The sequence below is a fragment of the Acinetobacter sp. 797_lipA genome, from assembly GCF_058243025.1.
Genome location: NZ_JBZAYQ010000001.1, coordinates 519,042 through 576,712, shown reverse-complemented (window position 1 = coordinate 576,712; position 57,671 = coordinate 519,042). Strand labels below are relative to the sequence as shown.

The 57,671-nt window shown below is 40.4% G+C and carries 51 protein-coding genes and 1 tRNA gene (1 of these 52 only partly in view); 18 read left to right on the top strand and 34 right to left on the bottom strand.

What is annotated here, in order from left to right:
* Nucleotides 1–24 precede the first annotated feature (24 nt).
* Nucleotides 25–522 carry a phosphate-starvation-inducible protein PsiE gene (locus AC4CU2_RS02790; protein ID WP_004697744.1) on the top strand — a complete coding sequence of 166 codons (498 nt, stop codon included), beginning with the start codon at nt 25–27 and terminating at the stop codon, nt 520–522.
* A 69-nt stretch (nt 523–591) separates the two neighbouring features.
* Here the strand turns inward: AC4CU2_RS02790 and AC4CU2_RS02785 are convergent, their stop codons facing one another.
* Nucleotides 592–1,047, bottom strand: coding sequence for an RcnB family protein (locus AC4CU2_RS02785; RefSeq protein ID WP_490768239.1), 456 nt, complete (start codon nt 1,045–1,047; stop codon nt 592–594).
* 193 nt (nt 1,048–1,240) lie between these two features.
* Between AC4CU2_RS02785 and AC4CU2_RS02780 the strand changes: the two genes are divergently transcribed.
* On the top strand, nt 1,241–1,693 hold the full coding sequence (locus AC4CU2_RS02780) for a hypothetical protein (RefSeq protein ID WP_004983582.1): 453 nt from the start codon (nt 1,241–1,243) through the stop codon (nt 1,691–1,693).
* Between the two features lie 118 nt (nt 1,694–1,811).
* Here the strand turns inward: AC4CU2_RS02780 and AC4CU2_RS02775 are convergent, their stop codons facing one another.
* Together AC4CU2_RS02775 and znuD are read right to left on the bottom strand one after the other, a co-directional pair.
* Nucleotides 1,812–3,275 (bottom strand): phospholipase D family protein, encoded by a 1,464-nt coding sequence (locus AC4CU2_RS02775; protein WP_490768238.1) that lies wholly within the window; start codon nt 3,273–3,275, stop codon nt 1,812–1,814.
* Between the two features lie 164 nt (nt 3,276–3,439).
* Nucleotides 3,440–5,515, bottom strand: coding sequence for a zinc piracy TonB-dependent receptor ZnuD (gene znuD, locus AC4CU2_RS02770; RefSeq protein ID WP_490768237.1), 2,076 nt, complete (start codon nt 5,513–5,515; stop codon nt 3,440–3,442).
* A gap of 138 nt (nt 5,516–5,653) precedes the next feature.
* Between znuD and AC4CU2_RS02765 the strand changes: the two genes are divergently transcribed.
* The 4 genes from AC4CU2_RS02765 to AC4CU2_RS02750 all read left to right on the top strand — a co-directional run bounded on the left by AC4CU2_RS02765 (nt 5,654) and on the right by AC4CU2_RS02750 (nt 9,931).
* Entirely contained in the window at nt 5,654–6,418 is a 765-nt protein-coding gene (locus AC4CU2_RS02765; RefSeq protein WP_490768236.1) for a DUF4184 family protein, read from the top strand.
* Nucleotides 6,419–6,569: 151 nt separating this feature from the next.
* Complete coding sequence (aspS, locus tag AC4CU2_RS02760; RefSeq protein WP_125274008.1) at nt 6,570–8,354, top strand: aspartate--tRNA ligase; 1,785 nt, start codon at nt 6,570–6,572, stop codon at nt 8,352–8,354.
* A 318-nt stretch (nt 8,355–8,672) separates the two neighbouring features.
* Nucleotides 8,673–9,557 carry a lysophospholipid acyltransferase family protein gene (locus AC4CU2_RS02755; protein ID WP_490768235.1) on the top strand — a complete coding sequence of 295 codons (885 nt, stop codon included), beginning with the start codon at nt 8,673–8,675 and terminating at the stop codon, nt 9,555–9,557.
* A 152-nt stretch (nt 9,558–9,709) separates the two neighbouring features.
* The gene (locus AC4CU2_RS02750) at nt 9,710–9,931 is read left to right on the top strand and encodes a hypothetical protein (RefSeq protein ID WP_010327507.1); all 222 of its coding nucleotides are present in this window, start codon (nt 9,710–9,712) and stop codon (nt 9,929–9,931) included.
* Between the two features lie 52 nt (nt 9,932–9,983).
* On the opposite strand, the gene AC4CU2_RS02745 is transcribed toward AC4CU2_RS02750, so the two are convergent.
* The 3 genes from AC4CU2_RS02745 to AC4CU2_RS02735 all read right to left on the bottom strand — a co-directional run bounded on the left by AC4CU2_RS02745 (nt 9,984) and on the right by AC4CU2_RS02735 (nt 13,459).
* The gene (locus AC4CU2_RS02745; RefSeq protein ID WP_058870284.1) at nt 9,984–11,909 is read right to left on the bottom strand and encodes an acyltransferase family protein; all 1,926 of its coding nucleotides are present in this window, start codon (nt 11,907–11,909) and stop codon (nt 9,984–9,986) included.
* A 374-nt stretch (nt 11,910–12,283) separates the two neighbouring features.
* Nucleotides 12,284–13,003 carry a putative nucleotide-diphospho-sugar transferase gene (locus AC4CU2_RS02740; protein WP_058870285.1) on the bottom strand — a complete coding sequence of 240 codons (720 nt, stop codon included), beginning with the start codon at nt 13,001–13,003 and terminating at the stop codon, nt 12,284–12,286.
* Between the two features lie 114 nt (nt 13,004–13,117).
* Nucleotides 13,118–13,459: a hypothetical protein gene (locus AC4CU2_RS02735; RefSeq protein WP_162841301.1), complete on the bottom strand. Its 342-nt coding sequence runs from the start codon at nt 13,457–13,459 to the stop codon at nt 13,118–13,120.
* A 768-nt stretch (nt 13,460–14,227) separates the two neighbouring features.
* On the opposite strand from AC4CU2_RS02735, the gene AC4CU2_RS02730 reads away from it, so the two are divergent.
* The gene (locus tag AC4CU2_RS02730) at nt 14,228–15,133 is read left to right on the top strand and encodes a glycosyltransferase family protein (RefSeq protein ID WP_078425687.1); all 906 of its coding nucleotides are present in this window, start codon (nt 14,228–14,230) and stop codon (nt 15,131–15,133) included.
* Between the two features lie 69 nt (nt 15,134–15,202).
* Nucleotides 15,203–16,132, top strand: coding sequence for a lipopolysaccharide biosynthesis protein (locus AC4CU2_RS02725; protein WP_078425686.1), 930 nt, complete (start codon nt 15,203–15,205; stop codon nt 16,130–16,132).
* 37 nt (nt 16,133–16,169) lie between these two features.
* Here AC4CU2_RS02725 and AC4CU2_RS02720 read toward each other — a convergent pair whose 3' ends face one another.
* The 4 genes from AC4CU2_RS02720 to AC4CU2_RS02705 are packed head-to-tail and all read right to left on the bottom strand — an operon-like array spanning nt 16,170 to nt 19,681.
* Nucleotides 16,170–17,093 carry a glycosyltransferase family 32 protein gene (locus tag AC4CU2_RS02720; RefSeq protein WP_010327513.1) on the bottom strand — a complete coding sequence of 308 codons (924 nt, stop codon included), beginning with the start codon at nt 17,091–17,093 and terminating at the stop codon, nt 16,170–16,172.
* Nucleotides 17,094–17,136: 43 nt separating this feature from the next.
* On the bottom strand, nt 17,137–17,895 hold the full coding sequence (locus AC4CU2_RS02715; protein ID WP_058870287.1) for a glycosyltransferase family 25 protein: 759 nt from the start codon (nt 17,893–17,895) through the stop codon (nt 17,137–17,139).
* On the bottom strand, nt 17,892–18,875 hold the full coding sequence (locus AC4CU2_RS02710) for a Stealth CR1 domain-containing protein (protein ID WP_279043220.1): 984 nt from the start codon (nt 18,873–18,875) through the stop codon (nt 17,892–17,894). Before AC4CU2_RS02710 ends, AC4CU2_RS02715 begins: the two co-directional genes overlap by 4 nt.
* Nucleotides 18,876–18,910: 35 nt before the next feature.
* Nucleotides 18,911–19,681: a glycosyltransferase gene (locus AC4CU2_RS02705; RefSeq protein ID WP_490768234.1), complete on the bottom strand. Its 771-nt coding sequence runs from the start codon at nt 19,679–19,681 to the stop codon at nt 18,911–18,913.
* A gap of 174 nt (nt 19,682–19,855) precedes the next feature.
* Between AC4CU2_RS02705 and AC4CU2_RS02700 the strand changes: the two genes are divergently transcribed.
* Together AC4CU2_RS02700 and AC4CU2_RS02695 are read left to right on the top strand one after the other, a co-directional pair.
* Nucleotides 19,856–21,025 (top strand): nucleotide sugar dehydrogenase, encoded by a 1,170-nt coding sequence (locus AC4CU2_RS02700; protein WP_490768233.1) that lies wholly within the window; start codon nt 19,856–19,858, stop codon nt 21,023–21,025.
* A gap of 106 nt (nt 21,026–21,131) precedes the next feature.
* The gene (locus tag AC4CU2_RS02695; RefSeq protein WP_039891156.1) at nt 21,132–22,433 is read left to right on the top strand and encodes an IS4 family transposase; all 1,302 of its coding nucleotides are present in this window, start codon (nt 21,132–21,134) and stop codon (nt 22,431–22,433) included.
* A 42-nt stretch (nt 22,434–22,475) separates the two neighbouring features.
* Here the strand turns inward: AC4CU2_RS02695 and AC4CU2_RS02690 are convergent, their stop codons facing one another.
* From AC4CU2_RS02690 to AC4CU2_RS02675, 4 genes are all read right to left on the bottom strand, one after another.
* The gene (locus tag AC4CU2_RS02690) at nt 22,476–23,402 is read right to left on the bottom strand and encodes a branched-chain amino acid transaminase (RefSeq protein ID WP_078425681.1); all 927 of its coding nucleotides are present in this window, start codon (nt 23,400–23,402) and stop codon (nt 22,476–22,478) included.
* A gap of 33 nt (nt 23,403–23,435) precedes the next feature.
* Entirely contained in the window at nt 23,436–26,180 is a 2,745-nt protein-coding gene (glnE, locus tag AC4CU2_RS02685) for a bifunctional [glutamate--ammonia ligase]-adenylyl-L-tyrosine phosphorylase/[glutamate--ammonia-ligase] adenylyltransferase (protein ID WP_490768232.1), read from the bottom strand.
* An 81-nt stretch (nt 26,181–26,261) separates the two neighbouring features.
* Nucleotides 26,262–27,530: a sensor histidine kinase gene (locus AC4CU2_RS02680; protein ID WP_490768231.1), complete on the bottom strand. Its 1,269-nt coding sequence runs from the start codon at nt 27,528–27,530 to the stop codon at nt 26,262–26,264.
* Between the two features lie 358 nt (nt 27,531–27,888).
* Nucleotides 27,889–27,975 (bottom strand) — tRNA-Leu (locus tag AC4CU2_RS02675).
* Nucleotides 27,976–28,159: 184 nt separating this feature from the next.
* Between AC4CU2_RS02675 and queA the strand changes: the two genes are divergently transcribed.
* From queA to secF, 7 genes are all read left to right on the top strand, one after another.
* Complete coding sequence (gene queA, locus AC4CU2_RS02670) at nt 28,160–29,200, top strand: tRNA preQ1(34) S-adenosylmethionine ribosyltransferase-isomerase QueA (protein WP_234951141.1); 1,041 nt, start codon at nt 28,160–28,162, stop codon at nt 29,198–29,200.
* Between the two features lie 9 nt (nt 29,201–29,209).
* On the top strand, nt 29,210–30,238 hold the full coding sequence (locus tag AC4CU2_RS02665) for a hypothetical protein (RefSeq protein WP_490753353.1): 1,029 nt from the start codon (nt 29,210–29,212) through the stop codon (nt 30,236–30,238).
* 25 nt (nt 30,239–30,263) lie between these two features.
* A complete protein-coding gene (locus AC4CU2_RS02660) occupies nt 30,264–30,833 on the top strand; it encodes a LemA family protein (RefSeq protein ID WP_490753354.1) in 570 nt (189 codons plus the stop codon).
* A gap of 296 nt (nt 30,834–31,129) precedes the next feature.
* On the top strand, nt 31,130–32,260 hold the full coding sequence (gene tgt, locus AC4CU2_RS02655; protein WP_490768230.1) for a tRNA guanosine(34) transglycosylase Tgt: 1,131 nt from the start codon (nt 31,130–31,132) through the stop codon (nt 32,258–32,260).
* Nucleotides 32,261–32,364: 104 nt separating this feature from the next.
* Nucleotides 32,365–32,694: a preprotein translocase subunit YajC gene (gene yajC, locus AC4CU2_RS02650; RefSeq protein WP_004697692.1), complete on the top strand. Its 330-nt coding sequence runs from the start codon at nt 32,365–32,367 to the stop codon at nt 32,692–32,694.
* Between the two features lie 55 nt (nt 32,695–32,749).
* Nucleotides 32,750–34,651 carry a protein translocase subunit SecD gene (secD, locus tag AC4CU2_RS02645; RefSeq protein ID WP_004983529.1) on the top strand — a complete coding sequence of 634 codons (1,902 nt, stop codon included), beginning with the start codon at nt 32,750–32,752 and terminating at the stop codon, nt 34,649–34,651.
* An 8-nt stretch (nt 34,652–34,659) separates the two neighbouring features.
* The gene (gene secF, locus AC4CU2_RS02640) at nt 34,660–35,634 is read left to right on the top strand and encodes a protein translocase subunit SecF (RefSeq protein ID WP_171065426.1); all 975 of its coding nucleotides are present in this window, start codon (nt 34,660–34,662) and stop codon (nt 35,632–35,634) included.
* A gap of 31 nt (nt 35,635–35,665) precedes the next feature.
* On the opposite strand, the gene AC4CU2_RS02635 is transcribed toward secF, so the two are convergent.
* The 20 genes from AC4CU2_RS02635 to AC4CU2_RS02540 form a co-directional block, all read right to left on the bottom strand.
* Nucleotides 35,666–36,340 carry a 4'-phosphopantetheinyl transferase family protein gene (locus tag AC4CU2_RS02635; RefSeq protein WP_490768229.1) on the bottom strand — a complete coding sequence of 225 codons (675 nt, stop codon included), beginning with the start codon at nt 36,338–36,340 and terminating at the stop codon, nt 35,666–35,668.
* Nucleotides 36,341–36,430: 90 nt separating this feature from the next.
* Nucleotides 36,431–37,840, bottom strand: coding sequence for a ribosome biogenesis GTPase Der (der, locus tag AC4CU2_RS02630; RefSeq protein WP_004697684.1), 1,410 nt, complete (start codon nt 37,838–37,840; stop codon nt 36,431–36,433).
* 168 nt (nt 37,841–38,008) lie between these two features.
* Nucleotides 38,009–39,154: an outer membrane protein assembly factor BamB gene (gene bamB, locus AC4CU2_RS02625; RefSeq protein WP_279664782.1), complete on the bottom strand. Its 1,146-nt coding sequence runs from the start codon at nt 39,152–39,154 to the stop codon at nt 38,009–38,011.
* Nucleotides 39,151–39,849, bottom strand: a complete 699-nt coding sequence (locus tag AC4CU2_RS02620; protein ID WP_279664784.1) for a YfgM family protein — start codon at nt 39,847–39,849, stop codon at nt 39,151–39,153. The genes bamB and AC4CU2_RS02620 overlap by 4 nt, the downstream gene beginning before the upstream one ends.
* A 27-nt stretch (nt 39,850–39,876) precedes the next feature.
* A complete protein-coding gene (gene hisS / locus AC4CU2_RS02615; RefSeq protein WP_004983518.1) occupies nt 39,877–41,172 on the bottom strand; it encodes a histidine--tRNA ligase in 1,296 nt (431 codons plus the stop codon).
* The gene (gene ispG, locus AC4CU2_RS02610) at nt 41,169–42,284 is read right to left on the bottom strand and encodes a flavodoxin-dependent (E)-4-hydroxy-3-methylbut-2-enyl-diphosphate synthase (protein WP_004697677.1); all 1,116 of its coding nucleotides are present in this window, start codon (nt 42,282–42,284) and stop codon (nt 41,169–41,171) included. The genes hisS and ispG overlap by 4 nt, the downstream gene beginning before the upstream one ends.
* A gap of 18 nt (nt 42,285–42,302) precedes the next feature.
* Nucleotides 42,303–43,079, bottom strand: coding sequence for a helix-turn-helix domain-containing protein (locus AC4CU2_RS02605; RefSeq protein ID WP_151836404.1), 777 nt, complete (start codon nt 43,077–43,079; stop codon nt 42,303–42,305).
* Nucleotides 43,070–43,870, bottom strand: a complete 801-nt coding sequence (pilW, locus tag AC4CU2_RS02600; protein ID WP_004983514.1) for a type IV pilus biogenesis/stability protein PilW — start codon at nt 43,868–43,870, stop codon at nt 43,070–43,072. The genes AC4CU2_RS02605 and pilW overlap by 10 nt, the downstream gene beginning before the upstream one ends.
* A gap of 16 nt (nt 43,871–43,886) precedes the next feature.
* Nucleotides 43,887–45,122 (bottom strand): dual-specificity RNA methyltransferase RlmN, encoded by a 1,236-nt coding sequence (gene rlmN, locus AC4CU2_RS02595; protein WP_004697671.1) that lies wholly within the window; start codon nt 45,120–45,122, stop codon nt 43,887–43,889.
* A 122-nt stretch (nt 45,123–45,244) separates the two neighbouring features.
* Nucleotides 45,245–45,676: a nucleoside-diphosphate kinase gene (ndk, locus tag AC4CU2_RS02590; protein ID WP_004983508.1), complete on the bottom strand. Its 432-nt coding sequence runs from the start codon at nt 45,674–45,676 to the stop codon at nt 45,245–45,247.
* Nucleotides 45,677–45,786: 110 nt separating this feature from the next.
* Nucleotides 45,787–45,987, bottom strand: coding sequence for a Fe-S cluster assembly protein IscX (gene iscX / locus AC4CU2_RS02585; protein ID WP_004697668.1), 201 nt, complete (start codon nt 45,985–45,987; stop codon nt 45,787–45,789).
* Nucleotides 45,988–46,077: 90 nt separating this feature from the next.
* Nucleotides 46,078–46,629 (bottom strand): phosphatase PAP2 family protein, encoded by a 552-nt coding sequence (locus AC4CU2_RS02580; protein WP_004697666.1) that lies wholly within the window; start codon nt 46,627–46,629, stop codon nt 46,078–46,080.
* A 192-nt stretch (nt 46,630–46,821) separates the two neighbouring features.
* On the bottom strand, nt 46,822–48,102 hold the full coding sequence (locus tag AC4CU2_RS02575; RefSeq protein WP_490768228.1) for a glycosyltransferase family 4 protein: 1,281 nt from the start codon (nt 48,100–48,102) through the stop codon (nt 46,822–46,824).
* A 140-nt stretch (nt 48,103–48,242) separates the two neighbouring features.
* Nucleotides 48,243–48,659 (bottom strand): hypothetical protein, encoded by a 417-nt coding sequence (locus AC4CU2_RS02570; protein ID WP_004983505.1) that lies wholly within the window; start codon nt 48,657–48,659, stop codon nt 48,243–48,245.
* Between the two features lie 13 nt (nt 48,660–48,672).
* A complete protein-coding gene (locus AC4CU2_RS02565; RefSeq protein WP_348924116.1) occupies nt 48,673–50,976 on the bottom strand; it encodes a fimbria/pilus outer membrane usher protein in 2,304 nt (767 codons plus the stop codon).
* A 20-nt stretch (nt 50,977–50,996) separates the two neighbouring features.
* Nucleotides 50,997–51,701, bottom strand: coding sequence for a fimbrial biogenesis chaperone (locus AC4CU2_RS02560; RefSeq protein WP_126035290.1), 705 nt, complete (start codon nt 51,699–51,701; stop codon nt 50,997–50,999).
* 72 nt (nt 51,702–51,773) lie between these two features.
* Complete coding sequence (locus AC4CU2_RS02555; RefSeq protein WP_078388507.1) at nt 51,774–52,286, bottom strand: hypothetical protein; 513 nt, start codon at nt 52,284–52,286, stop codon at nt 51,774–51,776.
* A 1,172-nt stretch (nt 52,287–53,458) separates the two neighbouring features.
* A complete protein-coding gene (ilvC, locus tag AC4CU2_RS02550; RefSeq protein ID WP_004983494.1) occupies nt 53,459–54,475 on the bottom strand; it encodes a ketol-acid reductoisomerase in 1,017 nt (338 codons plus the stop codon).
* Nucleotides 54,476–54,580: 105 nt separating this feature from the next.
* The gene (gene ilvN, locus AC4CU2_RS02545) at nt 54,581–55,072 is read right to left on the bottom strand and encodes an acetolactate synthase small subunit (protein WP_004697653.1); all 492 of its coding nucleotides are present in this window, start codon (nt 55,070–55,072) and stop codon (nt 54,581–54,583) included.
* Nucleotides 55,069–56,796, bottom strand: a complete 1,728-nt coding sequence (locus tag AC4CU2_RS02540; RefSeq protein WP_010327538.1) for an acetolactate synthase 3 large subunit — start codon at nt 56,794–56,796, stop codon at nt 55,069–55,071. Before AC4CU2_RS02540 ends, ilvN begins: the two co-directional genes overlap by 4 nt.
* Before the next feature lie 789 nt (nt 56,797–57,585).
* Here AC4CU2_RS02540 and AC4CU2_RS02535 point away from each other — a divergent pair.
* A protein-coding gene (locus tag AC4CU2_RS02535; RefSeq protein ID WP_407079386.1) for a DUF4124 domain-containing protein crosses the window boundary here: on the top strand, nt 57,586–57,671 show its 5' portion. Its footprint extends 259 nt past the window's final position; the window shows 86 of its 345 coding nt (coding positions 1–86); it begins with the start codon at nt 57,586–57,588; the stop codon falls past the right edge of the window.

Here is a 57,671-nt window from a genome sequence, read left to right as displayed (position 1 = left end):
CAATCAACATATCAGGAGGCAGCCATGACTAACCGTGACCCTAAAATAGAGAAAATAGAAACCCTCCTCGATAAACTGGGCAATACTGCAGTAGAAAGTTTTCACTATGTGGCTTTATTTATTATTGGCTGTATGGTGATTTGGTCGGCAGGACATACCGTTTATGAGATCCTGACCATTAAACAATATGCCTCAATTGATGATATTTTACTGTTATTCATCTACTTAGAACTGGGTGCAATGGTCGGGATCTATTTTAAAACCAACCACATGCCTGTCCGCTTTTTAATTTATATCGCAATCACTGCCCTCACCCGACTTTTAATTTCCGATATCCAGCATGACCACAAAGCGGATATGGATTTGGTGATTATTACGGGTTCAATTTTAATTATGGCGGTTGCAATCTTGGTAGTCCGTTATGCATCGTGGAATTACCCTTCAGTAATTCGGGATAAACATGCCGACAAGCCTTTACCTGAAGGAAAAACACCACGCCCACAAGATGATGAACTCGCTTAATTTTTTATTGACCACTAAAAAACCCTCTGTCTAAACAACGGAGGGTTTTTGTATCAATCAAAGATTCATTTATTTTGAATCCGGCTCTAAAGCATAGCGTCCATTTTCGTAGATCCAGTGCATACCTTCAGGTGGGTCTGGCAGTCCCAAACGTCGCCAATCGGTAATCAACACATAATCACGGCTTTCAATACTGGAGTCGCCATCCCCATACACATAGCTATTGGTTTCCTGACTATAGGTTGAATAGCTGGGCGCTCGGTAAATAATACTCACACCGGGTCGCATTGGATATCCGCCATGTGGTGGATGGTGCGGAGGTGGTCTGTGATGAGGGGGTTCAATTTGAGGCGGTGATGTAGGTCTGGGCATTGCACCTTGATACGGCCCAGCATAGGTTGGGAAACGCTGGGTTTGCGAAGTCAGCGGTTTTCCATAATAACGCATCGCTGGTTGAGCAAAACTCAGTGCAGGAAATAAGCTGAGTAAACTTATTCCATAGATTATTTTTAAATATTTCATCATCTTCCTCCACTGAGGTGAATATTATTATTTTAAACCAATTTCATGGATAAAAAATGTATAAACCATCAATTTTAGATCACTGCCCGTTATCGCCACTATAAGGTTTGAAGCTGGATTTCTTTGAAAAGCAAAAAATGCATGAGTTTTCAGTTTATACTTAATCTTTGTTTATAAATGTATTGGATGAACAATCGTGGCTGAATTAAGTTTTGATCGACTCTATGAATATTTTGCAAAAGTGCCCAGTATTCAAAAAAATCTGATTGATGCTTATGGCACAGATGGAAAAAGTGCATGGTGGTTTAAGTTTCAAATTGATGTAGATCATCCTTTGGCATGGCAAACGGTACAAGAGCTGGGACATGTACTGAACTATATTTCGAAAAATGAGCGCCTACCGACGCAGTTTCTACCTGTTTCACCGCCGCCATATATGAATGGTGAAGCCAAGCAATTCTTGGCATGGGTCATTCAGTGTAACCATCCTGACTTTCCACCTGATGTCATTTGTGACTGGTTAGAAGCACGTCTACCGAGCCCAGTGGAAGATGCCGAAAAATGGAAAATCAAAACAGATCTACATGAACTCGATAAGATGACCGATAAAGATTTGGATCAAATCATCCCGCCAAATCCTGAGCAGTAAAATCTTAAAAATTAAATCTCCCTAAGTCCCTCTTTAAAAAGAGGGACTTTTCATCTTGTACAACGTAGGAAGTACCGCTTTTCATGAAACGGCAAGAAATGGAAAAAGGAATTCGAAATTAAAACGTCGACAAACCACTCCACTCCATAAAGCGGTATAGCCCATATTTGAGTTTTGACTCATCTTTATATTGCTCATAGCCGACACTCATTTGACGACCATTTAAGTTCGACCATGCCCCCTCAAAATATTGCTGTGCATCTGTAAACACCGCTGCGTTAGACCGGCCAATCACACGTAAATTAGTCTCTAAGTTATAATTCTTCAAATTCCGTGCGGTAAAATTCGCTGAACCTAAAATGAGCTCTGCTTCTTGTGCATGGCGTTTTAAAATCATTTTGCTATGACACTGCTCTCCTTGAGTATTACACCACCGCACTGTAATACCAGCATCGTTAAGCTCAGATGCAACTTGACGGTTCGGAATTCCATTCTTTTGACGACCAAATGCATCTTTATTAGGGTCGAGTAAAATCCGAAGTTTAACGCCGCGGTTCTGCGCATCTTTTAAAGCATTGATAATTTGACGCTCAGACAAATAGAACATCGCCAAATCAATCTGGTCATTGGCTTTTGCCGTATTCAACAAGTTGAGGGTTGCATCTAGGATTGCTTTTTCCGTCAGCACTTGTACCTGAGGCTGCGATGGATTGCCTGCAATTTCGCCTAGAATCACCATTGGTACATCGCCCTGAGACATATGTGCTACAGTTTGCTCTGTTTTCAACACATCAATTGCGGTATTGCCTGTCACCAATAGCGCTACATTGGAATGTCGCGAACTGCCATCATGTGGATTCGCCGATGTGACCAAGGTTTTCCAACCTTCCGCGGTATCGACCACCAAAGTTTTGCGATGATTGGCTTTAAAGTTAAATAAGTTTAAATAACTACGTAAGGTAATTTTTTCATCCCCAAACGGGTTTCTTAACCAACCGCCGTCGGGATTATTGCCTGCATTTTGACAACAGATATACCAAAAACCTGACCAAATAGGGTTAGAAGCACGTAGCGGACGTAAATCGGTTTCAATCACATCCACGCCTGCCTGACGCAATTTACGGTAATGCTCAGGTAATAGCCCGCCATACACCGAGTTAATCGGGTCGGTGATGACTTTGATTTCAATATTCGGATGTAAGCTTCGCTTGACAATCAACGCATCGGTCAGCTGACGAGTCAACGCCCGTTGTGATGCTTGAGATGTTCCCACTTCATCGTTAAACAAGAACATATCCAACACAATCGTGGTTTGTGCATCTTCAATCAGTTTAAACACTGCGTTGAAAATATGATGATCTTGTTGCTGCTTGCCTTGTGCATCGACATAGGTTTGATCGGCAATAAATTTGACATCGGCATGACGTAACTTGCCCGTATAGTCCAGCCCATCAGGCAGTGGTTTAACGCTATGGTAAACTGCGGAGGTTAAATAAGTCAGAGCCAATAAACCCACCACGACACCGACATAACGGGTCGATGTCCAGTTGAGCTTCTGATGTAATTTTCGAAAGATACGCATAACAAAAAACCTAATCCAATATACTCAGACTAGGTTTTATTGTTTGATTTTTCAAGAGGATTTCTGTTGTCAATGTTTTGGCAACCTCTCCCTAACCCTCTCCTTTAAGAAGAGGGAGCACCTCCTTTCTACGGAAAAGGTTGGGTTGAGGCTTGAAATAGCACTTAGAAACTAAAGTCCAGTCCAACTGTGAAGTTACGCCCCACTTGTGGAATGGTCGATAAGAAAGAGGTATGCGAATAAACTGTCTCATCTAGGAGGTTATTGGCTTTGAAATACACGCGATAATCATTGCCCTGCATATACTGTCCATTATACGCCAAGCCCAGATTCACCATGTTATAGCCCTCGGTTTCGGTCTCATAGCTTGCAATCCGATCTTGCTCAAACACATGGTAGTACTCTGCCGTTCCCGACCACGTGTCACTAAAGCTCGCATTCACTTTTGTTCCTAAACGGCCAGCAGGTACCCGCGGCGCATTTTCATTGTCAATTTTGCCACGTACATAGTCACCAAAGACACTCATTTTATAAACATCATTGATAGCATAAGAGGCTTCTGCTTCAGTCCCATAAAAACGCGCTTTGTCTTGGGTGTAGTCCACTAGACGGAAGTTTTCGTAACGGTCTGCGGTTTGAGCATAAATGTAGTTGTCATACCAGTTGTGGTAAACATGAACGTGATAATCAATTTTATCCGTATCGTAATGGAAACCTAATTCTAGATTATTGGACTTTTCAACATCGAGATTTTCATTGCCACGCTCATAGGTATTGGTTGCAAGATGCTTACCATCAGCATAAAGCTCTTGCGCCAAAGGTAAACGCTCTTGATGTGACCCGACCAAAGACAGTTTATAGTTCGGTGCAAACATCCAATTCACAGCACCCGAATAGGACACGGCATAATCATCATAGTCTTTTCGATCAGATTCAATATCAATCGTCTGCTGATCGACACGTGCCCCTAACTCAAAATGGAAGTCATTCCACTGCTTGTGTTCTAAACCAAACACGCTCCACTTTTGCGTCTTGGTCGGTTCTAAAATAGACTCTTCACCCGTGATATCTAGTTTTTGTTGATTGTACTGTACGCCAACCACACCTTCCCAATCTGCAATCGGCTGATGCACCATTTCTAGACGCGCATCATAACCTTTACTTTTAAAAGTGGTTGCAACGCTATCACCCTCAATTTCATCATGTTGGTAGTCGGTATAACTGGCATGGGCACGTAACTTCTCAAACCCTGCAAACGGATTTAAAATTTCTGTACGGAAGTCATAACGCTCCGACTTTAAATCAACCCAAGGCCCTGCCTCATGTTCGTCATGTGCATGGTCGTGTCCTGAGTGATCATGTTCATCCGTATGTCCATGATTATCGCTTCCGTCACAGTGCAAATGATCCTCATGCGGATGGCAGCTTTCATATTCATGGCTGTGCCCAGGTAAACCGTATTGATCTTGACGGTTGGTATAGGCGATACCCGCAAAACCACGTTCACCAATCCATGAACCGCCAACACTGACTGTTTCACCTTTGGCAAAGGTATTTCCGACACGACGTTCTTTTTCGAGTTCACCTTCATGCTCATGGAAATAGTTCGGCGCAATATAGTCATTCGCTTCACGCTTTGAACCTTCAACTCGAAGAGCAAACTGACTGCCCAAAGCAACCGTCGCCCCAGCACTGGCCAACTTTTCATCACTGCCAGAGTTGTAGCGTAATCCAGCCGTACCTTCTAAACCTTTTTCAGGCATGCTGGTTGGAATTTTTTGATCGGTGACATTGACCAAACCACCCACGGTGCCTGCACTGTATAACAGAGTTGAAGGACCACGGATGATTTCAATTTGCTTGGCCAAAATCGGATCGACTGTCACGGCATGGTCTGGCGATAAAGTCGAGACATCAGCAGTTTCTGAAGCATGTTGTAAAACTTTCACGCGAGGGCCATCTTGACCACGAATCACGGGTCGACTTGAACCTGAACCATATTGATTTGAATATACGCCTAGCTCATCGGCCAAAGCATCCCCAATGGTCGGTGCACGCTCTTTTAAGCTTTTTTGCTCGATGACCTGATCGGCGACTGCAAAATCAGCAGCGGTCTGAACGAGTGGATGTGCTTGGCTGGTCAACGTTTCAAGTTGTTGTGTTGTTGTGTCATCTGCAAAAACGGCAGATGCGACCACCGCCAAAATAGAGAGCGTTATCAAATTTTTATGGAAAGCCATGGAACTCACTCAAGCGTACAATTTTTGAATATTGTTATAATATAACATTTCAAATTCATTGCAATAAAAAACATTCCAATCGCAGAAAAAAGATAAACTTCCCTATCCATCTAAGTCGATGCCAACGCCAACAGATCAATGCCCTTTACCATTTCACATGCCGTTCTCGCGCGCCCTTTAGCCAAACTCAGTGGTGACCGTTTACCCATTGCTGCCATTGCCATTGGCAGTATGACCCCCGATCTTTATCGACTGTTTACACAAGCCAATTCAAATACTACCCACTACTGGACTTCACTGATTCACCCCGATCTTTGGATTGGACTCAGTTTTTGTGTTTTGTGGTACGCGCTATTGCGGCCCTGTTTTTATCGTTTTTTAGGTATTCAGCATGAGTTAAGGCTCAGCAGTATGCTGCATTTTTTTAAGTTTTCTGTGGCCGTTATTCTCGCAATACTGCTCGGCACGGCTACGCATCTGTTATGGGACGGACTCACCCATGCTGACTTCCGCACCTTGTTTGGACATGCATTTTTAAGCCAGAAGATTCCTTTGTTAGGGCACTATTATCCGCTACACCGCATTTTACAAATTGGCACATCGGCACTGGCCCTCCCCTTGTTGGCGTGGATGTGTTGGCGTTATTACCAAACCTATCAGCAACATTTTCCAGTGAGTTTAAAAATCAAACGCTTTGCAATTGGACTGTTCATACTGAGCCTTTTAGGCGGTTTAGTCAGTGTTTGGGACTATGCACGTTATATCCCCACGCAAGTGTGGCAGTCAGACCTGTATTATTTTACAGGGCGAAGCATTAATGAGTTTAGCCAAGTCGCTTTACTGATTTTAATCTTTGGCTGCATTCTGTTTTTATTTTTAGATCGAGACTATCGTTTAGGCTGAATTTAAACCAACGTTTAAATGCTATTTCCAGCCTTTTTTAAGCTATACCTTGAGAGTCAATGCCCAAAGAGGCATAATCCTACCTTTATTTCTGGCGGTACGCTGTTTACGTATTCGCTACCTTTAGCCATATAGTTGGATTTTTAACGCCATGATGCGAACTCATTACTGCGGTTCTTTAACCGAAACTCAAATTGATGAAACAGTAACCCTCTGCGGTTGGGTACACCGTCGCCGTGACCACGGTGGTGTCATATTCCTTGATATGCGTGACCGTGACGGTCTTGTGCAAGTTGTTATTGACCCAGACACTCCTGAAGCATTCGCAACTGCAGACAAAGTACGTTCAGAATTCGTATTAAAAATTACAGGTCGTGTACGTCGCCGTTATGAAGGCACAGAAAATGCCAATATGGTGAGCGGTCAAATCGAAGTGTTGGGTAAAGAAATCGAAGTTCTTGCTGCATCAGAAACTCCGCCGTTCCCATTGAATGACGACAACACCAATATTTCTGAAGAAATTCGTTTGAAATACCGTTTCTTGGACATCCGTCGCCCTGAAATGTTAGATCGTTTACGTTTCCGTTCTAAGCTAACCAACCTCATTCGTAACTATTTCGAAGACAATGGTTTCTTGGACGTTGAAACTCCGATTTTAACCCGTGCAACGCCTGAAGGTGCACGCGACTACTTAGTGCCAAGCCGTGTTTCAAATGGTAGCTTCTACGCACTTCCACAGTCACCACAATTATTCAAACAATTGTTGATGGTGGGTGGTATCGATCGTTACTACCAAATCGCAAAATGTTTCCGTGATGAAGACTTACGTGCAGACCGTCAACCTGAATTCACCCAAATCGACGTTGAAACATCGTTCATGAGTGACGATGACATCATGGATTTAATGGAAACTTTGACGGTTAAGATGTTCAAAGAACTTCTTGATGTTCAATTCGATAAATTCCCACGCATGACTTATACAGATGCTATGCGTGACTATGCATCGGACAAACCAGACTTACGTATTCCTTTGAAATTGGTTGACGTTGCAGACCTAATGCAAGAAGTTGAATTCAAAGTATTCGCAGGTCCAGCGAAAGATCCTAAGGGTCGTATCGTTGCATTACGTGTTCCGGGTGCAGGCTCTTTACCACGTAGCCAAATTGATGAGTACACGAAATTTGTCGGCATCTACGGTGCAAAAGGTTTAGCGTACATTAAAGTAAACGAGCTTGAAAAAGGCATCGAAGGCTTACAATCTCCAATCGTGAAATTCATCGAGCCAATCGTGCTTGATCTATTGAAACGTGTTGGCGCAGAAAATGGCGATATCGTGTTCTTTGGTGCTGACAAAGCTAAAGTTGTGAACGATGCCATGGGTGCTTTACGTATTAAAGTTGGGCATGACTTGAAAATGTCGACTTGCGAGTGGGCTCCACTTTGGGTGGTTGACTTCCCAATGTTTGAAGAAACAGATGATGGCAAATGGACCTCTGTTCACCACCCATTCACACTGCCTAAATCAAGCGTTGAAGATGTGAAAAATAACCCAGGTGCTGCGCTTTCTGTGGCTTATGACATGGTGTTAAACGGTACTGAAATTGGTGGTGGTTCACTACGTATTCATAACCTAGAAATGCAAAAAGCAATTTTTGAAGCATTAGGTATTGGTGAAGAAGAAGCCGAAGAGAAATTCAGCTTCTTACTCAACGCATTACGTTACGGTGCTCCTCCGCATGGTGGTTTAGCATTCGGTCTAGACCGTTTAGTCATGCTCATGACGGGTGGTGCTTCTATTCGTGATGTGATTGCATTTCCGAAAACGAAAACTGCTGAATGTCCATTAACGCAAGCACCTGCACCAGTTGAATCAAATCAACTACGTGATTTAGGTATTCGCTTACGTGAAAAACCAAAAGCTGAAGAAACCAAATAATCTTTAGATTTTGATTAAAGAAACCCTGCCATGTGCAGGGTTTTTTCATTCAAGACAAGACCATCCATTCCATAGATATTTTTTAGCTTCAAATTTTCCAAAATTTCCTTTGAACTTTTGATCTATCACACTTACAGTGGGTCACGATAGTCTATATTTTATTGCAGCAGTGCTGACACTGAATCACTCTATTGATTTATTCATTTATTTTGTTCTTAAGACGCTCATCTTTTTTTGATTTTATCTATCTTAGATTTTTAAGTCTCTTTGCAAAATTTTCTCTCATCTCATCTTTTAAAAAGATTTCTGAGTCAAAATATGGCTATTTATTATCTACTTAAAATCATCTCACTTTTTCCATTGTCTTTTTTACAATACATCGCACGCGGAATTGCGCACCTGCTTTATTATAGTGACTCTTCAATTAAGCGTATCACCACCATTAATCTGCAGTTGGCCTACCCTGAGCTCGACCCAATAACACTCCAGAAACGTGTTCACCTCAGCATTCAAAGCCAATGTCAGACCTATATTGAATTTTTAAAATGTTGGGGAATGCCACCACAATACAGCCTAGATTTATTGAAAAACATTCATGGTGAATCTGTTCTAACAGAAGCTTTAGCCAATAAAAAAGGCGTGATTGTGGTCATTCCGCATTTTGGTTGTTGGGAGCTGTTAAATGCATGGTTAAATGTCTATACGCAACCGATGATCATGTATAAACCCTATAAAATTAAAGGGGTTAATCGCTATATTTTAGCTGCACGGCAAAAGTTTAATGCAACCCTTGTTCCTACTGATGAAACAGGGATTCGTCAGATTTTTAAACACCTCAAGCAAGGTGGGTTAACTGTTGTTTTACCAGATCATCTGCCAAAACCGAGTGGAGGTATTTATTCATATTTTTTCCAGCAAAATACTTTGTCCACGACACTGGTCTCTAAAATGGCGGCTAAAACACAATGCAATGTGATTGGATTAAGTTGTATTCGTAATACTGACGCAGCGAGTTTTGATGTGTATTGTACTGAGTTATCTCAAGATATTTTATCGACAGATCTACAGCTATCTGTAGACAGTTTAAATCTTGCCATGCAAGACATGATAAACCAAGCACCTGAACAGTATATTTGGTCCTATAGACGTTTTAGAAATTGTTATGGCAATACCAATGCTTATCGGATACAGCCACCAATGTAGGCTCCACAAACCAGCACGTAATCTCAAGCAATTCGAAAGCAAGAATTTATGCTATTTTCTAGAGGCCTGAATAGAATACTTTTATTCATTTGAGATCAATTTTCAGCAGTGGCATAATAGCGCACTGTTTTAGATAAGTTGTGAGCAACCAAATGGCTATGCGTCCTGAAGTCCGTCGTCGAGGTATTGTGCTAATTGTTTTTGCAATCGTACAGTGGTTTTTCATGCGCTATATTTTAGACAATCAATTATTTAATTTAACAACCTATGATCGTATTGTCTTTTTCTGTGTAAGTAGCCTTGCGGGTGCTTTTGTCATTTTTGTCGGCTTAATTTATATGGTCTTGAAAGGAAATGCGGATAAACCTAATTAGGGCCCTTTAAAAAGTAAATAAATACTTACTTTTTAAAGGGAATTTACAAAATTTATTTATTCAAAATTTCTTTAAAAATTGGCGTTAACAGTTTATTACCATACTCACTTAAATGATCACCATCTCGATATATGGGTCTTCCATTAAATTGACTGATGCACTCTCCATTTTTACATAAGATTTTGGCAGGATCTAGAACCTTTGCATTGCATCGTTGAGCACTGAAGTTAATGGCATCTCTAAATTTTCTAGATCTCTGCATATAACCTATATATGGGACAGAAGTTACAAATTTAGTTCCAAGAAGCTGGTTTCTAGCTAACATTTTGGGGACATGATTCGGCATTTCTGGGATAGGTTGCACAATATATAGCGGGTTTGTTTTTGTTATTTGGCAGAACGTCTCTTCTAATTTCAATGAAAAAATCTCAAAAACTTTTAATCTAGGCATCTCTAGATCATTATTAAAGTAAATTGCAGGTTTTTCATCTTCCACCCTACGTCTAGATGGATCTGTCTCTCCATCAATATATAAGGGAAATCTTGCAATTAGAATGATAGGAACATTTTCAAACTTTTTTGAGTTGATGAAATTAAAGCGTTTTTGATTAATCTCAGCACATTTATTTTGATGACTGCGAAATTGAGCATCAAGTAAAAGTGGGCATGCATCATTTGTTATGAACAATATACCTTCGTGATTAAGGTTTAAACTGGCTGATACAGAGGTGCTGAGCGCTGTCGCATGGCTATCACCGATCACAATGGCCTTTATTTTTTTATCATTTCCAATTTTGCAAATATTTGAGGTTTGAATATTTTCATTACAATCATATGGATTCATATCTTCAACCTCAGAAAGTATACTTAGTACTTTATCTGAATAATGGAATTTCATCCCATCAGTTTCTTTAATAATATATCCACAAGCTAAAATAATTAGAAAAATATATAAAGGCGTAATTTTATAAATTTCTCTCCATGAAGAATATCTAGGGAAATTGATTTTTTCAATAAGTTGATAACTTAAACACCCGAGTAAAATTGAAAGTGGTATTCCATACATCCACCAATCAGGAAGCACAAAGTAGAATCCAAAGACAGCCAATGGCCAATGCCAGACATATATTGAATATGACCATTTCCCAATGTAACTAAAAATAGGATTGCTAATCAATAAATTGTTCTGGTAATTGCTTACAATAATAAGATAGGCTCCCAATACTGGAATCAATGCCATATAGCCTGGCCACGGTGTATCTTTTGAAATCAAAAAATACGAAGTGCCTATTAAGATTAGTCCGAAGCACTGTGTGCTGATTTGTTGTAATTTATTCTTTAATGACCAAGGGTAGAGGAATGCTAATCCACCAAATAACATCTCCCAAGCACGGCTGGTTAGTAAAAAGTAAGCTGTTTTACTGTCTTTGTATGTTGCATACATACTAAAGATAAAACTTGCTATAAATAAACTAATTACAGCACGCTTAAGATTAGTGAAATTTAAATATTTCTTCAGTGTAATAATGATAATTGGGAAAAAAATATAGAATTGCCATTCTACAGAAAGTGACCAAGTATGTAGCAACCATTTAGTATGTTCTGCTGTATCGAAATACCCACCACCTTCCGCAAATAAAAGGTTTGAGATGAATAAAGCGCTTTTTTCAATCTGTTTGCCCAGATCACTGTAATCTGTAGGTAGTAAGTAGAACCAACCAAAAACAATTAATACTGTGGATACTGCGGCAAGTACTGGAATAATACGATTAGCGCGAGCATTGTAGAATTTGAATAAGTTAAAAGAGTCTTTCTCTACACCATTAAAAATAATGGAGGTCATTAAAAAGCCTGAAATGACAAAAAAAACATCAACTCCAGCAAATCCACCAGGTAACCATTGTGGCTTGAAGTGGAAAAGTACAACTGCAAGAACTGCAATTGCACGAAGTCCATTTATATCGTATCTAAAGTTCATTTATAGCAACTTATTCAATTACAGAATGCTGAATTTTCTCAGCAAAGAGGAGAGATGTGATTCAAGAATATTATTGCGATCACTAAGAAACAAGTACCTTCTATAAAAGATGTAAGGCAATCTATATCGAAACACACCTAGCATCTTTATGCAGATAATAGCAAAATCATAACCTCACTCAAGAATACTGCATTTCATGTGGTTCAGTCCTTGTTCAACATTATGCAAATCATTCGATAAAAGTAGGTTTTTCCTAAATCAAACTTTATGTATGGCTAGCACATAAAGTTTTGTCACTTACATTCTCTTCACTTTTATGGGAAAGATTCATAAAAATGAACACAAAAATAAAAAATTATATAAATAATAAATATCTATATTAAATCCTGAAGTTCTAACTGTATATTGATCCCCAATTGTTTCGTACGAGCATTAACAACAGCATGTCGAGTCAAAATTTTCCGTGTACTTTTAGCTAAATTTGTTGAACGCATAAACCAGCGGTAAAAAGCATTCCTACGCTGATATTTTTGAACCCAACGCTTATCACGACTGGCCTGTAAGTGCTCAATAGCAGGCTTTACAGAGTCTCCATATGCTTTTCGAGAGGTATCAAAAATGAAAGTATACTCAGGAGGAAGATTTTTCAATGTAATTTTCTTTTCTTCTACCCACTCAAGTATCAACTTCTGAAGAATAATTTGATCCCACACATCAGGTTCAGCCAACATCCTTTTCTCCCACTCATCCATAAGAAGGTATGCATTAGGCGTATTATTGATGAACATTGTCCCACTTAATAATCGATTACCATTAATAAAATGAATTGCAATATCTTCAGTAATAGAATTAAAATACGGTTTAATATCCTCCAGAATAATTGCATCAACATCAATATAAAGAACTGGCTCTTTTAATTTTCTATGAAATTCAGCAATAAAAGAAGGCTTTAATGCAATAATTCTCTGCCATTCATCTTGAGGTAGGCTTTCAAAATGAAATTTTATTCCAAATTTTATTGCAGAACATTCTAAAATTTTGGCATGTTTCGTATAAAGACTATCATCCGTATGAAATCCAAAAATTGTTAGCATGAAAGCCCTATATATATAAATAATAAAGAATAATCTTAAATAGTCATTGGGGCTTCGTCAACGAATAGGAAGTTCAAAATAACCAAATTACATAAATTCAGATAGCCAGCAATACTATCTGAATTTAATTTTAACAATATATTCCACCTTCCTAAAGCGTATCAGTTGAGCTAAAAACCGCCTAAACTCTTTTGTAAACTTACCTTTAAGCGTTAACCTTTCCTCAACTTTAGAAATATTTACTTTTCTTAATTTACGCTCTTGTGCTAAATAACTAGGTAGACTGGTTTTGCCTCTCATTAAGATAAAATCTTGGACAGAAAGCGCTGGTAACATTTGATAAACCTTATGTTCACCACTCACTAGATAGTCTTTAAACATAATATGATCGATTGGAATTAACTTATTATATTCTTTAATAAAAGCCAATAATGCACGAGCACCCTGATTTGACAAAATATAGCCCCCCTGTCCCCATATTCTTTGATTTCAAAGCAACCAATTTTCGAGTAGATGACAGGATACGCTTTGAATAAATAGAAGCACTTACTTTGGGATAAAATGCTTCTACTTTTATGATATGACTATCTTTTGGAACCGACACTCGGTTCTAGCTAGAAATAGTTGCCGCCTGTTGTCCTAAATGAATATCATCTTCAAATATACCAATGAAGTCTAGATTGTCATCACTGCTTTTTACCACAGTACAACATAGCTTAATAAACAACCAATTTCACTAAGCTTTAAGTCTAAGCTCCCGATATCTAAAAATAAATCTTTTGCTACCCGATCAATTAAATCAGGAGTAATTGCATTAAAAAAAACTGAATACTATTCCTTACTTACTAAATTCCGATGTAATATGTTCATTCTCGGAAGCCAGACTAATAACAAAGTTTTGCATAATTGTGACTGAACGATTGTACAACTAAAAAGGATTCATATGAGCGTAATCAATTAGTGTACAGCATTTCGCCCAAGATTCATACAATCTTGAACTACCAATTACCCTATCTTACTTTCAAACGCGTCTTATCTCATCTCACAACCAACACTCCTAAGTATATGATTTTAATAGTGAAAAAAATAAGGATCTTCAATACACTAGAAAAGTTAAAGTACTATAATTACAATAGTAATTTAAACATGGGTATGCAGTTTATCGAAGATAACGATTCTCTTTTAATTGCATTAATTTTATAATTTATGAAAAGTGTTATCAAGATGAATAATGAAGTAATTCAAGTATTTGTAGGTTGTGATCCCAATAATTGTGACTTAGAACAAATGATGGTTCTTGAATATAGTCTTCGTAAGCACACTTCGCATCCTGTGAATATTACTTGGATGCAACTGAGTCATGACACAAACAGCCCTTGGTATACCAATCAGGAGACTGGTGAGGGATGGCGTACTGAAAAATGGGCTACTCCTTTTTCTGGTTTCCGTTGGGCCATTCCTGAATCGTGTAACTTCGAAGGCCGCGCAATTTACATGGATGCCGACGTCATTGTACTTTGTGATATTGCAGAACTTTGGTCTCATCCAATGCAAGACGATGCCATTGTTATCGCTAAGGGCGGCAAAAGCTCAGCGCGTCTATGTACTTGTGTATGGGATTGTAAAAAAGCCAAACAATATCTTCCAGCATTGAAAGACATTCAATCCAATCCAGATGCACATAAGAATTTAATGCGCCTTCTAAAAGAAAAACCAAATCTCGTACAACCTTATCAAGATTCTTACAATAATATTGATGGCGAAGGAATGTCGATTGAACAAATCAAAATTCTACATTACTCAGATATGGGCACGCAGTTCAGTCATATGTATTCATTATCTCGTCTTGAAGCAACAGGCCAAAAGCACTGGTTTGATGGTGAAATAATGCCTCACCCTAGGGCAGATCTAATAGCACTTTTTGATCAATATTATGACGAAGCACTAACTGCTGGATACAAACCAGAACAATATATGATTGAACCTTTTGGTGCTTTTACCAAAGCAACTCAAGCCAACTATCACGGCAATAAAATTACACGTCCAGGGCAGAAAGAATCTTGGTTCACTCAGAAGCTCAATAAATTAAAGTCTAAACTCAATAGCAACAAATTTAGACTAGATGACTAAAACTTAAAGTGACTGCTTTAGTCACAACTTAGCCAATTTTTTAAAACGTTCAACCTGAATGACTTGTTTATGATTCCTAAAAAGCTACAGACCTTACAATTATTTTTTTCAAACTTGTGTTTTAGAAGCATTTATAAAGTCGTTTATAAATTAAGTCATTCAAATCAATACAAACATAATCGCCGTTTTTGGCCGTATTATCAGGTTGAACGTGATACTGAAAATGGCTTACAAAAACTTTTTTTCAAACAGAAGTTGGTCGTCGATAATACGCAAGCTATTTGTACAGAAAATAAACCATGCATGATGATTGCAACTGGGCCATCAGTACAACGGATCCCTCCCGAAGCTTTTACCCGCTCCGACATAGATTATATTGGATTAAATGGCGCAATTTCGATGCCTAATGTTGCGTTTAAGCATTATGTCATTATTGACCATAATTTCGTTGAGAGCCGTTTTGATTTGGTGTTGAAAGTCCTCAATAGCAATTGTACGTTTTACACTACACCACGTTGTTTAGACCAGATTTTAAGAAAAGTTTTATTTCAGGATATCCAATGTAACATTAGAGTCGTAGAACCTATTACTCGCGGTGAAATTGAACCAATCTTACAGCCTAAAAAAGCGGTCGACATGCAAAAAAGTTATTTCTATACCAACAATCAATTGGGTTTTTCAACTCAAATATATACCGCGATCTTTGATTATTTTACTGTAGCCTACGTTGCACTACAGATTATTCACTCACTCCGCTATCAAGAGATTTACTTAGCTGGGTTAGACATGAATAATTTTTCCCAGCCCCGTTTCTATGAGAGTGCTGAAAATAAACAACCAACGCTTTTAGACAGATCATTAGATTTCACATTACCAGCTTTCGACTTAGCGGCACAGTTTTTTAAGGCTCAAGGAATTACCGTATATAACCTTTCTGAACATAGTGCTGTGGAAGCATTTCCAAAAGTAAATGCAAAGGACTTATTTAAATTCCAATAAAATACACCCGATTCAAGGCTATTTTTTCGAGTGCTGACTAAAAATCCAAAAGTGAGTGCTTGAAATATTGCCCTCGCGCAAAATGCTTATCCAATATCTGACGCTCTTTCCCTGCAAGTTTTATGAGATTCGGATACTCATCTGGTGACTCATGAATAGCCAAATCAATCAGGGTCTTTTCTTTAACCCATTTATTTTTAACTTGGTAGAAAAATGCATTTTTATCGCAATTGATTAATACCATACTCGGTGCTACATCGCGCATCACTTTCTGACACGCAACATAAGCCACAAGATACTCTAACCGACCAATACGCTGAAAATAATCTTGAGAATTATCATAGGTGGCTTGGATATATTGGATATATTGCTTGGGTCCGATATCAATCGCTTTAAAAAGTTCATCAAACCATAATTGATAAAATGGATTCTTTTCTACACTCGCCAGTAACCAATTTTCAATCACGGGAAAATCAGCCAGTGTCGTATTTTTTTTCCGATAATAGGCAAAGCCTTGCGTTTTTGTTTGCTGGATGAGTTTTTCAATCCAATCTAATTTTTTATAAACAATAATACTTGCATCTAACCAAATCCCACCATAATGGTAAATCAAGTCAAAACGGATTAAGTCTGCGCGTTGCTGGGACGTTGCTTTCTGCAAAATAGGCGAGGTTAAATCAAAACTAATAAAATCCGCGACATTATTTGGATTTAACAGATTCACAGTATAGTCAGGATGTAATTTCTGAATATGATCAATACAATGCCGAACCAAAGTAGGCATGCTCCCTTCCCAATAGATCCATATCTTTTTAGGTAATTGAATGCCTTGATTCTCTAGCTTAGCCTGTAAAACAATCTGATCTGCATAGTTATCTATGGCATCACATTTATTTCGTTGTTTTAAATTAAGCAGTGTATAAAACTTTAAAATATAAAATAACTTTTTAAAAATTTTCATTTTAGTCGATCATTTAGCCTTGTATCGAAACACCTTAGGACAATTACAAATACTTATGCTTCACTGCATAAAATTTGTCGCGCCACATTCGTTTTTGTTTTTTAATCCCATAAGAAAAGCTTCGACCTTCTTTTTCTTTACGAGAAATTCCTTGTGCGGCTACAGTTCCCAAAATATCACTGTCCAGACCTGCTGGTTTGACCAATGCAGGCCATACCCCTAAACCTTTCCCATTTTTACTGAGCCAAGTTTGAAAGAAAATATCAACAGGCATGGTCATTGATTTTCCTGCTTGTATAAATGCTTCTGCACCTTTGCGCGACCAAACTAAACCGAGACCACGAATAGGAAAATAAAAAGCGTGCCATAAACTCATGCCATCAATATTCGTAATATCTTTGCTCAGTTTTTTCTTTTTGGCTGCAATATTAATCAGATACCAATCCAGCTCTTTATGCTGATCGAGATACTCAATCACACCATCAAGTTTGTCTTTGAAGTCTTGGTTGATTTTCATATCATCTTCAAGTACCACCAAATAATCAGCATCCGTACTTAAAAATTGTTCCGCACAGCCATAATGACTTAAATAGCAGCCCAATTCTGAATTCATCAATCTGCGACCGAGTACGTCGTTCGCCCCTTGATCATCGTAGTTTGCAAATTCAGTTAAATCTTTACCACGACCATCGACTGCAGAAAAGCGCTCAAAAGGCCAGTTAACTTGATTCAGCTGCTGCGTTGCTCGCTCAAGTCGTTCTTGACTGCCATCCAAATTAATCAAATAAGTAACAACTTTCATGATGGACTCTTAAAAGCAATAGATTTAGGTAAATAGTCTTTAAATTTCAAATTCAAAGCTGATGATATTTTTTGAAATTGTTTCTCTTCAAATTGATCTAAACTTTGGATACAACCAAATTTAACATTAGAATTATTCAAATTTTTTAAAAATAATTCAATTGATGTTTCATTTTTCAAATATGCAATTTCGATATCATTAAAAAGCTCAGCTTGTTTGTACTTAATTTTTAAATGATTATTGAGCCCTACAGGTAAAAACTGTAAGGCACTACGAAAACGATAGGAAATTTGCTTTTCTAAAACAGATGGATGGGCTTCAAAGTATTTTTGAAATAATATTTTATCTAAAACATGTGGTCGATGATGAATTTCAAAATAGCGGCTCATCCCACACAACTCCGCACTCAACATCTGAGCAACCGTATATTTAGGCGCTAAGGGTTTAGCAAAATATTTATTCAACCCTTTACGTATATTAAATTTAGTTTTAACTAATAAATTATTAGACCAGTGCCCATAAATCTTAATATAATCATCGACCAAGAAATCACTGATTTTAGAAGGTGCATTAAAGAAAAAATCGTCATTTAAATAAATGAAATATTGCGATAAATTTGGAATATTCCAAAGCATCGTTTCAATTGTAAGTGAATTGAAAGTAGGTAAATACTGTTGGTAATTTCTAAATATTTCTTGATGATCAACCACTTGAATTTGACCAGAGCGACATAGCCCCTGCGCTTCAAACTCCCCAACAAAACTCGGCTGTTGGTGATCAGTTATAATGTAAATCGTTCCACAATACGGAACATATTTCAGAATTGAAGCAATCGAAAAATAGATTTCATCATTATGGGCAAATCGAGTGTCTTCCGCTGCACCTTTTACAACATTTTCAGGTTGAAATTGTTGACGTTTCAATCGATGATTTTCATCACTTCCATCAACCCAAGCAATAACAAAATCTAGTTTTTTCATAATTTTCTAATCAAAAGTAAACCAACATTGGGTTTTTAATGCCAAGCCTCTTTAATCCAATCTGATGGCAAGACGTAACGATACCACTTGCCACCACCACCATTTACTGCATCAGGTGGATTAATTTCCCCATGGAAAACAATAATTTTTGCACCTTCGGGTTTTACGGGTGCTTTAAAGTACGCCAAAGGTACTTTTTGCAAGCAATGATACTTATAACTTTTACACCAACTGTCAGGCCAGTAAGAGAGCTTTTTCTCTTGATCGACATACCAAGACAAATAAGCTTGCTCATTGCGGAACTTTTGACGAATTTCATCAAAATGCTCACGGAAATAGGGCATCAATCCTGGAAAAGCACCCAACTTAAAACGGTAAACTGAACTATTTCCCGTAATACGCCAAGGGCGCTTCCAGTCATGAATAATCAGAAAATCCCCAGAATGGGTAAAGAAACTATCGATGTTATCAACAATCACTACATCTAAGTCTAAAAAGAGCGCATTACCTTTTAAACCATAAAGATCTGGCTCAAACGTAGACAATTTATTCCAGCCACGTTCAGGGCTTCCCTCTGGAAGTGCTAATGGAGGAATAGGAAAACACTGTACCGCAGGATCAATGCCATCGGTACGGTCCGTTAAACACACCATTTTAAAGTCAACGGTAGTGTGGCGTTTTACCATGTTATACAAACGATTAACGTAGTCCGAACCATATTTGGTCCCCCACTTCATACACAGCACAATATTCTGATTTTGTTGCTCTGTCGTATTTAAAACGTCATCATTTTCATGTACAGACATGCTTGAAACTACCGATCTACATAGTACTTCGCATCATAACATAGTCTAGGTTTGATTGAAGATTAGAGCCATAAAATCCCCAGTAATTACACGGTAATTAAACTGAAATGTATTGTTCATTTACGTGACATCTTGCTCCTGCACCGTATTATAAAATAATTCAGAATCAACAGAATGAAAATTACAGTGGTCGGTTTAGGCTATGTTGGACTCTCTAATGCTTTGATTTTAGCGCAGCATCACTATGTCACTGCATTTGATATCGATGAAAATCGTATTCATCAGTTAAATCAAAAAATCTCTCCAATTCAAGATAAAGACATCTCATTATTCCTAGAAAATGACAAGCTTCATTTTAAAGCAACATCAAATAAAATAGACAGTTACCTCAATGCTGAGGTTATTCTCATTGCAACACCCACCAATTACGACACCATCACCAATCAATTTGACACTTCAAGTGTGGAGCAAGTCATTCACGACATCCAACACACCAACCCGCTTGCGACCATAATAATTAAATCGACTGTACCTGTCGGCTTTACACAAAGAATGCTACAGCGATTTAGCACAAACAATATTATTTTTTCGCCTGAATTCTTACGTGAAGGCAAAGCACTTCAGGATAATCTCTATCCATCTCGAATTATTATAGGCGAGCAATCAGAACGTGCAGAAACATTGGCTCAACTCTTTCTTAATAGTGCTATTAAGAAAGACTGCCCTGTACTATTTACTCACTCGACTGAAGCAGAGGCTATAAAATTATTTGCCAATACTTATCTTGCCATGCGTGTTGCTTATTTCAATGAACTTGACACCTATGCTCAAGTTTTTGATTTAGATACTCGTCAAATTATTGATGGCGTGTGTCTTGATCCACGTATTGGAAAGTTTTACAACAATCCCTCTTTTGGCTATGGTGGATATTGCCTCCCTAAAGACACTAAACAACTTTTAGCAAATTATGAGCAAGTCCCAAGTAACTTAATTCAAGCAGTTGTAGATGCAAATAGAACCCGCAAGGATTTCATTGCTGAAACGATTATTCAAAAAAATCCCAAAGTAGTTGGTATTTACCGTTTAATCATGAAATCAGGATCTGATAATTTTCGCTCATCCGCAATTTTAGGAATTATGCGCCGAATTAAGGCGCAAGGCATCAAGGTGATTATTTACGAGCCAAATATTTCAGAAAAAAAATTTGCCAATAGTAAAGTTATTCGCGATCTCAAAAAATTTAAGCAAGTCGCTGACTTAATTATTAGTAATCGTCAAACATCAGAACTAAATGACGTCCAAAATAAACTCTACACTCGAGATATTTTCGGTATCGATGACTAAACTGAAGACCAACAAAAAAGGGCTCCGAAGAGCTAATGCTGATCAGTTAAGACAAAATAGCTGAAATGCGGTAAAAATGAGCGTATCCAGATACGCTCATTTTTTTATGACTTTTTCTCAGAATTTAAGTTCAGCATTTCAGCAGACAGCTCCTTCACTTTCTAATTTTAGCGAATTAATTGATTTAAACTGGATTGAAGACTGTTTAAAACGGACCGGGAAAGCATCGGTCAGAAAAAGAAAACTCCCCGCAGAGCATGCTGTATGGCTAGTTATTGGACTTGCATTGTTCCGCGACCAGCCCATCTGGTATGTTGTTCAGCAGCTGCAGCTGGTTTTTGGCACGGCTGAAAGCTGCGCCCCAAGCGCATCAGTGCAGGCCAGACAGCGCTTGGGTCTGGAGCCTTTAAATGTCCTGTTCAATACACTGAGTCAGACATGGTTTGAAGATTCTCAGCCGCAATATTCCGCCTTTCATGGCCTAAGCATCTGCGCTGTAGATGGAGCCGTCTGGTCCATGCCCCACACAGATGAGAACTTCAGGCACTTCGGTTCTTCCAAAGGCAAAACGATAGCAGCACCTTGGCCGCAAGCCAGAGCGGTTTGCCTGATCAACACCAATACTCATGAAGTGATTGATGCCGGGATTGGAAGTATGGATCAAGGCGAGCTGACTTTAGCGAAGAAATTGAAAGTGCCTGCAAATAGCCTGACTTTATTTGACCGGGCCTACTTCTCTGCTGATTTCTTATCAGGGTGGCAGTCTCGGGAAAACTGCCATTGGCTTATGCGGGCTAAAGACAATCTGCGCTATGAAATTATCAGGAAAAACTCAGCGCATGACTTTCAAATCAGAATGCCTGTTTCTCCAAGAGCGAAGAAACTGAATCCGGATTTAGGTGACTATTGGGAAGCCCGCCTGATTGAAACTGAACAGTCTGGAAGGGTTAGACGATACGTTACATCATTATTAGATTCAAAGGCTTATCCTCTGGAAGAGGTCAGTACGCTGTATGCTCAGCGCTGGGAAATCGAGATGTGCTACCGTGAAATCAAGAGCGACCTGCAAGATGGGATGCATTTAAGAAGCAAGCAGCCTGAATTGGTGTATCAGGAATTATGGGGTGTATTGATTGCTTATAATATTCTTAGAAGGCAAATGAAATTTATGGCTCAACGGGCGAAAGTCAGCCCTTTGCGTATCAGTTTCCATATTGCTTCAATCAGCATTATCAATATATTAAGGCATACTCCGCTGGAATCGGCAGGGAATTTGCCCAAGCATTTAGAGCGTTTGCTGGAACAGTCTAAAATGTTTGTTTTGCCTGAAAGAAGATCAAGGCAATGCCCTAGAGTCGTCAAAATAAAGCCTCAAAAGTACCCAAGAAAATGCCAGTCAATTTCTTAACTGACTGGCATTACTCCGAAGAGCCCTTTTCCACCTAATTACTTATTTTACATAAGTTAACCAGTGTGCGTATTTCGGGTCTTCACCCTTAACCGCATTAAAGAATGTGGTTTGAATTTGTTCAGTAATAGGACCACGCGTACCTGAACCAATTTCACGGTCATCATATTCACGAATAGGCGTCACTTCAGCAGCTGTACCTGTAAAGAATGCTTCATCTGCAATGTAGAATTCATCACGTGTAATACGGCGCTCAACTACGTCATAGCCCAAGTCTTTTGCGATGGTAATAATGGTTTGACGCGTAATGCCATCCAGTGCACCACCTGCGATGTCAGGTGTATGTAAAACACCATCTTTCACCAAGAATACGTTTTCGCCAGAACCTTGGCATACATAACCTTGAGGGTCGAGCAACATTGCTTCGTCATAGCCTGAATGTGCCACCTCTTGGTGAGCCAAAATCGACAAGGTATAGTTACCTGACGCTTTTGCTTTACACATCGTCACGTTTGGATGATGGTGAGTAAATGATGAGGTCTTCACACGAATACCTTTCGCCATTGCTTCGTCACCAAGGTACGCACCCCAGCTCCACGCAGCAACCACCGCATGAATCGTATTGTCTGTTGCAGCAATACCTAATTTTTCCGAACCAATAAAAATAATTGGGCGCAAGTAGCAAGACGCTAATTTATTTTCACGAACCACATCAATTTGAGCTTGCTCTAGTGTTGCTTGATCAAATGGGACTTTCATTTGATAAATTTTTGCAGAGTTCAATAAACGCTTAGTGTGTTCTTTTAGACGGAAAATAGCCGTGCCATTCGGTGTTTCATAGGCACGGACACCTTCAAACACACCCATGCTGTAGTGCAAAGTATGTGTTAATACGTGAGTTTTTGCCTCACGCCAGTCAACCAATTGTCCATCTTGCCAAATAAAACCATCACGATCAGCCAAATTCATGACACACACTCCAAATTTATATACACAGTCATGTTACCCAATGCTCACGATTGAGCTTGGATCAATTAATCTTTGCCATAATTTGCAAACGATCACTCGGGTATCGCGCCAGTCCGCAGCATTTACTTGCATGGATTGATTCGCAAGGGCTAAACGGTGGCTCTCGGCTCGTTCACTGAGATAAGCTTGAATCAATGCAGTCGCATCGTCACTGGATAAGCAACTGGCTTTTGCGGCGTCTTCAAGGATTCGTACATTGTCGGAATAATGGGCAAGATCTGGATGAGATCCGCTCCATGCCAACACAGCATACTGTGCCATAAATTCGATATCGACGATACCACCTGCGTCTTGTTTTAAATGAAAAATTCCATCTTTTTGTTGTTCTTTAGAAGAACCTAAATGGTCTTTCATTTTTTGACGCATCTTCAGCACTTCTGCGCGTACATTTTCTTCATCACGTGGCTGCGTCAAAATCCGACAGCGCAATGCTTCAAACTTATCACGCAAACTTGGCTCACCCGCAATCGAACGAGCACGTACCAATGCTTGATGCTCCCAGACCCATGCATTTTTCAACTGATATTGCTCAAAGGCTTTTAAACTGGTGACCAAGACCCCCGCTTCACCCGATGGGCGTAAGCGCGTATCGATTTCATAAACCCGACCATCGAGGGTCTGCGTGGTCATCAATGACATAAATTTCTGCGCAACACGCATTGCAAACTCGAATCCACTGATCGACTTCAGCCCATCGGTATCGGCTTGCTCATCCATATAATGAATAAAGACCAGATCTAAGTCCGAGCCATAACCCAGCTCAATCCCACCAACCTTGCCATAACCCACAACAGCAAATGCCAAATGATCGATCGAACAGCGCTGTCCTTCAACATCGAGCGGATAACCATGTTTCTTTGCCGTCATTTGGTAAGCCAAATTTAAAGTTGTACTGACCGAAACTTCTGCAATATCGGTCAAAGCATCGGATACTTTCATCAACGGACTTTCAGCCAAAACATCACTGGCTGCAACTGCCAAAACATTGGATTTTTTAAATAGGCGCAGCACACGCATCAAGTCTTCAACGTCATCAAGCTCAATACGAAGCAACTGTTGACGCAGAGAATCTTCCAAATCTTGACGGCGCGGCAGCTCAAAGTCCATTGACAAAAATTCATCCAAGAGCACTGGATAATGGGTCAACTCTTCACAAATCCATGGACTTACGGTTGCCATTTTCACTAAGCGCTGTAAAGCCCCTTTACTCTCAATCAACATGACCAAATATACGGTGCGTCGCATCACCGACTCAACCAAGGGCATGAGGCGAAGCAGCGCGGCTTGCGGCTTATCTGACTGTAAAATCGCTTCAATCAAATGCGGCCAAAACATTTTTAAACGCTGCACCGCTTTTGCAGGCAGCTTTTTTAGCGCATGACCATTCCAAAATTCATGAATGAGGTTTTTTGCATTCGCATCCAACACCTCATTTAAACGCGCTTCTAACTGACTAAAGCTTTCTACGAAAGGGTCATGTTCTTTTTCTTTAATTAAATGCTCAAATTGGTAAATAACTTTGGCGCGCTTTTGGTTTAAGTGCTCAATAAATGCATCCCAACTTACAAAACCTAATGTGTCAATCATCCTTTGTCTCAGTTCTGGTTCTGTTGGCAAAGACTGGGTTTGTTGATCATTTAGAGCTTGAATGGCATGTTCTACACGGCGCAGAAATAAATAAGCATCTTCCAGCTCACTGACCGCCTGACCATCCAGCAAACCCACTTCACCCAGATGATGCAAGCTCACTAAACATTGACGGTCTTGTAATTCTAATTTTGCCCCACCATAAATTAGCTGAAAAACCTGCACAATAAATTCGACTTCACGAATACCGCCCGCACCCAGCTTAATATCATCTTCGATATTTCGGCGTAATACTTCACGCTCAATCATGGCTTTCATTTCGCGCATGGCTTCAAAAGCGGTATAATCGACATACTTACGGAACACGAAAGGACGAGTCATGTCCAACAACTCATTCCCCTCTTTGCCACCTGTCACAATCCGCGCCTTAATCCACGCATAGCGCTCCCACTCGCGACCATGCTGGCTTAAATACTTCTCCAGCGCCGCATGACTAATGGCCAATGCAGAACCATCACCCCAAGGACGTAAGCGCATATCCACACGGAAGACAAAACCATCAGCCGTGATATGGTCCAACAAGTAAATGAGTTTCTGACCCCACAAAATGCAAAACTGTTGTACGTCTATGCATTTACGACCATCAGTTTCACCTTGCTCATCAAAAGCAAAAATCAAGTCGATATCACTGGAGAGATTCAACTCTTGTGCACCGAGCTTCCCCATCGCAACCACAATTAAATCTTGAATTTTATGGTTATAGCCCACAGGCTGACCATGTTTAGCCACCAATGGCGCTAAGGCAAACGCTTTTGCCACACAAATGGCTGCATCGGCAAAATCAGATAACTCCCGCGTTAATGTCATCACATCGATCAGTTGGTTGGCATCCTGCCAAATCCAGCGAAACATTAAACGCGCACGTAAAATTCGGATGGTGCGCATCCATGTGCTTTCATCACTGATCTCTTTTAAGGTGTTTTGAACGACATCGAAAATTTGTTCGGTGGTCAATGGCTGAGAAAATTGATCAATTGCATAATCTTGTTCAAGATAAACCTGATGTATAGATAGGACTTGTTCCGCATATTGACTTGCGCGCAATGTCTTTTGCAATTGCTCAGCATTCATGATCGACTCTTTCGCATTGTTTTGGTTATTTATAACAGCAGATCATGAGATTAGGCGAATTATTTTATAAGAAAAGTATGATTATTCACTAAATTCTTGCTGGGATGTCGCAAGTGACAATGCTTGATGTGCGCTGTTCGAACGTGGCAGGCTGACGATAAAAGTTGAACCGACACCTTCTTTCGATGTGACTGAAATTTCACCTTTATTCAAATCAACAAAACGCTTACACAACACCAGACCTAGACCAGTCCCATTCTCCCCAGCTGTCCCCTTAAAACTAACGGTTAGTTTCGGTTCAAATAAAGATTCGATTTGCCCCAAGGTCATACCTAGACCCGTATCTTGAATGTAGATATCGATAAAATCATCACGTTTTTTGGCATCAATCGTCACAACCCCTTCGCCATGCATATGGGTAAATTTCAGCGCATTTGAGACCAAGTTTTGGATCACCGAGGTCACCATATTGATATCTGCAAAAATTTTTAAATCATCGGGGACACGGTCAATCAGTTGAATATTTTTATTGATGGCCAACGCATGCAACACATCAAAAACAATTTGAGAGGACTGCTTAAGCTTGTAATGGATGGGGTGATAAACAAAACGTCCGCCTTCTGCCATCGCCCAATTCAATAAACTCTCTAACAAGCTATAAGTCGATTGTGCTGTATCATGCAGATAATCTGCAATGCTTTGCACACCAGACTCATCCAAACTTTTGCGCTCTTCAGCCAACACTTCTGAGAAACCAATTAAGCCATGGAAAGGCGCCCTTAAGTCATGTGCAATAATTTGGAAAAATTTAGTTTTACTGACATTCATAGCCACCTGTTGTTCATACAACTCTTTGAGCTCCGCATTTTCCATACGCAAATGCAGCAAATTGAGAAAACCAGAGGCCAGTTCATAGACATTTTCTACAGCATCTTGCGTAAAAGCCTCCAACTGCTCATCAAAGAAAATCACTTGCCCTACAGATTTATCCGATACCTTTAAATCCAATGCGATGATCCGCTGATGTTTAAACCCTAAAGCACTCACCTGCTGAGAAAGATGATGATAATGGCAATGCAGGCTATCAATCGCAATCTCCCCTTCAAAATGAGTAGCAAAATTGGCTGCAGCGGGTAACTGAAAAGCATTGAATGCGTGTTTGCCCGCATACCAACTATAAGATTCATTGCTAAACGTTAGAATTGCGGCATGTGCACCTAAAATTTTTCGCGCAAATTTGAGAAAGCTCTTAATTTTATTGTCATTACTGTTCACGCCCAACAATAAAGATAAGTGACAAGCACTTAACTGTTCTGTATCAGACCCGATATCTAGCAATTGAATACCCATTTCTGCCTCATCTTTTGTGATTTTCGGCACAAACCTATTATTTACTTGTATTTATTAGCAAATTTTCAACATTAAAACAATATAAAAATACAACAATACAAGCGTGGCATTTAACAAAAAAATTAATTATTTCAGAATTTTATCTTGTGACTACTTTCTCTTTTTGAAAACTCGTTATTTATCAGAAGGATTAAAACAAAATTGTGAGTCCATCATATGAGGACATAATTAAGCAAACCCGCACCAAACATTCAATTACTTTAAGCCATCTGTAATGTTTTATGGCGATTTGATTCAAATCTTAAATTTCAGGCAATAAAAAACCCAAGACTGAATATGCTTGGGTTTTTTAATATCTTGGTCCCGAGGGTCGGACTCGAACCGACACGTCATCTCTGACAGCGGATTTTGAGTCCGCCGCGTCTACCAATTTCACCACCTCGGGAAGGTGTTGATGCGTATATTAAACTTTTTGAAAAACTTGTCAACGCAAGTTGATAGTGATTGGCTATTTTTAAGTCATATTTGATTTTTTAGCTTTATATTTGTGCAATTTCAGCGTTTTTCTGCAAAAACGCATATACTAAGCGCAATTTTGACCTCCCTTATTTTGACGCTGCTTTCCCATCATGCAACTTTCTGATTTTAATTTCGATCTCCCTGATGAACTCATTGCCCGTTATCCTTTAGACACGCGTAGTGCTTCTCGACTGTTACACCTCGATGCTCAAGGTCAGCATCATGACTTTCAATTCACCGACATTTTAGATTTGCTCGATGCAGGTGATTTACTGGTCTTAAATGACACCAAAGTGATGAAAGCACGTCTCAAAGGCAAACGTGCCAGCGGCGGAGCTGTCGAAGTTCTGGTTGAACGCATGCAAGATGCATTTATTGCACACTGCCACATCAAAGCCAGCAACACACCCAAAGCCGGCGCTGAGCTCTTTATTGGCCCAGATGCCGTTAAAGTCACGGTGCTAGGTCGTCATGAAAATTTATTTATTGTGGAGTTTTCCCAGCCAATTTTAACGGTGCTGGATTTATACGGACAACTTCCGATCCCTCCCTACTTCAACCGTGAAGCTGAAGCCATTGATACCGAGCGTTATCAAACAGTATTTAATGATCCAACCAAATTAGCCAGTGTCGCTGCACCTACCGCAAGCTTACACTTCGACCAAAAGCTGTTGGATCAACTTGAAGCCAAAGGTATTCAGAAAACCTTTGTCACTTTACACGTGGGTGCTGGTACCTTTCTGCCTGTACGTACCGATGATATTGCCAATCACATTATGCACAGTGAATGGTGTGATGTTCCAGAGCACGCGGTTGAGCTGATTCGCCAAACGAAAGCTCGTGGCAACAAAGTCATTTCTGTTGGAACAACCGCCACCCGTGCCGTAGAAAGTGCAGCGCAGGCACATGATGGTGAACTTAAAGCATGGACGGGAGATACTCAAATTTTTATCTATCCAGGTTATGAGTTCAAAGTGGTGGATCGTCTTATCACTAACTTCCATCTGCCTGAATCGACCCTGCTGATGTTGGTTTCAGCGTTGTCAAATCGTGATAATATTTTGGCAGCTTATCAACATGCGGTGGCCAACCAGTATCGCTTCTTTAGTTATGGCGATGCTATGTTAGTCGACCAACTTCAACCCAAATAAGAACCTCATATGCCTATCGATACGATCAAACATTCCATTCATATTCGACGTAAAAAGAATAAAGTTGTGTTTGATAATATCGACAGACTTTGGGACATCGGCCGAGGGGCCGATTCGGCACAAGACATTCTTGACCGACTGCACCCTTGGAATGCCCCGATTACCCTGAAATTTGAAAATGTGCTGCCTATTCTACTTGGAATAGTCGGCATTTTTTTTATTGTGCCAGTGTTCTTTATTGGAGAACATATTTGGACCTTATTTAGCTTTTTATTCGGCTTAGGCTGTCTGCTTTGGGCCTATTTAAGTTATGAGCAAGATGATCCGCTTGAAGAGGTCACTGACTATCTCGAAAAACAAATTATTCATAAAAAATACCAACTCAACGAGTTCACCCCTCCACAGCATATTGGTGTGGCCCTACAACCTGCATTTTTTATTGCCCATCTCAAACAGCTGTTTCCAATTTTTAATCAAGGCACCATCAGCAATGATATCCCTTATTACGCCAGTACCACTTGGCAGGATGAAGCAGGACAACAACATCAGGTTTTGCTGTTTCAATACCACTTTGTCGATGAAATTCGCGTGCGTGATAAAGATGGCAATGAGTTAAAAGTTAAAGAAGTGCATAAAGACTTATGGGGATGTTTTGTCTTTGAGGTACCCACGCAAGGACTCGCGATTACCGCATACAATAAAAAGTTTTATTATCCTTATAGCTTTCCATGGCATAGCAGTGATATTCAGATTAACCAGAAACTCAAATTTTTTGGTACTGACCAGATGCAGATGGCCAAACTTCTCTCCCCTGCATTTGTACTACGTACTGCCGATTTTTTCCGTTCTCGTGAAGGCGATTTACTTTTTCATCCTGAAAAAAATATCTTGTGCTATATCAGCCCACAAAACCTGTTTGAAATATCCAGCAAAGCAAAAAAATTCAATGACATTTCGACATTGCGTGGACACTTACGCACTTTTAAATTACCTTATCTAGAGCGCTTAGAATCTGATCTAACGCAATTTTTAAAATAATGACATTTTGCCGTTTGAGGACTGTATGGGGCTATTGATTTTCTTATTGATTATTATTGCGATCGTGTTTGGCGTAATCGTCATTCGCAATAATATTGTGCGACACCACAATGCAACCATTCGCGCATGGTCGGATGTAGCAACCTATGAGCGTCAGAAAATAAAAATTCTAGATGGCTTAGAGCCTCTGGTCGAACAATACTCCAGCTTTGAAAAAGGCACCTTGGAAAAAGTTACTGAGCTCCGTCAGAACATTCTCAACCTGAACTTGAACAATACAGATGTCAATCAGTTGCAGCGTATCGAAGCATTAAACCAAGAGCTAATGCGTAGCCTCAATGTTGTGGTCGAAAACTACCCTGAACTTAAAGCCAATGATATTTATCTAAAAATGATGAATGAAATTGAAGAGCAAAATGAAAATGTCGGGGCTGCGATCAGCATCTTTAACCGCAATGTCGAACTGTTTAACAACCACATTCAAATCTTTCCGAACAACATTGTAAACACCATGACCGTCGGTAAAAAAGCTGTGCGTCCATTCCGCGACGCGACTGCACTACAAAATTTTGATTACCGTCCAAATTTCAATTAAAGCCGTAATGAGCCAAAGGTATATTTAAAGGTCCTCCGATGAGTGCCTTTTTCACCTCCTGTGTTATTTTTTCCAGCAAAGCCTCCCATCTCATCTAACACCACTCCACAGCATCAACACAACTTTAAACAACCGTAACCAGCTACGATTCAACTTAAAAAGCTTTGCTTTAAAAGTGTTACAACACTGGTGTTTATTTGCATAATCAAGGAAAATAGCCTCCTTTTAGCGGCGAACTGTTTTTTCGCTCTTGCACTGCAAGCAGAGCAGTGCTTTGCTCTTGTTCAGGATATTTTATGAAGTTTGAAAAATTAGGTCAGTCGGGTCGCGCCCGTCGTGGTCGTTTAACTTTAGAGCATGGTGTGGTTGAAACCCCTGTGTTCATGCCTGTCGGTACTTATGGTACGGTGAAAGGCATGCTCCCGCGTGATATTGAAGACATCAAAGCGCAAATTATTTTAGGTAACACCTTCCATCTTTACCTACGCCCTGGCCTTGAAGTGATTAAAGAGCATGGCGGCCTGCATAAATTCATGAAGTGGGATAAACCCATTCTGACCGATTCAGGCGGCTTCCAAGTCTTCAGTTTGGGCGCAATGCGTAAAATTAAAGAAGATGGCGTAACGTTCCGCTCTCCAATTGACGGCTCTAAAGTCTTTTTGTCTCCTGAAATTTCAATGGACATCCAACATACATTGAACTCAGACATCGTGATGATTTTTGACGAATGTACGCCTTATCCTGCAACGCATGAAGAAGCGCAAAAGTCGCTACAATTGTCATTGCGTTGGGCAAATCGCTGTAAGACTCAGCATCATGATGTGCTTGAAAATAAAAATGCGCTATTCGGCATTATTCAAGGCGGTATGTATGAAGACTTACGTGATGAGTCTTTAAAAGGCTTGCTTGAAGTGGGTTTTGACGGTTATGCCATTGGTGGTCTGTCCGTCGGTGAACCGAAAGAAGAAATGATTAAAGTGCTGGATTACCTTCCAGAAAAAATGCCGGCAGACAAACCGCGCTACCTGATGGGCGTGGGTAAACCTGAAGACATCGTGGAAGGCATCCGCCGTGGCGTCGATATGTTTGACTGTGTCATGCCTACACGTAATGCCCGAAATGGACATTATTTTGTGACCGACGGTTTAGTGCGTATCCGTAACAGTAAATACCGTCATGATCAAAGTCCGCTTGATCCACACTGTGACTGTTATACCTGTACCAACTTTACTCGCGCGTACTTATTCCATTTGGAAAAATGTGGCGAGATGCTGGGTTCAATGCTAGGTACTATTCACAACTTACGTTACTACCAACGTTTCACTCAAGACATTCGTGATGCATTGGATAATGATCGCTTTGATGCCTTTGTTGAAGATTTTTATGCACGTCGTGGTTTAGAAGTTCCACCTTGCCCCCAAGATTAATTGTTGTGAGCATTTGCGCTTGGTAAAAAGACAAGGTAAATTGCAGAACAAGTCTATTTATGATCAATTCGTTGGTCACCGTTTTTTTAGTTTAGGAATTTGAAATGAGCCTTTTTATTTCTACAGCTCACGCAGCGGGTGAAGCTGCACAACAACCAAGTATGGTCGCAAACTTATTGATGATTGCTGTTTTTATTGCAATCTTCTATTTCTTAATTTGGCGCCCTCAAGCAAAACGTGCTAAAGAGCACCGCTCTTTGGTTGAAAGTCTTGGCGTAGGCAGCGAAGTGGTATTTGCTGGTGGCTTAATGGGTAAAATCACTAAACTCGAAGGTGACTTTGCAGTGGTTGAACTGAGCCGCGGTGTAGACGTAAAAATTCAACGCGCAAGTGTGATTTCAGTTCTTCCTGAAGGCACATTAAATAACCTTTAATCAAAAAAATTAGTCGTGCATCCGCACGACTTTTTTCATTTTAAGAAGAAAACAAATGCGTTACCCAGCATGGAAATATCTACTGATTCTCGTGGTTTTGACGATCAGTACATTATATGCCCTGCCTAGTTTGTATCCGGATGAGCCTGCGGTTCAAATTTCTGGTGCCAAAGCTGGTACCCAAATTGACCAAAGCATCGTACAAAAAGCAGAGCAGATTTTAAAATCTGAAAGTATCTCAAGCCATGACAACAGTTTTAGCAATAATGCTGCACTGTTACGTCTTGACTCTAGCGAAGCACAATTAAAAGCCAAAGAAGCGTTACGTCGTGGCCTTGGTGATGACTATGTTGTCGCGTTAAACTTGGCGCCAACCACGCCAGAGTGGCTACAAAAAATTGGTGCAAAACCAATGAAGCTCGGTCTGGACTTACGTGGTGGTGTTCACTTCTTATTAGAAGTGGATATGGATAAAGCGATTGCTCAGCGCATGGAAACCTCTGCGACTGATTTACGTCGTCAGTTCCGTGACAACAAAATTAAATTTAACAGCCTTGCATTAAACAACAACACCATTACCGTTCAGTTCGCCAACAACGATGATCGCACTGCGGCTCAAGACTACTTACGTAGCAATGGTAATGAGTTTAATCAGCAAGCGGTCGCAACTGCGACAGGTTCAACCTTACGTTTAACCTATACCGATGTTCGCCGCCAAGAAATTCAATCTTATGCAGTGAACCAAAACTTAACCACTTTACGTAACCGTATTAACGAGTTAGGTGTGGCAGAAGCCTTGGTACAAACACAAGGTAGTAACCGCATCGTGGTTGAGCTTCCAGGTGTTCAAGACACTGCTGAAGCAAAACGTGTCTTGGGTCGTACAGCAAACCTAGAGTTCCGCTTGGTCTCTGACCAAAATGACCAAGTGATTGACCCTTATACCGGCAAGAGCAATGGTCAACCGCTTCCACCAGGAACCGAGCTTTTTGCATATCAGTCTTTAGACAGTGGACGTGAATTACTTTTAAACCGTAACCGTATTTTAACGGGTGAACGTGTTCAAAACGCATCAAGTGGCTTTAGCCAAGACACTGGCGGTGCTGAGGTAAACATTACCTTAGACACAGCAGGTGGCAAACTGATGGCGGATGCAACCCGTAATGCGGTGGGTAAGCGTATGGCTGTGTTGTTCATTGAAAATAAACAACGTATTAGCTATATCACCGATCCTGCAACTGGTGCGCAAACTGAAGTCCGTACACCCTATGCAGAGTCTGTCGTGATTAACGCTGCAACCATTCAAGCAGTACTCGGCTCTCAATTCCGTATTACGGGTCTAGACTCACCTCAAGAAGCGTCTGAACTCGCACTAATGCTACGTGCCGGTGCACTTGCTGCGCCAATGTACTTTGTTGAAGAGCGTGTTGTTGGTCCAAGCCTCGGTCAAGAAAACATTGATAAAGGTGTGCTATCGACTCAAATCGGTTTCTTACTTGTCGCGATCTGGATGGTGGTGTTCTTCCGTCTCTTTGGCTTAATTGCTAACTTTGCCTTGGTCTTCAACTTAGCCATGATTCTAACGGTCATGTCTTGGATTGGTGCTTCCCTTACCCTCCCAGGTATTGCGGGTATCGTGATTACCATTGGTATGGCGGTCGATGCCAACGTCTTGATCTGTGAGCGAATACGTGAAGAAATAAAGTGGGGAGCATCGCCCAAACAAGCCATTGTAGCGGGTTATGACCGTGCTTATAACACCATTTTCGACTCAAACTTAACCACGTTCTTGGTTGCGTTTATCCTATTTGCTATCGGTACTGGCCCAATTAAAGGCTTCGCTGTGACCTTAATGATCGGTATTATCTGCTCTATGTTTACTGCTATTACAGTAACACGTGCGATTGTACAGCTCATTTATGGCAAAAAACGTAACTTGAAAAAGTTGAGCATATAAGGAGATCGATGATGACTGATGTGACTCAACAAGATTCAAAAAAATACGGCCGTCCAGATGATGAACGTGTGATTGATTTTATGAAGATTGCGCTGCCTGCAGCCATTCTTTCTATTGTCTTAACCATCGGCAGCCTATTCTTTATTTTCACCAAGGGTCTTAACTTAGGTTTGGACTTTACTGGTGGTATTTCTGCCGAATTGAACTATAGCAAACCAGTGAAATCAGCCGATGTATCTGCTGCACTAACCAAAGCTGGCTTTCATGACCCTGTGGTACAAACCATTGGTTCAGATCGTGATTTGATTGTGCGTATGCCTGTACAAGAGGACACAGCCGCAGAAGACTTAACCAAAACCATTACCCAAGCTGTACAGCTACCGGGTAACTCTGCTTCAGTTAACAAAGTTGATGTGGTGGGTGGACAAGTCGGGAATGAACTCTACATTCGCTCAGCGGGTGCTGTGGCTTTAGCGTTACTGCTGATGTTGGTCTACGTAACGGTTCGCTTTGAGTTCAAACTGGCGATGGGTGCGGTACTGTCTTTGTTCCATGACGTGGTGGTCACCATTGGTATTTTTGCCATGATGCAGTGGCCATTTGACTTAACTGTATTGGCTGCAATTCTGGCTCTGATTGGTTTCTCATTGAATGACAACATTGTCGTTTCGGATCGTATTCGTGAAAACTTCCGTAAGATTCGTGGCGCTTCGCCTTTAGAGATCGTTAACATCGCTTTAACTGAGACCCTACGTCGTACCATTCACACCTCAATGACTTTATTGTTGGTGGTGATCTCGATGATGATCCTCGGTGGTGATGGCCTTAAATGGTTCTCTGTTGCGATGTTTGTAGGTGTTTTTGTGGGTACTTACTCTTCAATCTACATCGGTACAGCTTTTGCTTTATGGCGTGGCTTAAACCGTCAAGACTTCATTGTTCAAGTGAAGCCTGAGTTTGAAGAAGAAAATGAAATTCCATAAATGCACACCATAGTGTGAAAAAGAAAGCCTCTCAATCGAGAGGCTTTCTTATGTCGGTGTGAAGATGTTGTATCAGCTCAATCTGAGGCAACGCATAGCCATGACAGGACTGCTCTGCCCGCCAAGCCACGGTCAACATCACATCTCCCAACTCAAAATTTTGATAAGCAAAACTCCCAATCAGCGGATGACTACACATGCCACCATTATGCGTTGGATGCGCTTGGGTGTTCAGTTCATTTAAGTTTAAACGAATGCCTAAACCTGATGCTTTAAGCACAGCTTCTTTGGTGGTCCAGACTTTAAACCAGTATGCTTTGTCCTGATCGAACTGTTGCCACAAGCGAAGCTCCTCTACGTGAAAAGCATGATTGGCCAAAGCCTCAAAGCGGACTTTTCGGCTTAACTCTTCCACATCCACGCCTAGATCTTGCATCCGCCCACTCGTAGCTAAAGCATAGTAATTTTGACTGTGACTATGATTGAAATGAAAGGAAGGCTGATCAAGCAAATAAGGTTTACCTGTCTCACTCAGCGCAATGGAGCGATCATCTACAACCATCTGCCGTTGTTCGGATAAGCATTGATTGCGATATTGATAAATGGCTTGTTTTCGCTGTGCAATTTGCTCAACACGTGGCAGGCTGTGATCGACCTGTACAATGTCCTCAATCTTTTTCAGCTCAACACGTATTGTCCTTGCCACTTTGCCTTCCTATCATGGTTTCATGCATCATAAAATAAAAAAGCCCAAAGATCACTTTGGGCTTTTCAGCATCAGAACCTTAATGCCTAATTAGCGTTTGAATTTCTTCTCAGCTTTCTTAAACTTCTGAACATAACGACGCTTACGCGCTGCTGTACGTTCATCCACCTGTGATTTACGTCCTTCAAATGGGTTTTCAGAGGTTTTAAACTCAATACGTACTGGCGTACCTTCAAGTTTGTACACTTTACGGAATACGTTTTCTAAATAACGGCGATAATCCGCAGGCGTTTTATCAACTTTGTTACCATGCACCACAATCGTAGGTGGATTTTGACCACCCATATGTGCATAACGCATTTTAATACGGCGACCACCGACCATTGGCGGTTGGTGCGCATCTGTAGCATCACTTAAAATTTGTGTGATTTTTGCAGGAGAAACTTTCAAATGTGACGAATCATAAGCACGGTGAATCGATGGATATAGATCCCCCACACCCGTACCATGCAATGCAGAAATCAAATGCACTTTCGCCCAAGGAATAAAGTCAAAGCGACGATCAACATCCAACTTACATTGTTTGCGATCATACTCAGACATGTTGTCCCATTTGTTAATCGCGATCACCATCGCACGGCCCGCTTCAAGCGCGTAACCAATCAAATGTAGATCTTGCTCAACCACACCTTCACGTGCATCAAGAACAACCACAATGACATGGGCATCTTTAATGGCCTGTAGCGTTTTCACAATTGAGAACTTCTCAATCATTTCATCGACTTTACCTTTACGACGCACACCTGCAGTATCGATTAAGGTGTACTGACGGCCATCACGTTCATACGGAATATAGATCGAGTCGCGAGTTGTACCCGGTTGGTCAAATGCAACTACACGCTCTTCACCCAATAAACGGTTCACCAGCGTCGATTTACCTACGTTTGGACGACCAATAATCGCTAAACGTAAGCCTGTGTTCTTATCGTGTTCGTCTGCATCTTCATCTTCAGGCACACTTGAAAGCACATCTTCAAGCATTTGCTGTACACCGCGACCATGGCTCGCAGCCACTTGCATGGGTTCGCCCATACCCAACTTGTAGAATTCAACAAGTGCAGCTTCGGCATGTACACCATCAACTTTGTTCGCCACAAGGTAAACTTTCTTACCGAGTGTACGTAGCTCACGAGCAATTTGCTCATCCGATGCGAGTAGGCCTGCGCGTGCATCGACTACGAAGACAATAATATCAGCTTCATTGATGGCTGTTTTAGACTGTTCCGCCATGTAAGAGTCGATACCGCCTTCATTTTCGCCAATACCACCAGTATCAACCACAATGAAAGACTTATTTTGAAATACGGCATCACCATATTTACGGTCACGAGTCAGACCGGCAAAGTCAGCAACAAGCGCATCTCGGCTTTTGGTGATCTGGTTAAATAGCGTTGATTTTCCGACGTTCGGACGACCAATGAGCGCAATTACGGGTTTCATAGATTAACCTTTATTCAAGATCAGCCAGTGAGACTGGTCTGAACATCAGAAACTGGAAGAAAAATTAGGTGAAAAACCTGAATAAAAACTCGGGGTTTTGACTAAGCAAACACCCCGAGGAATTTAAAAAATACGAATTTCGACTAGTTTAACATAAGTCGAACAGAATTAACGATTCTGCCAAATGCTTAATGCACCCTTTCGTGTCGCAACATAGAGCTGATCATCAATCACACGTAAAGTACGCACTTCGCCAGACGTCTTCGCACGACCAATCAATTCACCTGTCGCAGGGTTCAGCATGTGCAATACGCCATCTAGATCACCGACAATCAAGTCTTGGCCTAACATCACTGGATTACTCAATTGGCGGTTCAGCAAGCTGTCATTTTCCCAAAGCTTTTGACCCGTGCTAATTTCATAAGCCACTAACTTGCCGTCAGTTTGCGCCACAAATACACCATTACCCACCACTTCAGGGCGCTGCGTACTACTCGAATCTTCACTCCACACCACTTGCTGTGAAGCCAAGTCTGTCATGGTCACTTGACCTTGATAGCTGGTCGTAATCAAGTACTGACCTGCCACTACAGGATCACCATCGACATCATTCAAACGTTGAATATCCGAACGACCATCCGACACAGCTACACGGCGCTGCATACGTGGCACGCCTGTGAGCACATCTAAAGCATAAACATAGGCATTAGCTGAAGAAATCAGCACTGTACGCGCATCGACAGGAACAGGCGCTGCATTACCACGTAAGCTAAGTTGTACATTCGGTAAGTTATAGGTCCACACTTGCTGACCTGTTACCAAATCATGCGCAAAAACAGTGCCATCATTACTTACAGAAATAACACGACCAGCTTGAATCAACGATGGCGCAAGAAGTGCACCCGTTAATTGTGCTGTCCATTTTTGCTCGCCAGTTGCCTGATCTAAAGCAAACAATTGACCTTTGGCGTTGCCTACAATGACATGACCATCGGCAGCTTCAACGCCTGAACTCAAACCGGTTTTAGATACTTCTTTCTGCCATAGTTTTTGTTTGCCTTGATACGCCGTTACGACACCTTTAGGGTCAAGTGCAAAAACTACACCGTTGTCTGCATCTAGGCGTAAACGTAAAGGATCAGCAGTCGAAGTTGAAGACACACTTTGAGAAAATACAGGAGTCAGGGTTTTCGCCTGCGTCAGTTTTGGAAGTGGATTCGGCTTAACTTCTTCTACTTTTCCGCTACTTGCACAACCCGCAAGTGCTAAAGTTAATACGGTTAATGCGCACGAAATTTTGTATTTTCTATTCATTCAGTTTCTTCCGCTGCTGTTTCTATAAGTGGACGTTCGATTTCAGGATCATCAACTAAAATACCAACACTTTCGAGTTTAATTTGTAAAATTTGGCGTTCTTGTTTACGTTCAACCAACTGACCCCATGCACTTTGGTAGGCTTTTTTCGCATTTTCGATGTCATTTTTAGCCACATAGACATCGCCTAAAGCTTCATCGGCTGTCGCTTTAAAAGCAGAATCTTTTACCAATGCGAGGTTTTTAATCGCATCATCAAACTTCTTTTGCGCCAATTGTGCATACGCTAAACGCAATTTCACAATTTGCACTAAGCCGTCGTCATCCACTTTCGAGTTTTCAACTTTCTTCAACGCTTTTTCAGCACTAGCATAATCCGCTTTGTCATAGGCCAATTTTGCCATTAACAATTGCGTTTGAATGGCCTGCGCCGAATCTGGTGCTTCTTTCACAATTTTGTCCGCAGTTGCAGACAAGGCTGTAAATGCATCGCCTTGCGTTGCACGTGCTTCATCCATTAATTGCTGAACTTTAGCTGTGTTCATCTGATTCTCGGCCAAAGTTTTCTTCTGCCAGTATTGCCATCCAAAAAAGGCAATCAGCGCAATTAAAATCCCACTAATAATGGCTGAACCATATTTCTTAGTGAAAGACTTTAAACTATCAAGTTGCTCTTCATCACTTAATGCGCTCATGTGACTACCCTTTCCTTATATTTTCGCTTATTTTGAAGAAAATTTTTCAATCATAAATGGCACGATGTCATCCACCGCAACCAAAGTTTGTTCAGCTGTCGCCAACTCTTTTACGGCAAACTGAGCAGCTTCCACCTCGCGCTCACCCAAAATGAGGGCAAACAATGCGCCAGACTGATCCGCTTTTTTCATTTGCGACTTCATTGAACCATGTGATCCAACTTTCAAACGAAGCGTGCTTGATGCAGCATCTAACTGGTTACGAATTTGTTCTGCAAGGACCAAAGCTTTGCCTTGAGAAGCGGGATCTGCCAATAAAAACATTTCGCAGTCACGTATAGGTGTAGCGTCTTCGACTTGCTCAAGCAATAACAACAGACGCTCCATGCCCATCGCAAAGCCAACTGCAGGTACAGACTGATCGGCCTTGCCTTTAAGCTGACCCACTAAGCCATCGTAACGACCGCCCGCACAGACTGTACCTTGTGATCCCAAATGCGTGGTGGTCCACTCAAATACAGTTTTATTGTAATAATCTAAGCCACGCACCAGTTTTTGGTTAATCACGAAGCTCACACCTGCATCAGTTAAATACTGCTGCAAAGTTGCAAAGTGCTGTAGCGTCTCTTCCCCCATAAAGTCATGCAACTTCGGCGCATTTTCTAAAATGGCTTGGGTTTTTGCATCTTTAGAGTCAAGGATACGTAGTGGGTTGGTGGTTAAACGACGCTGTGAATCTTCATCCAAATCATTTTTATGTGATTCTAAGAACTCCACCAATGCCGCACGATAAGCTGCACGCTCATCAGACTCACCCAAAGTATTCAACTCAAGTTGAACTTTATCTGCCACACCCATGCGTTTCCACAGACGTGCTGTCATCAAAATCAGCTCAGCATCCATATCTGGGGTTGCCACACCAAAGGTTTCCACGCCAAATTGGTGGAACTGACGATAACGACCCTTTTGCGGCTTTTCATAACGGAACATCGGCCCGATATACCAAACACGAGGCGTCGCACCGCGAAGCAAGTTATGCTCCAGCATGGCACGTACACAGCCTGCCGTTCCTTCAGGACGCAAAGTCAAAGACTCAGGCGGATTACCTTTGTCCAAGAAGGTGTACATTTCTTTTTCAACGATATCCGTTGCATCACCAATCGAACGTTTGAACAAATTGGTTTGCTCAACAATAGGCAAACGAATTTGCTGGTAGCCATATGCATCCATCAATGATGCGAGATGCTGTTCAAGACGTCTCCACGCTGGTGTTTGCGTAGGAAGAATGTCATTAAAACCTTTGATTGCGACAATTGAACTCATGATGAACTACGGATGATCTCTTTAGATTTAGCTTCTTCAAGCTCTGAAACACGCTGACGAACCATCGTTTCGATTTCGTCAACCAACTGATTTGTGTCAATTAAATGGCTCTTTTCACCATTACGATACACCAGTGAGCGTGGACTTGCACCAACTACACCAATATCGGCTTCTTTGGCTTCACCCGGACCATTCACTTTACACCCAATCACCGACACATCCATTGGGGTACGAATATCTTCTAAACGCTCTTCTAAGGCTTGCATCACTGAAATCACGTTAAACTCTTGACGTGAACAGCTTGGACAAGCAATGAAGTTAATGCCATTTGAGCGAAGACTTAGTGATTTTAAAATATCAAAACCAATCTTAATCTCTTCTTCAGGTTCCGCTGCCAAGGAAATACGCATGGTGTCACCAATGCCATCCAACAACAAACCGCCCAATGCAATCGCAGACTTCACTGAACCTGTACGGTAAATCCCAGCTTCTGTCACACCCAGATGTAACGGATTATCAATTTGCTGTGAAAGTAGGCGATAAGCATCCATGGTTAAAAACACATTGGATGCTTTCACTGAGACTTTGAATTCGTGGAAATCTAAACGGTCTAGAATATCAATATGGCGCATCGCCGACTCAAGCAATGCCTGACCAGTTGGCTCACCATATTTCTTTTGAATATCTTTTTCCAGTGAACCTGCATTCACCCCAATACGCATAGAAATATCGTTATGACGCGCTGCAGCCACCACTTCACGAATTTTTGCTTCAGAGCCAATATTTCCGGGATTAATCCGTAAACAGTCCGCCCCCAAGTCCGCAACACGCAGTGCAATCTTGTAATCAAAATGAATATCTGCAACCAACGGCACTGATGAACGCTTACGAATTTCACCAAAAGCCTCTGCAGCTTCCATCGTCGGTACAGAAACACGCATGATGTCCGCACCTACATCTGCACAGCGCTGAATTTGCGCTAGCGTTGCTTCCACATCACAAGTTTCAGTATTGGTCATACTTTGAATGCTGATGGGTGCATCACCACCGACATAGACTGAACCTACACGAATCTTGCGAGTAGGCTTGCGTTTAATTGGATTTACAATCATTGCTTTTCCTTGATCCCATTAACGTGACAAGCGGAAATCTGCTTTTCCACCGACGGTATATGGTGACAATGAAATACTTTCATTATTTAAGCTGAGTGACACAGCAGCGGCATCATCGATACGAATTTGAAAAGGTGTCTCGCCAGCAAGCTCAAGTGTAGAGGCTTGACGCCCTGTTGCCAGTACTTTGCCAGTTGAATCGACAATATGTACAGACGTAGGACGATTGAACTCAAGCTTCAACTGATCCCCTGTGGTTGCAGCAGCCCCATTCATATTGATGATTTGTACATCAGATTCTGTCTGCGGAGTCGTAGTCTCATCTGTACTGCCTGACCAATTCTGGATCATGCCGAACAACGCTGCCAAAATCGCAATTACAACAATCGCAATCAGTCCACGTTTCAACCATTTACGGTTACGATCACGGTTAGAGCCGGGTAATTTACCCATGATTTTAATCGGTGAATTATTCAATGCGTGATTTGGCAATAGCCCCGTATCATTGGCATAGATGTCATCAAAACGCTGAATAATCGTAGTAGCATCCACTTTTAGGAACTTCGCATAAGTACGATAGTAACCCTTAATGAAGGTTGCTTCTGGAAGTGCTGTATATTCGTCCTGCTCAAGTGCAGTTAAAGTCTTGAGTGGAATATTCAACTCTTTGGCAACGTCGCTTAATTCACGTTTTTGTGTAATACGAATTTGACGAAGATAATCACCCGGACGTTGGATATTTCCTAAAGCATTGCTAGAACCATTCGATTGTGGTGAATTAGGATTTACTTCCATACGGCCTCAGTAGTGTACTGTAATTGCAAATAACGTTTGTATTCTTGACTGTCTGGATACAATGCACGTAACTGGTTGACCAGTACTTGCGAACCCATCGTGTCATGATTTGCTCGCGCAATTCGGATCCCAATCCAAAGCGCACGCGCATCTAAGTTTTTCTCGCCCACCGCTCGCACAAACTGTTCATAGTATTGCGTAGCTTCAGCATTTTGCTGACGTAAATATGAAATTTCCGCCATTTCGATCATGGCAAGATAGGCACCTGAGTTTACCTGTAGGGCTTGTTTAAAAGCTGCTTCTGCTTCCGCCACTCGACCTACTTGTAGATACGCACGACCTAAATTTTCCAATGCTCGATAACGTTGATCATACCCTAAAGTTGAACCTGCAACTTGAAGTTGATCAATCGCGTCATTATAACGCCCAATTTGATATAAATACGTACCGTAGTTGTTACGAGCCTGTGCATTTTTTGGCTCAGCCGCAATTGCATGCTTAAAATAACGCTCTGCCTTTTCCACATTTTGTGGACTGCCTTCACGCTGTAACAACACGCCCATCATCATATTTGCAGATGCATCACGAGAGTCGATGTCTAATGCTTGATCCAATGTACGTTTCGCAGCATCGTAATCATTCGACTTAATATATTCAGCCGCCAACTGCGTTCTAACTTGTACCGCTTTACTTGGATCACCTTTCGTATTCACGGTTTGGCAACCCACCAAGTACCACACTGACACACCCAGTGTCAGCGCAAGGCAAAGTTTAGAAACGGGTTTTTTCAATTGGCATCCCCTTATATTATCCTTGTGAACGTAGAATCTCGTTTTTCTCTGCTACTTTCTTTTTCCACTGCTCAGCACGACGTGTTCGATCGGCCACTTGACCGACCAATTGTCCGCAGGCAGCATCAATATCATCACCACGCGTTTGACGAATCGTACACACAAATCCGGCGTCAGACAAAGTTTTTTGGAAAGAAATAATGCGGTTGCGACTTGAACGACCATAAGGCGCATGTGGAAATGGATTAAACGGAATTAAATTAATTTTACTTGGTAAATTCTTCAACAGTTTAATCATCTGCTGTGCATGCTCAGGATGATCATTCACCCCATCCAACATCACATATTCAATCGTGACATGCTTACGCGCACTTTCATTACCGTCTTTAGCGATATAACGCTGACATGCTGCAATCAGCTGTGCCAATGGATATTTTTTATTGATTGGAACCAATTCATTTCGCAGTTCGTCATTTGGTGCGTGTAGGGAGATTGCCAATGCAACATCAATATCTTGTGCCAATTGATCAATTTTCGGCACTACACCTGAAGTTGACAAGGTCACACGGCGCTTAGACATACCATAAGCAAAATCGTCTAGCATAATACGCATTGAGCTCAATACGGCATCATAGTTCAGTAATGGCTCGCCCATCCCCATCATTACGACGTTGGTCACCGAGCGCTCACGCTCAGCTACAGGCACATCTTCCATATAAGAATAGTTTGCGACCCATAACTGACCAATAATCTCATCTGGGTTTAAGTCGCGCTGAAAGCCTTGTTTACCGGTTGAACAGAATGAACAATCCAGTGCACAGCCTACTTGAGATGAAATACATAAAGTACGGCGTAAACCACTGCGATGTTCAGCAGGAATCAATACGGTTTCAACCAAAGAACCTTCGCCCTCACCGACACGAAAGACCCACTTACGCGTACCATCTTTAGAATAGTTTTTATGCACCACTTCTGGCGCTTTAATTTCACAGAGCTTTTCAAGTTTTTCACGCAATTTACCTGAGATATTGGTCATCTCAGCAAAATCAGTCACAAAAAACTGGTGAATCCATTTCATCACCTGTCCTGCACGAAACTTTTTTTCTCCCATATCTTCGAAGAATTTTTCAAGCTGCGGACGTGACATGCCAAGTAAGTTCACTTTCGCAACAGAGTTTTGCTGTGCAGGAGCGGATGGAGATTGTTGCTGTTCAGCCGAAACTGTAGAGACAGCGACCACTTCAGTACTCATGTGTATTACCTAAACCATGTCTAACGATGAAAGGAGAAGCTCAATAAACGAGCAGAAATTTATTCAGGGAATAAAAAAACCAGATAAGTATAATAACACTTATCTGGTTTGAATACTTCGAATTAACGAGTACGTGGAGCAATCTCAGTTTGAGCGAAGAAGTAGTTAACTTCACGATCAGCAGATGCTACAGAGTCAGAACCGTGAGCAGCATTTTCGTCGATGCTTACAGCGAAGTCAGCGCGGATAGTGCCTGGAGCAGCTTCTTTAGGGTTAGTTGCGCCAAGAATTTCGCGGTGAGCAAGAACTGCGTTTTCGCCTTCAAGAACTGAAACAACAACTGGACCAGAAGTCATGAACGCAACTAGGTCAGCAAAGAAACCACGTTCTTTGTGCTCTGCGTAGAAACCTTCAGCTTCAGTTTGAGTCAAGTGTTTCATTTTAGTTGCAACGATTTGAAGACCAGCTTTTTCAAAACGAGCAAAAATGTCACCGATGTGGTTTTTAGCAACTGCGTCTGGTTTTACGATAGATAAAGTACGTTCAATAGCCATGATTGGCTCCTTAAGTCAATGTAGACATGAAAATTTTGGCGCATTATACCGACATAATGCACAATTTTCTGCTTTTACTCTGTAAAAAGTTGCTTTTTTCGATACAAGGATTATCGCGCTTCGTCAATCCATGCCATTTGAATTGCTTCAAGCAAACCTTCAGTCGACTTGGTCGGATCATCACTAAAGTCTGGTAAGGCACACACCCAAGCATGTAAGTCTGTAAAGCGAATCCACTGCGGATCGACATCTGGATGAGCTTCATACAACTCAATAGCAATATCAATAGTGTCTGACCAACGTAAGCCCATGGTGGAGTCTCATCACAATGTAGAAGATGCTGTACTGTAGCAAACTCTGAAATTTAAGCGCTAGTTTGTTTGAGATAAAATTGGGCTTTTTTACAACACAATATTTAAAAATGGTGCACTACAAATTAAAGCGACGGCTACGACTGCACCTATAGCCGCTCCGACCAACACATCACTTGGATAATGCAGCCCTAAAATCATGCGTGATGCAGCAACCAGAACAGTAAAAGGCAACATAAGCACCAATAAAATTGGCTGTACGAAGCCCAATAACGTACTGACCATCACCGCATGTAAAGTATGACCTGAAGGAAAACTAAAATGGTCAAGCGGTCGCTCACCCATTCGAATCACCTGATGCACTTGATAGGGTCTTGGGCGAATGGTTTTAATTTTTAGGACTTTATAAATTAAAGTCCCGCACAATGAACCAAGCACCAAATACACGATTTGCAAACTGTAGACCAATCCTTGCAACAACCAAGTTAAAGCCAACATGGTGTACCAAAAGATGCCATCCCCCAATCGACTGATCCGCTTAAAAAAATTGGCTACAGCATGCGAATGGGAAAAATGATTGAGATAGACACAACCTTTTAAATCTAAATCTAATATTCTTATTTTTGCAGTTTTAAGATTCATACCACTTCTCCTTAACAACAATGTTGAAAGTTCAGCTGGAAAATCATTGTTATATGACGATTTAATTCATCAAAATCGCTTCTCGTTAAGCTCATATTAAAGGGTGTTTTTGACAGTTTGATGATTTAAGTTAAAACCCATCAAAATTACCCAACTCGTCTTTATCACTAACGCTTTTAATACAGCTATTGGTTAAGGTGCTGCCTTAATATTGGCCACGTGATATAAGGCTTGCTCAAACTGTTTCACAGGATACTGCCAGCCCACACTTTCAATGTCTTGACGCGCTTGTGTTCCCATACATCTAAGCACCTTTTGCTCTGGCAACTGAATAATAGTTTGCATAAAGTGTGCCACTTGTCCAAAAGGACTCAACCACCCTGTTATACCTTGCTTGATATAACGCTGCGGACTGGCATAGTTATAGGCCACCACAGGTAAGCCACTAGCCATGGCTTCGAGTACCACATTACCAAAAGTCTCTATTTGACTAGCAAAAACAAAAGCATCTGCACTGGCGTAGACTTGAGCGAGTGACTGCCCTGTTAAGCTTCCCGTAAAAATAACATCTGAGCCATTTGCCATCTCAGTTAAGCGCTTGCGATCTGGCCCATCTCCCACAATCACCATTTTCAACTTGCGTGATTGCTGCTTCTTGATATTCAAATAACTTTGAATGAGCACATCGACTTCTTTTTCCGGAGATAAACGTCCCACATATAGCAACACAGAAGTATTGGCATCTGCTTGCCAACGCTGACGCAATTGTTCTGAGCGATACTCTGGATGGAAGCGAGTTGTATCGACTCCTCGTCCAACCTCAACCAAAGGACAAGTCACACCAAAGGCCTGGAGTTGATTTAACGTCGTTTGACTCGGCACACAGGTGAGTACCGTATGGTTATGAAACCAGCGAAGATAACTTTCAATCGGTTTAACCAGTAAAGCCAAATCAAAGAAGCGACTAAAGTCATGAAAAGTTGAATGAAATCCACTTGATACTGGAATCTGATGCGCTTGAGCAGCATACAGTGCGGTCAGCCCTAGAGGACCTTCCGTCACAATATGGACCACATCTGGCGCGAAGCGTTCAATCGCTTTGCTGACTTTAACATACTGTGGCATACCAAATTGCATGTCGGCATATTTAGGAATGCTTTTTGCCCAGACCAAACACTCATGTTCTGCCTGAAAGTCGGTACATATGGTTTTTTGTATTGGGCGGATGAGCTGAATACGATGCCCCAGTCTTTGCAAACCTTTACACAGTTGTAATAAAGAGTTCGCAACACCATTGATTTCTGGTGACCATGTTTCCGTCACGATGGTTATTTTTAACTTGGGTTTTAGTGTTTCTTGAAGGATAGAGAGTTCTTGCTGAATATTATGCTGATGTTGTTGCTTGAGATAAAACCGCTGAGGTTCTGGGAAATTGTGCTGTTTGAATAATTTTGTTGTCATTGAACCGATCATACTATTCCAAACTTTTCTTATTTTCCTCCAAGTTTAGGCAAACTATTTGACAGTTTTATGATAATGAATGCAATCAAATAAAAAGATACCTATGATTAGTAGGTATCTTTTTACATATTAATAGTTTAAAGACCTAAAATTTAAAACATCAAATTAATATACAAGCTATCTTTATACACACCTGCTGGGGTTAAGGCAGTTGGGCGCTCCATCAATTGCACCAAGACTACAAACTTATTTTGCTCAGTTGCTGGTTGAGCAATAGGGCTATTCCAACGTGATGCACTTGCTCCTGAAATATTCATTTGAGTTCTCAATTTATAGTTTTTCTCATTGACTAAATAACTACTCCCTGTTGCATTAGTTAAATTACGCGAATTGAATTTAATCGCGTAATTACTATCACAAGCCACTGAGAAAGAAGTTGCAGCTTGACTAAGATACGATGAACTTAGATTCAACTGGCTTGAAGTTAAACGCTCAATTTGACACTGTTTTGCATAAGCTATTGGGGTAGCCGCCACACAAAACAGCAGTATAATAATGTTCAGTTTCATGGCTCTACTCCATTTATTTACACTGAAGATCCAGTACTGATGAGTTGTCATCATTCTTAGTATCTGTAATTGTAAGTTCTGCAGAACAACTGCGTGCTTCTTTAGTTTTAATTTGTATCTTATATATTCCCGGAATCAAACCATAAAGCGTTACGCTACCATCGGTAGAAATCGGATAAACCTCTCCTTCACCATTATTATCAATATAAAGCTCCGAACCAGCAGCAAAAGACCGATTGTTACTGTCTACTGGTTTAACAGTGACTTGTTTCGCATGGAATACTGGGAAATTGATGATATAACCGCGTTGATTTAAAGCTGTTAATTGTTTGCTTGAATACTGTATTTTATCTTCGATAGGTAGTTGATTTTGATCAAATGCAATGTCGTATTTAACATAAGGAATAACATCATGAATAAAGGCATACCCCTTTTTATTGGTTTTATCAACATAGGTCAGCGATCTTAAAATATCAATATCTTGATAATCCCCTACTTTGACTAGAGTAAATGCGTTATCAACCATTTTAGTAAAACTGATTTTATTACCCAACCAAACAACTGCTCCTCGATAATTTAACTGTGATTCACGATCTTCACGACCCTGCACATGATAGAAATCTAAATCTCCTACATCTGTTTTAACAACACCATTAAAGTTAAACATCGTATCTTCACTACGACGGTTTACGCCAAGAGAATAATCGAAACCGACTTGATTGGAATCATATTTCACCAACTGGAGATTTGTATTTTGGTCAGCTGATTGACTAAAGTAAACGGACTTATTATCAAAACTGTAGCTAAGTGAAAGAATGCCGCCTGAGTCTTTCCTGTCACCAAAAGAGTTGAAATAGCTTAAACCAAATGAAATTCGACGACCAAAATTCCGATTAAACCCAACATTTATTACCTTTTGGTTACTATTAGGAAACTCAGGATTTTCATAGTATTTTTGTTCTGCATAGTTAATATTTAGATTATGTAAATAGGGCACATTACTCATACCAAAATATGCAAGATTTTCAAACTTCGGATAGTTAGAATTGGCACCTAACTCATCTCCTAAAAATTTAAAATCTTTTTCTGTATATTTTGAACTCGCCCCCATTGAAAATCGACCAAAGTCTTTACTTGCGGATAACCCATAGGAATAATTAAATTGGTTTTCATCATCATGAGAAGCAAGAACAACACTATCGAGAACAAAAATATTACTAATCGCTTGTGTCCACATGAACCCTATATTTTGTATATCTTTACTGTAAGATAAATTGCTTCCTAACGTAGTTGAGTTTGACATACCTCTGCGAAAATAAGTATTCACAAAGAAGTCCCTATAATCACTGCTATCCAAATTATAGTTGTAACGAAGTTTACCTGCTGCAACACTATATTCATTCAAACCAGATCGTAATAGTCTATTGGTCACCATAATAGGAAAGCTTTGTACACTTCGATTCCCGAGTACATCCTCAACTACAATTTGCGCATTACCTGCTTGTTGGATTTGTGCCCCCATCAGTAAGTTATAATCACCAGGGCTCACCTTTTGATTATAAATATTTACGCCATTTATATATAAATCAACAGTAGAAGGAACGCGTGCACTCCCTTGTAAACTTGGCATATTCCAGTACACAAAATTTGGTCTTTCAGTGTAATTCGTCCCCCAATTTAAACCTGCAAAACGTAAAGAATTAATCAAAGGGTTATATGTAGTTGTAGTATCCCCTATCGTTAAGCGGGTCATATGTTTAGGAAATTCAAAATCGACACTACTACTTAGGCGAACCACCCGCTCATCAGTGGGGGTATTCTGATACAACATCGAGTTTTTCATGATCCAATAATCTTTGAAAACCCCTAGCTCCATAAGTCCACTATATGAGTTATTAGAATTACTAGTTGCATAAAGAAAATCATAATTTATGAAACCACCAAAACTGGCTTTTTCTGGAATAACACTTCCATTTAAGTTATTAAAATCAGATTCAAAAGAGTCTGTAGGAATAGTCAATTTAATGGATTGTGATGAGTCATCAAACGCTGACTGAATTACTCCTGATGACACTGAACAAAACTCTGGCCGAGAGGAGAGCGTTTTTAATTGGCTCGTTGTAATTTGACGTTCTGCCAGTATATTACATTCAATATAGTATTGATCGCCTTCTTTTAATAAGGCAACATCCGTATGATGATCTAAATCATTAATCCATAAATTTGCAATATTTTCTTCCAGCACAGCTTCACTGGCATTCACATTTAGTGCAAAAAAAATATGAATAACGATAAGTATTCTTATTTTCGTATTCATCATAAACTCCCCACCTCAGACTAATCCGAGAATTTGAGTTCCACCATTTTATCGTTCTTATCAGTAAACAATTGAACATAATAATTTTTAGGATTTGATATTCGTGTATTGTTTAAATCATAGGACGTGCTTTTATTTGCAAGCAAATAACTCATAGTCTCCGTTTTAAAAACTTCTTTTTTATTAGCATCGACAATCTTCAAATTTGCAATTTGAATATGGGAATTCGCGTTATTTTTAACAACGAGTTTATTATTTTCTACATTAAATTTGAGCTTAACATCTTCTTGCTTTCCAACAAAGAGTGGTAAGTTAAAACTTACAAGAAAATTCACAGATGACTCTTTCACTGCCTGCGGAATCTCATCAACCATCACACGCCATGTACCTTCTTGCTGTCCACTTAAAATAGACTCAATGGGACGGTTAAAGCCCACACGAATAGTCTGTTTACCATTCGGCTGCAAAATAAAGTTTTTAGGATTAATAATTAAGGAGTTATCAGGCTCCAGTACGTTTTCGCCATTTTCTTTTTGCGTCCACTTAAATGCTTTTACTTCAAAAATTCTCTTCTCAGTTTCATCTTTAGATTCTAAGGTAAGTGTTGTGGTTCTTTGTTTTGTTGGATTTTGAATATACATTTGGACTGGATCAACTGAAACACCAGCATTTGATACCGACATATAAAACATCGAAGACACCAAAATCGCTATTATTTTTTTCATGTTACACCGCCTTATTATAATTTATAAAAAAACCTAACCTGATGCTGTGATCAAGTTAGGTTTAGTAAAAAATTAGTAATAGACTTTGATACGATAAGTATCAGTATATGTACCCGCACGTTGGAATGCACCAACTGCTGCATTAGTTACCGAAACAGAATATTGATCGTCAGCTAGACCATTATGATTTGAATTACCGAATGGAATTACACCGCCACCTGTTTTATTTGTAACAATTGTTGTTGGTACACGAACACTGCCATCGTCCTCATGTTTAACATAAGTACTTGCACTTGTACCTGTGTTGGCTGTTTGAATGTTAAGTGTATAGTGCGTATTACTACGTACAGTGTAATTTGAACTTTGTGTTCCACCATTTTTATTCAGCGTAATGGCACTACCGCCAAGCACTTCACATTTTTTAGGGATTTCTAATTTAATAGGAATATCTTTTTCACAACCTAGAGAAGTACAGTTCCCCCAGTTATAACTAGGGCGTGATGCTGTATCATCCTCTGCATAAAGGGCTGTAGAACCTGCACTCATTAGCGTTGCAACTAGCGATGCTTGTAGTAATTTATTCATAGCGACTCTCCGAGATTTTTCTTTTAAAACTGATTAATTGTTATGATCACCCTTAATTAAACTGGACCTTGTTTGGCTACCAAGCTTTTCTTAAGCGTGTTTTTATTCTAGTTGTTCTGTATAAAAAACCATCTATGCAGCCTTTTTCACTCAAATAGAGACCCAACTTTAAAATCTCAACAAAGTAAAATTAATATATTGTTTTTATTGTCATTTTATTTATTAATTAATTTAATAAATCCCTGAAAATAGTTACACCACTTTCAGTGATGCACAATTTTAGTGTTTTTTATATTTTAAGTAGATCTCTGTTTTATCTTAGAAATTTTTAACATTTCAAATTTACATTTAATTACATATTTGGGTGAATAATTTCTTAACCCGCTAAAAAATCCATTTTTCATCTTTTTTTTACTTTACATTTCTACTAATTTTTCAATTCAGGTCGATCATCTTGCTAAAATCCAAAGTTTATTCACATGCTATTTACCCAGTTTTAGGGATTGAATAACATGACTAAAATCACATAATCAAGCCTTAAATTTACATGACCTACTATTTTAGAAATCAAAAACTCACACTAAAAACCCAAACGTAAGCATAAGTACACTTTTTGAGAGTTGCATTTATTGCAATAAAGCTCATAGATACGTTATTAATCCAATAGTTTTTTGACAATATATGCTGCCCATATATCTAGCACTGAAATGGAATTCTCGTTGATTCCATATAACGATTTTGAACACGGGTAAGATCAACTTATAGCTGTGTAGCAATATCCATATCAGCATCCCATTTGTACTCACAGCTTTTTAGTCAATAACTTTGCCCTACATAACAAATTAGTAGTAGATTAATAAAAAACCCTGCCAAAGCAGGGTTTTATTACTTAAAATTAGCTAGATAAGAAACTTAGTTCTTTTCTTTATCTACAATCTTGTTTGCTTGAATCCAAGGTACGAAAAAAATGGGAAAGCATTGCTTTCCCATTTTTAAAGGCACGTAACGTAACCTTAGTTCTTTTCTTTATCGAAGATCTTGTTTACTTGAATCAAAAGTACGAAAAAGATGAAAGCACTGCTTTCATCTTTTTGAGGCACGTAACAATAAAAATAGAAAAAACCCACTCAAATAGAGTGGGTCTTCGCATTCAAATCAATTGATTCGAGAAATTAGTTCTTCTCTTTATCAACGATTTTGTTGGCTTGAATCCACGGCATCATTGCACGAAGTTTACCACCTGTTACTTCAATACCATGCGCTGCGTTTTGACGACGACGAGCAGTCATTGATGGGTAGTTCAACGCACCTTCGTTAATGAACATCTTCGCGTATTCACCAGATTGGATACGTTTAAGTGCATTGCGCATCGCTTCACGAGACTGTTCGTTGATTACTTCAACGCCAGTTACATATTCGCCATATTCAGCGTTGTTTGACACTGAATAGTTCATGTCCGCGATACCGCCTTCAAACATCAAGTCAACGATTAGCTTAAGTTCGTGTAAGCATTCGAAGTAAGCCATTTCAGGTGCATAACCTGCTTCTACCAAAGTTTCGAAGCCCATTTTCACAAGTTCTACTGCACCACCACAAAGAACTGCTTGCTCACCAAATAAGTCAGTTTCAGTTTCTTCACGGAATGAAGTCTCGATAATACCTGTACGACCACCACCTACACCAGAAGCATAAGAAAGTGCTAGGTTACGTGCATTACCAGACGCATCTTGATGAATCGCGATTAAGTCAGGAACACCCGAACCACGTTGGTATTCAGAACGTACTGTATGACCTGGTGCTTTTGGTGCAACCATGATTACATCAAGGTCTGCACGTGGAACAACTTGGTTATAAAGAACAGAGAAACCATGGGCAAATGCTAATGTTGCACCTTCTTTAATGTTTGGCTCAATCACATCACGATAAAGTTGTGATTGGAACTCATCTGGAGTCAAGATCATGACTACGTCAGCTTGTGCTACAGCAGCAGGAACTTCAGCAACTTTAAGACCTGAATTTTCAGCTTTTTTCCAAGAAGTAGAACCAGCACGTAGACCTACAGTTACGTCTACACCAGAATCTTTAAGGTTAAGCGCGTGTGCGTGACCTTGTGAACCGTAACCAATGATCGCTACTTTCTTAGATTGGATGATAGATAAGTCGCAGTCTTTATCGTAAAAAATTTGCATTGCTGTCTCCGCTAAAATGCTTGGTATTCTGTAATTCCATCAAGGGGTTTATTGTTTGATGAAATCCTCCTCTTTCTCAAAAGGAGGTTGAATCGTGTTAATTAATTAAATGGTTAAAACTTTTTCGCCACGCGCGATGCCTGAAACACCTGAGCGTACAACTTCTAGGATGGTGTTTTCTGCTAACGCATCAATAAAACCATCAATTTTTTCAGTCGTACCCGCGATTTGAATGGTGTAAGTCGTTGGGGTGACATCAACAATTTGCGCACGGAAAATGTCCGCAGTTCGTTTAATTTCAGCACGTGCCGAGCCAAGTGATTTGACTTTAATCAACATCAACTCACGCTCAATGTGCGCACCTTCAGACAGGTCAACCACTTTCACCACTTCAACCAATTTGTTGAGCTGTTTGGTGATTTGTTCAATTTTATGGTCATCGCCATAAGTCGTTAATGTCAAACGAGATAAGGTCGGATCTTCGGTTGGTGCAACATTTAAAGTCTCAATGTTATAACCACGTTGAGAAAACAAACCCACCAAACGAGAAAGCGCACCAGCTTCGTTTTCTACAAGTACAGAGATAATGTGTCTCATGACGTGCGCTCCCCTTTACCTAACCACATATCTTGCATTGACTGACCTGCAATAAGCATTGGATAAACATGCTCTGTACGGTCAACCATCACATTAATAAATACGCATTTATCGTTGATCGCCATTGCTTCAGCAAGCTTCGACTCTAGCTCATCCGCATGGTCAATTTGAATACCAACATGACCATATGCTTCCATCAATTTAGGGAAGTCAGGCAATGAATCGATATAAGAACTTGAGTGACGTCCTTCATAGTTCATATCTTGCCACTGCTTCACCATCCCTAGAGCTTGGTTATTCAAGCAGAGGATTTTTACGTTTAGGCCATATTGCTTACACGTCGAAAGCTCTTGGATACACATCTGAATCGATGCTTCACCTGTGATACACACCACTTGTTGGTCAGGGAAAGCCAATTTCGCCGCCATCGCATAGGGTAAACCAACCCCCATGGTACCTAAGCCACCCGAGTTAATCCATTGGCGTGGACGTTTATACTTATAATAGTTCGCACCAAACATTTGATGCTGACCTACGTCAGAAGTAATGATCGCATCACCATTGGTGATTTTATCCAACGCTTCCACCACTTGTTGTGGTTTCATTACGCCATTTGCACCTGACTCATAACGCATGCCGTGAACTTTACGCCATTCATTTATTTGCGCCCACCAAGCAGCCATGTCTTCAGGATTTGGTTTAGACACATTCATTTGTTTCAACTGTGTCAACATTTCTTGAAGGACAGGTTCTACCGCACCCACGATCGGGATATGCGCCATGATGGTTTTTGAAATCGTCGCAGGGTCGATATCAATATGAATCACTTTGGCATTTGGGCAGAATTTTGCTGGATTATTGGTTACACGGTCATCGAAACGCGCACCGATACACAAAATCACATCAGCATTGTGCATGGTCATATTGGCTTCATAGGTACCATGCATACCCAACATGCCAATAAACTGAGGATCATTACCAGGGAATGCACCAAGCCCCATCAAGGTATTGGTGACTGGGAAGCCCAAAATATGCGCCAGTTCAGTTAACTGTGCAGAAGCATTACCTTGAACCACGCCACCGCCAGTATAAATCACAGGACGTTTAGCATGAATCAACTCTTCAATCGCTTTACGAATTTGACCTGAGTGACCACGATGCGGCGGTTGATACGAACGCATCTTCACTTTTTCTGGGTATTCGTAAGCAAATTTCTCAGCAGGATTGGTTGCATCTTTTGGAATATCGACCACAACTGGGCCCGGACGACCAGAAGCTGCAATATAAAATGCCTTCTTAATAATCGAAGGAATTTCGCTGGCATGGCGCACTTGGAAACTATGTTTTACGATCGGACGAGAAATACCGACCATATCTGTTTCTTGAAATGCATCTTCACCAATTAAATGTGACGCAACCTGACCAGACAAAATCACCATTGGGATTGAGTCCATATAAGCCGTTGCAATTGGCGTCACAGTATTGGTTGCACCCGGACCTGAAGTCACGAGGACCACACCCGTCTTACCTGTTACGCGTGAGTAAGCATCTGCCATATGACCAGCAGCTTGTTCATGGCGCACGAGGTAATGATTGATTTTGTCTTGTTGAAAGAACGCGTCGTAGATATGTAAAACTGCGCCGCCTGGGTATCCAAATACATGTTCAACGCCTTCGTCCGCCAATGCGCGAACGAGCATTTCACCACCAGATAAAAGTTCCAACGTGATTCACCCTAATCTTTATCACTGCAATGGTGGAAGGCACCAGCAGTGTTTCATTCATTGATTGTCTGCACTGTTATAGCACACATATTTCTTAGTTTTCATAGCAATAGGAAAAAATTCTGATCTGTATGCTGTTTGAGCAATATGAGATCTAAAACGTGTTGGGATAAACACATTTTTTTACTTTGTTCACGGTCTCGGCTAGAAAGCGTGTCCATTGCATGAAATGACACTTTATCGAAGGGTGATCGAGTAAAGGCATATAAAACTAAAGACAGCATTTTTAGGAGTTTCGTGACTAAAGTCAAGTTTAAAAATTAGCTTTTTTTTGTTTATTTACAGAGCGTTTGTTTTTTATTCATCGCGGACAAAGAAAACTGAGCTGCTTTTTCTTGGTTTTTAGTGCAAAAACAAATAGATTTCTATTTCACTGAATTTATTAATAAAAAAACATAATAAAACCCATAAATAAGTTTAATAAGATATTCACCCAAATTTAAATCCAACATCTATCTCAGATTTTTTCAGTTTTAAATATAGATCAGCATTTGTTCATCAGGTTTTAGCATAACCATCTTATTTTCATACTGTGTCATAACGCATATTTCACGCATTAAACTGAGGATTTGGCCTGCAAAATATTTCAAAAACACAGATGAAAAAATACATCAAACACTGCTTATTGCTCTCAAATTGGCATAAAATAACGACAACGATAAACCCGATAAAACCCAATGACTACGGATATAAAAAGGACAATGGTAGATGAGTATTCAGTTTGCAAAAATGGCAGTATGTTTGGTGGGGATGGCGCTTGCAATGGGCAGTACACAAAGCTTTGCCAAGACGTATTATAAGTGGGTTGATAGCCA

What these genes read in the sequence shown, in the direction of transcription:
- glnE (WP_490768232.1), bottom strand. Translation starts at nt 26,180, where the DNA reads ATGAATGCTGAGCAATTGCAAAAGACATTGCGCGCAAGTCAATATGCG.
- ilvN (WP_004697653.1), bottom strand. Translation starts at nt 55,072, where the DNA reads ATGAGACACATTATCTCTGTACTTGTAGAAAACGAAGCTGGTGCGCTT.
- aspS (WP_125274008.1), top strand. Translation starts at nt 6,570, where the DNA reads ATGATGCGAACTCATTACTGCGGTTCTTTAACCGAAACTCAAATTGAT.
- ispG (WP_004697677.1), bottom strand. Translation starts at nt 42,284, where the DNA reads ATGATTGTAAATCCAATTAAACGCAAGCCTACTCGCAAGATTCGTGTA.
- AC4CU2_RS02745 (WP_058870284.1), bottom strand. Translation starts at nt 11,909, where the DNA reads ATGAACTTTAGATACGATATAAATGGACTTCGTGCAATTGCAGTTCTT.
- queA (WP_234951141.1), top strand. Translation starts at nt 28,160, where the DNA reads ATGCAACTTTCTGATTTTAATTTCGATCTCCCTGATGAACTCATTGCC.
- AC4CU2_RS02560 (WP_126035290.1), bottom strand. Translation starts at nt 51,701, where the DNA reads ATGAAAAAAATAATAGCGATTTTGGTGTCTTCGATGTTTTATATGTCG.
- ilvC (WP_004983494.1), bottom strand. Translation starts at nt 54,475, where the DNA reads ATGCAAATTTTTTACGATAAAGACTGCGACTTATCTATCATCCAATCT.
- AC4CU2_RS02705 (WP_490768234.1), bottom strand. Translation starts at nt 19,681, where the DNA reads ATGTCTGTACATGAAAATGATGACGTTTTAAATACGACAGAGCAACAA.
- AC4CU2_RS02575 (WP_490768228.1), bottom strand. Translation starts at nt 48,102, where the DNA reads ATGATCGGTTCAATGACAACAAAATTATTCAAACAGCACAATTTCCCA.
- AC4CU2_RS02710 (WP_279043220.1), bottom strand. Translation starts at nt 18,875, where the DNA reads ATGAAAAAACTAGATTTTGTTATTGCTTGGGTTGATGGAAGTGATGAA.
- AC4CU2_RS02765 (WP_490768236.1), top strand. Translation starts at nt 5,654, where the DNA reads ATGCCCTTTACCATTTCACATGCCGTTCTCGCGCGCCCTTTAGCCAAA.
- iscX (WP_004697668.1), bottom strand. Translation starts at nt 45,987, where the DNA reads ATGGGCTTACGTTGGTCAGACACTATTGATATTGCTATTGAGTTGTAT.
- AC4CU2_RS02750 (WP_010327507.1), top strand. Translation starts at nt 9,710, where the DNA reads ATGGCTATGCGTCCTGAAGTCCGTCGTCGAGGTATTGTGCTAATTGTT.
- AC4CU2_RS02715 (WP_058870287.1), bottom strand. Translation starts at nt 17,895, where the DNA reads ATGAAAGTTGTTACTTATTTGATTAATTTGGATGGCAGTCAAGAACGA.
- AC4CU2_RS02565 (WP_348924116.1), bottom strand. Translation starts at nt 50,976, where the DNA reads ATGAATACGAAAATAAGAATACTTATCGTTATTCATATTTTTTTTGCA.
- AC4CU2_RS02620 (WP_279664784.1), bottom strand. Translation starts at nt 39,849, where the DNA reads ATGAGCGCATTAAGTGATGAAGAGCAACTTGATAGTTTAAAGTCTTTC.
- AC4CU2_RS02605 (WP_151836404.1), bottom strand. Translation starts at nt 43,079, where the DNA reads ATGGAAGTAAATCCTAATTCACCACAATCGAATGGTTCTAGCAATGCT.
- ndk (WP_004983508.1), bottom strand. Translation starts at nt 45,676, where the DNA reads ATGGCTATTGAACGTACTTTATCTATCGTAAAACCAGACGCAGTTGCT.
- AC4CU2_RS02740 (WP_058870285.1), bottom strand. Translation starts at nt 13,003, where the DNA reads ATGCTAACAATTTTTGGATTTCATACGGATGATAGTCTTTATACGAAA.
- AC4CU2_RS02555 (WP_078388507.1), bottom strand. Translation starts at nt 52,286, where the DNA reads ATGAATAAATTACTACAAGCATCGCTAGTTGCAACGCTAATGAGTGCA.
- znuD (WP_490768237.1), bottom strand. Translation starts at nt 5,515, where the DNA reads ATGGCTTTCCATAAAAATTTGATAACGCTCTCTATTTTGGCGGTGGTC.
- AC4CU2_RS02755 (WP_490768235.1), top strand. Translation starts at nt 8,673, where the DNA reads ATGGCTATTTATTATCTACTTAAAATCATCTCACTTTTTCCATTGTCT.
- hisS (WP_004983518.1), bottom strand. Translation starts at nt 41,172, where the DNA reads ATGAGTTCAATTGTCGCAATCAAAGGTTTTAATGACATTCTTCCTACG.
- AC4CU2_RS02570 (WP_004983505.1), bottom strand. Translation starts at nt 48,659, where the DNA reads ATGAAACTGAACATTATTATACTGCTGTTTTGTGTGGCGGCTACCCCA.
- AC4CU2_RS02700 (WP_490768233.1), top strand. Translation starts at nt 19,856, where the DNA reads ATGAAAATTACAGTGGTCGGTTTAGGCTATGTTGGACTCTCTAATGCT.
- AC4CU2_RS02790 (WP_004697744.1), top strand. Translation starts at nt 25, where the DNA reads ATGACTAACCGTGACCCTAAAATAGAGAAAATAGAAACCCTCCTCGAT.
- secF (WP_171065426.1), top strand. Translation starts at nt 34,660, where the DNA reads ATGATGACTGATGTGACTCAACAAGATTCAAAAAAATACGGCCGTCCA.
- yajC (WP_004697692.1), top strand. Translation starts at nt 32,365, where the DNA reads ATGAGCCTTTTTATTTCTACAGCTCACGCAGCGGGTGAAGCTGCACAA.
- AC4CU2_RS02725 (WP_078425686.1), top strand. Translation starts at nt 15,203, where the DNA reads ATGATTCCTAAAAAGCTACAGACCTTACAATTATTTTTTTCAAACTTG.
- secD (WP_004983529.1), top strand. Translation starts at nt 32,750, where the DNA reads ATGCGTTACCCAGCATGGAAATATCTACTGATTCTCGTGGTTTTGACG.
- AC4CU2_RS02695 (WP_039891156.1), top strand. Translation starts at nt 21,132, where the DNA reads ATGACTTTTTCTCAGAATTTAAGTTCAGCATTTCAGCAGACAGCTCCT.
- rlmN (WP_004697671.1), bottom strand. Translation starts at nt 45,122, where the DNA reads ATGAGTACTGAAGTGGTCGCTGTCTCTACAGTTTCGGCTGAACAGCAA.
- AC4CU2_RS02720 (WP_010327513.1), bottom strand. Translation starts at nt 17,093, where the DNA reads ATGAAAATTTTTAAAAAGTTATTTTATATTTTAAAGTTTTATACACTG.
- AC4CU2_RS02660 (WP_490753354.1), top strand. Translation starts at nt 30,264, where the DNA reads ATGGGGCTATTGATTTTCTTATTGATTATTATTGCGATCGTGTTTGGC.
- AC4CU2_RS02730 (WP_078425687.1), top strand. Translation starts at nt 14,228, where the DNA reads ATGAATAATGAAGTAATTCAAGTATTTGTAGGTTGTGATCCCAATAAT.
- AC4CU2_RS02580 (WP_004697666.1), bottom strand. Translation starts at nt 46,629, where the DNA reads ATGAATCTTAAAACTGCAAAAATAAGAATATTAGATTTAGATTTAAAA.
- AC4CU2_RS02680 (WP_490768231.1), bottom strand. Translation starts at nt 27,530, where the DNA reads ATGGGTATTCAATTGCTAGATATCGGGTCTGATACAGAACAGTTAAGT.
- tgt (WP_490768230.1), top strand. Translation starts at nt 31,130, where the DNA reads ATGAAGTTTGAAAAATTAGGTCAGTCGGGTCGCGCCCGTCGTGGTCGT.
- AC4CU2_RS02690 (WP_078425681.1), bottom strand. Translation starts at nt 23,402, where the DNA reads ATGAATTTGGCTGATCGTGATGGTTTTATTTGGCAAGATGGACAATTG.
- der (WP_004697684.1), bottom strand. Translation starts at nt 37,840, where the DNA reads ATGAAACCCGTAATTGCGCTCATTGGTCGTCCGAACGTCGGAAAATCA.
- AC4CU2_RS02785 (WP_490768239.1), bottom strand. Translation starts at nt 1,047, where the DNA reads ATGATGAAATATTTAAAAATAATCTATGGAATAAGTTTACTCAGCTTA.
- AC4CU2_RS02665 (WP_490753353.1), top strand. Translation starts at nt 29,210, where the DNA reads ATGCCTATCGATACGATCAAACATTCCATTCATATTCGACGTAAAAAG.
- bamB (WP_279664782.1), bottom strand. Translation starts at nt 39,154, where the DNA reads ATGAATAGAAAATACAAAATTTCGTGCGCATTAACCGTATTAACTTTA.
- AC4CU2_RS02775 (WP_490768238.1), bottom strand. Translation starts at nt 3,275, where the DNA reads ATGCGTATCTTTCGAAAATTACATCAGAAGCTCAACTGGACATCGACC.